This window comes from Pseudomonas silensiensis (genome assembly GCF_050434865.1).
Taxonomy (GTDB): domain Bacteria; phylum Pseudomonadota; class Gammaproteobacteria; order Pseudomonadales; family Pseudomonadaceae; genus Aquipseudomonas; species Aquipseudomonas fluorescens_W.
This window is the reverse complement of record NZ_JBNDJH010000015.1, coordinates 1-57,000: the sequence shown is the minus strand read 5'-3', so window position 1 is coordinate 57,000 and position 57,000 is coordinate 1. Positions and strand designations below refer to the sequence as shown.

Here is a 57,000-nt window from a genome sequence, read left to right as displayed (position 1 = left end):
CTTCTTGTCGCTGCCTTCGGTGGCGAGGCTTTTCACCGCCACGTTGCTGCCGTCCTTGCTGATTGTGACCTTGGAAAAGGTCGCTTCAACGCCTTCGGAAAATACCAGGCGCAGTTCTGACGGCGCGCTCACCGTGCTGTCGGCGGCCGGGGTCTGGCTTTTCAGATGGGCGTGGGCAAACACCGATGAAGCGGCGAACAGCGAGCCGAGCAGGGCGACGGTGGTCAGGGTTTTCTTGAGCAGCATCGTGGAATACCTCTGAGGCGGGTTCGAAAAGGCGGTCAGTTTACCTGCGAGACGCTGGGTGTACGAAGTTTCGTTTTCCCTTGTCGCCGCGAGCTAGAGCGGATGCTAGTCTTGATCAACGCTGTAGTCAGGGAGCCCTCATGGGCAATCACAAGATCGAGATTCGTCGCAGTAACGTCGAGAAAATCCTGTTGGGGGCCGAAAAGGTTTTCGCCGAAAAAGGTTTCGGCGGCACCGCCATGGCCGACATCGCCGCCGAAGTGCAACTGCCGCGCTCCAACCTGCATTACTACTTCAGCACCAAGAGTGAGCTGTACAGCGCCGTACTGCTGGGTTTGCTGGAAGTGTGGAAACAGGACGCCCTGTGCTTCGAGATGTTCGACGACCCGCGCGTGGTGCTCAGCAGCTACATCCGCGCGAAGATGAACCACTCCCGCAGCCGGCCTTACGGCTCCAAAGTCTGGGCCAACGAAATCATCCATGGTGCGCCGACCCTGGGTGAGAAACTGGACGTCAGTCTGTACGACTGGGCCAAGATGAAAGAAGCGAAAATTCGCCAGTGGGTGGACGACAAACGCATCCTGCCGGTGGAACCTTCGAGCCTGCTGTACATGATCTGGGCGTCGACCCAGCACTACGCCGACTTTGATCATCAGGTGAATATTCTGAATGACCATCAGCCGTTGTCGGACATGCAGTTCGAGCGGGCGGTGCAGACGGTGACGAGTGTGATCTTGCGGGGGATTGGGTTGGAGCCTTGAAAACCACCCCTCTCCCCAGAGGGGAGAGGGGGAAAGGGAGCCGATCTTCGTTGTATTCAAACCTGAGTTCGACTCGATCTTTCAGGTCGATGTAGCGCTAAGAACACCTCGGTCAGTCCCCTCGCCCCTTTGGGGAGAGGGTTAGGGTGAGGGGTGGATTTCAGATCAATCAAACATTCAAAGGGTAACGTGGTAAGGATTGCGGGGATCATGATTCCAATCCAGAAACGGCTTCCCGTTCTCCATCGGCACCATCTCAATGCAATCCTGCACCGGGCACGTGATCTGACACAGGTTGCACCCCACGCACTCATCATCAATCACTTCATACTTGTGCGTCCCGTCCGCCTGCTTAAGGCTCGCAATCGCCTGGTGCGAAGTGTCTTCGCAAGCAATGTGGCAACGACCGCAACCAATGCACGCCTCTTGGTCAATCTTGGCAATCACCTGATAGTTGATGTCCAGGTACTTCCAGTCCGTGGTATTGCCCACCGCACGCCCGGAAAACTCTGACACGCTGGCGTAGCCCTGACTGTCCATCCAGCGCGATAAGCCGTCCTTCATCTCCTCGACAATCCGGAAGCCATGCAGCATCGCCGCCGTGCACACCTGCACCGAGCCGCTGCCCAGCGCAATAAATTCCGCCGCGTCGCGCCAGCTGCTGATGCCGCCAATGCCGGAGATCGGCAGGCCTTGCGTCTGTGGGTCACGGGCGATTTCGGCGACCATGTTCAGCGCAATCGGCTTCACCGCCGAACCGCAATAACCACCGTGGGTGCTCTGGTTGCCCACGGCGGGATTGGCGACCATGCGCTCCAGGTTGACGCTGGTGATCGAGTTGATCGTGTTGATCAGCGACACCGCATCCGCGCCGCCACGATGAGCTGCGCGAGCGGCGACGCGAATGTCGGTGATGTTCGGCGTGAGCTTGACGATCACCGGCAGCGAGCAGTACGTCTTGCACCAACGGGTGACCTGTTCGACGTATTCCGGCACCTGGCCGACCGCCGCGCCCATGCCGCGCTCCGGCATCCCGTGCGGGCAACCGAAGTTCAGCTCGATGCCATCGGCGCCGGTGGCTTCCACTAGCGGCAGGATGAATTTCCAGGATTCTTCAACGCAGGGCACCATCAGCGACACAATCAGTGCACGGTCCGGCCAGTCCTTTTTGACCTGAGTGATTTCCCGCAGGTTGATCTCCAGTGAGCGATCAGTGATCAACTCGATGTTGTTGAAACCCACCACTTCACGGTTGGCACCGAAGTGCGCCGAGTAGCGGGACGACACGTTGACCGCCGCCGGGTCTTCACCCAGGGTTTTCCAGACCACGCCACCCCAACCGGCCTCGAAGGCGCGGACCACGTTGTAGGCCTTGTCGGTCGGTGGCGCGGAGGCCAGCCAGAACGGGTTGGGGGCTTTGATGCCGGCGAAGACAATCGAGAGATCGGCCATTTACGCAGCCTCCACGTTGAGCATGAGTTGGGCGTTGATGGCCTCGGCGGCCCGTTTGCCGTGCTGCACGGCCTGCACGGTGAGGTCCTGATCGAGGCTGGTGCAGTCGCCGCCGGCGTACACGCCGGGGATGCTGGTGCGCAGGTTTTCGTCCACTTGAATCCGCTCGCCCTGGCGCTTGAGTTCACGGGCCAGCGGGTCGACGAGGGCGCTGGCGTCAAAGGCCTGGCCGATGGCTTTGAAGATGGCGTCGGCGGCCAGTTCGAAGGTTTCGCCGGTGGTTTGCAGGCGACCTTCGACTAACCAGGTCCGAGCGAAGCGCATGCCGCGTACCTGGCCTTGAGCATCGAGCAGGACTTCTTCGGGTTGTGCCCAGGTCAGCAAGCGCACTTGATTGGCTTTGGCGATGTCCTGTTCGTGGCCGGTGGCGCCCATTTCCTCGACACCGCGGCGGTACACCAGGTTGACGTCGCGTGCCCCGAGGCGAGCCATTTGCACGGCCATGTCGATGGCGGTGTTGCCGGCACCCAAAACGATGCAACGGTCAGCGAGGGGGAGTTGGGTCAGGTCATCGGCCTGACGCAGTTCGCGGATGTAATCGGTGGCGGCCAGCAGACCGGGTGCCTCTTCATGAGCAAGCCCCAGCTGTTTGCTGGCGGCCAGACCGAGGCCGAGGAACACCGCGTCGAACTGCTGATGCAGATCGCTGAGGGTGAGGTTTTCGCCGAGTTTCTGCCCGTGGCGGATTTCGATCCCGCCGATTTCCAATAGGAATTCAAGCTCCTTCTGCGCGTAGTCGTCCACCAGTTTGTACTTGGCGATCCCGTATTCGTTGAGGCCGCCAGCCTTTTCCCGCGCCTCGAAAATCACCACGTCATGACCGTGCATGGCACTGCGGTGAGCGCAGGACAAACCGGCCGGTCCGGCGCCAACCACGGCGATGCGCTTGCCGGTTGATGCAGCACGCGTAAAGGGGTGTTCGCTGAAGTGTGCGTTGTCGACGGCATAACGCTGCAACAGGCCGATCAGCACCGGTGCGCATTCATGGTCGTTGTTGCGCACGCAGGCTTGCTGGCAAAGCACTTCCGTCGGGCACACCCGGGCGCAACTGCCGCCGAGGATGTTCGCCGAGAGGATTTTCTGCGCGGCGCCCTGAACGTTTTCCTGATGGATATTGCGGATGAATGACGGAATGTCGATCTCGCTCGGACAGGCATTCACGCACGGCGCGTCGTAGCAGTACAGGCAACGCGAGGCTTCCAGATGCGCCTGACGATCGTTGAGCGGTGGCGCCAGGTCGGTGAAATGGCCGGCGAGGGCGGCCGCATTCTCGTGCGGATGCGGGAGGTGGTTCAGGGTCTTGATCACGGTGTTGGCCTCACGGTTATTGAGGTACTGCCTCTGATGGGCATTGGTTTTTTCGCATCATCCTGTGGTGAGGGAGCTTGCTCCCGCTGGGTGGCGAAGCCGCCCCATATCCTGCCAACTCGGTTGTCCTGACCCCCAAGTCGACTGGCTTTGGGCCTGCTGCGCAGTCCAGCGGGAGCAAGCTCCCTCGCCACAAAGGGCAGATCAGCGTTTCACGGCAACAGGCCTGTTCAACTCAGCCCGCTTGCTCAGCAAATCAAACACCGCCGGATACGCCGGCCGTTCGACATACCGCCCGGCACCACGCTCGGCGCGCAAATCACCATCGGCCCATACCACCCGGCCTTGGCTGACGGTGTGGCTCGGCACACCGCGCACGGTCTTGCCTTCAAAGATGTTGAAGTCGACCTGTTGGTGATGCGTCTTGGCCGAGATGGTCCGCGTACCCTCTGGATCCCACAGCACCAGGTCCGCATCGGCCCCGACGCGAATCGCGCCTTTACGTGGATAGAGATTGAAGATCTTCGCCGTGTTGGTGGAGGTCAGCGCCACGAAGTGCTGCATCGACAAACGCCCGGTGTTCACCCCTTCATCCCAGAGCACCGCCATGCGGTCTTCGATACCGGCCGTGCCATTGGGGATTTTGCTGAAGTCGTCACGGCCCGCGGCTTTTTGCTCGGCACAGAAGCAGCAATGGTCGGTGGCGGTGGTGTGCAGGTTGCCCGATTGCAGGCCGTGCCAAAGTGCTTCTTGATGGCCGCGTGGACGGAAGGGCGGGCTCATCACGTAACCGGCAGCGGTCTGCCAGTCCGGGTGTTGGTAGACGCTGTCGTCCAGCAGCAGATGCCCGGCCAGGACCTCGCCGTAGACTTGTTGGCCCTTGCTGCGGGCGTAGGTGATTTCGTCGAGGGCTTCCTTGGTCGAGACATGCACCAGGTACAGCGGCGTGCCCAGGGTTTCGGCGATGCGGATCGCCCGACTGGCCGCTTCACCTTCAACCTGCGAAGGGCGCGACAACGGATGCGCTTCCGGACCGGTCATGCCCTGGGCCATCAATTTGCGTTGCAGGTGATAGACCAGCTCACCGTTTTCCGCATGCACGGTCGGCACTGCGCCCAGTTCCAGGCAGCGCTCGAAACTGGCCACCAGCGTATCGTCGGCGGCCATGATCGCGTTCTTGTAGGCCATGAAGTGCTTGAAGCTGTTGACCCCGTGCTGGCTGACCAGCTCGGCCATTTCCTCGCGGACCTGTTCGCCCCACCAGGTAATCGCGACGTGGAAACCGTAATCCGACGCCGACTTCTCGGCCCAGCCGCGCCACTGATGAAAGGCTTCCATCAAGGATTGCTGCGGATTGGGAATCACAAAGTCGATGATCGACGTGGTGCCACCGGCAAGTCCCGCCGCGGTGCCGCTGAAGAAGTCTTCACTGGCCACCGTGCCCATGAAGGGCAGTTGCATGTGCGTGTGCGGATCGATGCCGCCGGGCATCAGGTATTGGCCGCTGCCGTCGAGCACTTCGGCATCGGCGGGAACATCAAGGTTTTCGCCGATGGCTTTGATCACGCCGTCGGCGCAATAGACGTCGGCGCGATAACTTTCATCATGGGTAATAACGGTGGCGCCACGGATCAACAGAGACATTCCGAGTTCCTCGCAGGCAATGACCGACTTGTGCCGGTTCTAAATGTTTTATATGAAGCCGACGCAAACGGGTGTATTCCTGTCAGCGCTGTCAGGAATAAACGCTAGTCTGAGTTTAAGGATTGAGCAAGAATATTTTTTATAAGCTTATATCTATTTTAAGTTATTGATAATTAACGATTAAAACTGAAAATCACCAAAATGGTGAGGCCTCTCACCATTTTGACGCACTTGACAGGTTGTAAAAATAGACGAGATTTCTTATGTGAAATCAGCCGCTTGAGGATGGTCTATGGTTGATGCGCAACGTTGAAAAAAAGTGCTATGCACCAGATTGAGTCCTGACGATTCGGACAACTTGCCTGGCATTTGGCCTGAGTGAACAAGCAAGTAACCGGTGACTCATCGGCTATATAAATAAAATTGATAAACATCAGTTGGTTACAAAGTTTTTATGGAACTGCCCGATGCGCAAACGGGGTGCCCGGCACGTTTTTTGATGCCGCCAGCCCCCTGATGAGCAAAAAATAATTCAAAGAACAGTGGAGCGGCCATGCAACAGATCAGATCGCAAGTGACCGAGCGCGACGGCTTGTTTGAGCTCGAGGCTGGCAGTGATGTCCTCGACAGTCCCCGTTACAACCACGACATGGCACCGACGAAGGTGCGCGAACGAACCTGGAACAAATGGCACATCACCGCGTTGTGGGTCGGCATGGCGATCTGCGTGCCGACCTACACCCTCGGCGGCGTGCTCACCGCGTATTTCGGCCTGAGCGTCGGCGAAGCGCTGCTGGCGATTCTGTTCGCCAACATCATCGTGTTGATCCCCCTGACCCTGAACGCCTTCCCCGGCACCAAGTACGGCATTCCGTTTCCGGTGTTGTTGCGGTCGTCCTTCGGTGTCCTCGGTTCCAACGTTCCGTGCCTGATCCGCGCCTTGGTGGCGTGCGGCTGGTTCGGCATTCAGACGATGTTCGGCGGGCTGGCGATTCACCTGTTTCTGGGCTCGGTATTCGACGGATGGAAAGCCCTTGGCGGGACCGGTGAAGTGATCGGCTTCATGATCTTCTGGGCGCTGAACCTGTGGGTGGTGATTCGCGGTGCGGACTCGATCAAATGGCTGGAAACCCTCTCGGCGCCGTTGTTGGTGCTGGTAGGCGTGGGGCTGCTGGTGTGGGCCATGCCAAACGTATCGATGACGGAATTGATGGCCATCCCGGCCAAGCGTCCGGAAGGCGCGAGCGTGGTCAGTTACTTTGCTGCCGGGCTGACCGCCATGGTGGGGTTCTGGGCCACCTTGTCCCTGAACATTCCGGATTTCAGCCGCTATGCGAAAAGCCAGAAGGATCAGATCGTCGGGCAGATCATCGGCTTGCCCCTGACCATGTTCCTGTTCGCCTCCCTCGGCGTAGTAATGACGGCCGCCTCGGTAAAACTGGTGGGCGTCACCGTCTCCGATCCGGTCACCTTGATCGGTCATATCCAGAGCCCGGTCTGGGTCGCACTGGCCATGGCGCTGATCATCATCGCCACGCTGTCGACCAACACAGCGGCCAACATTGTTTCGCCGACCAACGATTTCCAGAACGTCGCCCCCAAGTTCATCAACCGCACCAAAGCGGTGTTGCTCACCGGTCTTGTAGGCTTGGCGCTGATGGCCCATGAGCTGTTGAAGAAGCTCGGTTTGATCGTCTCGGATCTAAGCCTGGAGACGGTGTATTCCAACTGGCTGCTGGGTTATTCGAGCCTGTTGGGCCCGATCGCCGGGATCATGGTGGTGGACTATTTCCTGATCAAGAAACAGCAACTGGACCTGGCCGGCCTCTATCGCGATGACGTTTACCCGGCGTGGAACTGGTTCGGGTTTATCGCGTTCGGTGTGCCGGTGGCGCTGACGCTGCTGTCGCTCGGCAGCACTGCATTCAGCTGGTTCTACGACTATGGCTGGTTCACCGGCTCGGCGCTGGGTGGGCTGATTTATTACGGGTTGTGCTCGATGCGCCCCAGTCCGTCTGTTGCGAAATCTGCGGTCTAGCGGATGGCCTCTTCGCGGGCAAGCCCGCTCCCACAGGGATTGAGGTCGTACACAAATGCTATGTACACACCATCCACTGTGGGAGCGGGCTTGCCCGCGATGACGGCCTCCAAGACACCAAAAAATGCCTGAAGTAACCTATAACAACTGCCTGAGGAGATCATCATGAACGCTGCCGTAGACGTTCTGCAGTCCACCCATCAGCACATCAACCGCGACCGCTTGTGGCAGTCGCTCATGGACCTGGCCAAGCTCGGCGCCACGGTCAAGGGTGGCGTCTGTCGCCTGGCCCTGACCGACCTCGACCGTCAGGCCCGGGACATTTTCGTCAACTGGTGCGAGGAGGCCGGTTGCACCGTCAGCATCGACGCCGTCGGCAATATCTTCGCCCGCCGCCCCGGTCGCAACCCGAACCTGCCGCCGGTGATGACCGGCAGCCACATCGACACCCAACCCACCGGCGGCAAGTTCGACGGCTGTTTCGGCGTACTGGCCGGCGTCGAAGTGCTGCGTACCCTCAATGACCTGGGCGTGGAAACCGAAGCGCCGCTGGAAGTCGTGGTCTGGACCAACGAGGAAGGTTCACGCTTCGCTCCGTGCATGATGGGCTCCGGCGTATTTGCAGAAAAATTCACCCTCCAAGAAACCCTGGCCAAGGTCGATGCCGAGGGCGTCACCGTCGGCGAAGCGTTGAACGCCATCGGCTACGCCGGCCCACGCGAGGTCAGCGGCCATGCCGTCGGCGCCTATTTCGAGGCCCATATCGAGCAAGGCCCGATCCTTGAAGACGAACACAAAACCATCGGTGTGGTGATGGGCGCACTCGGGCAGAAATGGTTCGACCTGAAACTGCGCGGCGTCGAAGCCCACGCCGGCCCGACGCCGATGCACCTGCGCAAGGATGCTCTGGTCGGTGCTTCGGTGATCGTCGGTGCGGTCAACCGCGCGGCTCTCGGTCATCAACCGCACGCCTGCGGCACCGTTGGCTGCCTGCAAGCCTATCCCGGCTCACGCAACGTCATCCCCGGCGAAGTGCGTATGACCCTGGACTTCCGTCATCTGGAACCGGCGCGCCTGGATTCGATGATCGCCGAAGTCCGCGAAGTCATCGAAACCACCTGCGAGGAACACGGCCTGACCTTCGAACTCACACCCACTGCGGATTTCCCGCCGCTGTACTTCGACAAAGGTTGCGTCGAAGCGGTACGCGGCGCCGCCCAAGGGTTGGGCCTGTCGCACATGGACATCGTCAGCGGAGCAGGGCACGACGCAATCTTCCTCGCCGAACTCGGCCCGGCCGGGATGATCTTCGTACCGTGCGAAGGCGGCATCAGCCACAACGAAATCGAAAACGCCGCGCCAGATGACCTGGCGGCCGGGTGTGCGGTGTTGTTGCGGGCGATGCTGGCGGCTTCGGCGGCGATTGCCAGTGGTCAATTGGCGGCCTGAAGATCAAAAGATCGCAGGCTGCGCCAGCTCCTGCACCCGTATCCCCCGGCATATCTGCACGATCATGATTGCCTGCGGTCGTAATCTTCACAGGGCGGCGCATGAATGCGCCGCCGCAAGCGTGGAGATCCAATGAGCCAGGACGTCCTGATCACCGAAACCAATCGCCGCCAGTTGCAGCAGATCATCGCCGGCCTGTCCGATGGGGTGATTCTGCTGGAACTCGACCAGACCCTCCTATGGGCCAATGACGCCGCGCTGGCCATGCATGGTGTCGGGCAGCTCAGCGAGCTGGGGGCGAATGCCAGGGAGTTCGCCGAGCGCTTCGCCTTGCGTTATCGCAATAATCATCCGGTTCAGGTCGACAATTATCCGATCAGCCGCGTTGCCCGAGGCGAGTCCTTCAGTGATGTGCTGGTTGAGGTGACACCGGTGGACGACGAAGAGCGCACCTGGGTCCACAGCGTGCGCAGCATGGTATTGGCCGACAGCGCTGGCAAGCCGGAGTCGCTGGTGCTGATCATGAACGATGTCTCGGAGTGGGCCAGCGCCGAGCAGCGTTTCGAAAAAACCTTCAATGCCAACCCGGCCCCGGCGGTGATCTGTCGCCTGAGCGATTTGCGTTACATCAAAGTCAACCCGGGCTTCCTGGAGATGACCGGCCATGCCCGTGATCAGGTGATCGGCCGTTCGACCTATGAACTGGACGTGCTGGAGGGCGCCGAAAACAAAGACCTGGCCAAGCAGCGCTTGCTCGAAGGGGCAACCATTCCGCAGATGCAGGCTCAGTTGAAGTTACACGACGGTGGCAGCAAACAGGTGATCGTCGCCGGCCAGCCCCTTGAGCTGCACGACGAAGCCTGCATGCTGTTTTCGTTTGTGGACATCGAGCCTCGGCATAAGGCCGAACTCGCCTTGCGTCAGAGCGAGGAACGCTTCGCCAAGGCTTTTCGACTGACCCCGGTGCCGATCCTGGTGTGCAACGCCAGCGATCAGGTGGTGATGGACGTCAATGAAGCCTTCCTCGATACGCTCGCGTATTCCAGTGAAGAAGTGCTTGGCCAATCGGTAACGCAGATCGATTTTATCGATGACGCAGGCGCCCGCGCGCGGCTGTTTACGGCGCTGGAAAAAACCGGACGCGTGGATCGTGTCGATGTTCAGGTACGCAAGAAAGGCGCCGGATTGATCGATTGCGCGGTCTCGGCCGACACCGTGAACATTCAGGACCGTCCCTGCTACCTGCTGGTGTTCATGGACATCACCGAGCGTAAACGCACGGAGCTGGAGTTGGTGTCGGCGATCGAAGAGGTGATGAAAGACGCCTCCTGGTTCAGCCGCACGCTCATCGAGAAGCTCGCTAACGTCAAAAACGTCAACTCGCCACGGTTGCCTAGTGTGTCTTTCACCGACCTGACCGCTCGCGAGCGCGATGTGCTCGGCCTGATCTGCGAAGGCCTGGCCGACAAGGAAATCGCCGCGCGGCTCAAGCTCGCGCCGAACACGGTGCGCAACCATGTGTCGACGGTGTATTCCAAACTCGACGTTCACAGTCGTAGCGAGGCGATTGTCTGGGCTCGCGAGCGCGGTTTGTTCTCCAGCGAGTGGCGGCCCAAGGCCCAGCGTTAGGTGCAAATGCACTACTTGAGGGGGTGCAAATTCATGTTCTGGCCGGGCGCAGCAGTTCTTAGGCTATCAGGGTGCGATACAGGTCTTCGGGTATCGCCTCCCTTTCGAAACAGCTACAGGAACTGCCGGATGATTTATGTGGCGCAATTGCGTATGCAGCTGGAGCGGAGCTTTTCGCCGCTGGCCTGTGACTGCACTGTTACGGGGGCTCGTTCACTGACGGTGAAGCTCTATCATCCGGTGTCGGGGCAGGTGGATCTGGTGGTCACCGGGTTGAGCGTGGCCAAGCTAAGAACACCGGAGGCGGTGGCAGCGTTGATCGAAGAGCTGCGTTATGAACTCGAGTGCAATACGTTGCATCGTCGCGAGACGTCATAGGAACTGTCGGGTTTTGCCGGCGGTCGTATAAAGAATACGAGAGTATTTTTTCTGTGACCGGTCCGCGGGTTCGCGGTGAGGCAGTTGGGTCGCGGAAATATGTCGATCACTTACCGCGGGTCAACCTATGAAAAGTCTTGGGAAACGCACTTTTGCAACACTGTCGTTCGCACTCTGGATAGCGATTCTGGGTGGTTGTGCGAGTCCTCCGCCGCCACCTCCCGCCGCGCCGCCTCCACCTCCTGTACGCACCTGCCAGACCACTGAAAACACCGATGTGCAAGGTGATATGAGGGCTGAAGGGCAGGTGACCCGGGAAACGACGCTCACTCGTTGCGTCACTCAGTAAGCGTCCATCCGCTCACGTTGAACCGCCAGCGGCGCTGTGCTGCTGGCGGGTATTCGTGCGTTTCGCTCAGACCTCCTCGATCCTGACCCACCGCGATTCTTGCGCTGCCAACCGGATCGCCTTCGCGAGCCGTTCGACTTCCCATGCCTGTTCGAAATCTGTTCCATCCTGAGATAAGCCTGCCAGCGCCATCACCAGATCATGGACTTCCAGCGTCTTGAGTTCGTTGTAACCCAACTGATGCCCTGCCGCCGGGCTGAACGCTGCATAACCCGGCAGATTCGGCCCTGCCAGCAAGCGCTGGAAACCATCCTGACCGGCACGAAACAGTCGCAATTCATTCAGGCGTTCCTGATCGAACACCAAAGTCCCTCGGGTGCCGCTGATTTCGAAACTCAGGTGATTCTTGTAGCCGTGCTTGAGCCAACTGCTGCTGAACGTGCCCCGGGCGCCATTCGCAAACCGCAACAAGGCGTGGACCTGATCGTCGACGGCGATATTGCGTTGCTCGTGACTGCCAGCCTTGGCGGGACGTTGTCGGTGCACGGTCTGGGTGTCGGCGCTCACTGCCTCGACATCGCCCACCAGATAGCGGGCCATGGCCAACAGGTGACTGCCCAGATCGGCCAGTGCGCCACCGGCATGATCGGAATCGCAACGCCAGGACCAGGGTGATGCGGGATCGGCCATGAAGTCTTCGCTGAATTCACCCTGGAAACTGATGATCTGACCCAAATCGCCGTTTTCAATCAGCTGCCGGGCGAGCCCGATCATCGGGTTGTGCTGATAGTTGTAACCCACCCGCGTCACCACGCCTGCCGCTTTGGCCCCCAGGCGCATGGCGTCGGCCTGCTCCAGACTCACCGCCAACGGCTTCTCGCAATAGACCGGTTTGCCGGCGGCGAGGGCGGCCATGGCCATGGGGTAGTGCAGGTGATTGGGTGTGGTGATGGCGATCAGATTGACCTTGGGGTCATCGATCAGTTGTTGCCAGTCGCTATGAGCGGTGTCGAAACCCCAGGCATCGGCGCAGTGGCGGGCACGCTGCGGATCGGCGTCGGCCAGCGCGGCGAGTTTGAGCTTGAGGGGCAGTTCGAAAACCGCACTGACGTTGCGAAACGCCAAGGCATGGGCGCGGCCCATGAAACCTGTGCCGATGAGTCCGATACCGAGTTCGCGCATAGCCGGGGTCCTTTTGGATTTTATTTTCAGGAGGGCTATTTATGGAATAAATATTCATTATTTGCAAATGATGGAATTAAAATTCTTTCGTGTAATCGTTTCCACACTGCGTGGGAACGATAAGGCAGGGCAAAAAAAGGCAGCCCTAAGGCTGCCTTTTGTTCATCCGGTAAATCGGATCAGGACAAGAACCCACCATCCACATTCAACGAAACCCCGGTGGTGTAACTCGACGCATCACTGGCCAGATACAACACCGCACCGGCCATCTCGCTCGGATCCGCCACACGCTTGAGTGGGATCTGCTGCAATGCGGTGTTCAAAATAGCCTCGTTTTTCACCAGTGCCGAAGCAAACTTGGTGTCGGTCAGACCTGGCAGCAGGGCGTTGCAGCGGATGCCGAACTGTGCGCATTCCTTGGCGAACACTTTGGTCATGTTGATGACCGCCGCTTTGGTCACCGAGTAGATGCCCTGGAAGATCCCCGGCGAGATGCCGTTGATCGAGGCGACGTTGATGATGCTGCCGCCACCGTTTTCGCGCATCAGCTTGCCGGCTTCCACCGACATGAAGAAGTAACCGCGGATGTTCACGTCGACGGTTTTCTGGAAAGCGCTGAGGTCGGTGTCCAGTACGTTGCAGAACTGCGGGTTGGTCGCCGCGTTGTTGACCAGGATGTCCAGGCGCCCGAATTGTTCGCGAATGCCAGCGAAGACCTGGCTGATCTGCTCCATTTCACCGATATGGCAAGCCACGGCAGTGGCTTTGCCGCCAGCGGCGATGATCGCATCGGCCACGTGCTGGCAGCCGTCGAGTTTGCGGCTCGAGACGATGACGTGGGCGCCTTGCTGGGCCAGCAGTTTGGCGATGGCTTCACCGATGCCGCGGCTGGCGCCGGATACAAATGCGATTTTGCCGTCGAGGTCGAACAACTGAGTCTTGGACATGGGATTCTCTTATAAAAAGTTTTGTTATTGGGGCCCGTGGCGTGATCAGAGGCTGGATTTCTGGATGACTTGCAGGCTCATTTGCTCCAGCATTTTGTTCATGTGAATGAACTGCGCGAAGCGTTTGTCCTGGGTCTGACCATGGAAGAAGCGGTAGTAGATCTGCTGCACGATGCCGGCCAGGCGGAACAGGCCGTAGGTGTAGTAGAAGTCGAAGTTGTCAATCTGGATGCCTGAACGCTCGGCGTAGTAATCGACGAACTCACGGCGGGTCAGCATGCCCGGGGCGTGGCTCGGTTGGCGGCGCATCATTTGCACCGGAGCCGGGTCGGCGGCTTCGATCCAGTAGGCGAGGGTGTTGCCCAGGTCCATCAGCGGGTCGCCCAGGGTGGTCAGTTCCCAGTCGAGCACGCCGATGATGTCCATCGGGTTGTTCGGGTCGAGGATCACGTTGTCGAAGCGGTAATCGTTGTGGACGATGCTGGAGGTCGGGTGATCGGCCGGCATCTTGTCGTTGAGCCAGGCTTTGACCGCTTCCCACTTCGGCGCGTCCGGCGTCAGTGCTTTCTCGTAGCGATCGCTCCAGCCTTTGATCTGCCGCGCGACATAGCCTTCGGGTTTGCCGAGGTCGCCCAAGCCATAGGCGTTGTAGTCGACCCGGTGCAGTTCAACGAATTTGTCGATGAAGCTCTTGCACAGCGCTTCGGTTTTCGCCGAATCCAGCCCCAGTTCCGGCGGCAGTTCGGAGCGCAGGATGATCCCCTTGACCCGTTCCATCACGTAGAACTCGGCGCCGATCACCGATTCGTCGGTGCAGTGCACGTAGGCTTTCGGGCAGTACGGGAAACCATCACGAAGCTGATTGAGGATGCGAAATTCGCGGCCCATGTCGTGGGCGGACTTGGCCTTGTGGCCAAAGGGCGGGCGACGCAGGACGAACTCCTGTTCGGGGTATTCCAGCAAGTAGGTGAGGTTCGACGCACCGCCTGGAAACTGGCTGATCTGCGGCAAACCACTCAGGCCCGGAATGTGGGCCTTGAGGTACGGATCGATCAGGCTGGCATCGAGTTCTTCGCCGGTGCGGATACGGGTGGACTGGTCAGTAAGCGCCATGCTTATCCCTTCTGCTTATTCTGGAGGCCTGAGACTATTGGCTAATCTAATGCGCACGCCCGACACCCACAACCACGAAACGCCCTTATAGGCGAGCGTGTTGCCGGGCAATCATTGTTTTTGATACACCTGTTTGAATGGTGCTCAGATCATACTCGTCGACGAGGGCAGGGCAATCGGGGTCAATACCGGATTGCCGGTGAAGAACGCCACCAGATTGCGACCTACCAGCTCCACGGTGCCTTGAGTGGCTTCCGGGGACAAACCGGCGACATGCGGGGTGAGGATCACATTGGCCAACGTCTTGAAGGCATTGGGTACTTGGGGTTCTGTGTCGAAGACATCCAGCGCAGCGCCGGCAATCCTGCGCTGCTCAAGCGAGCTGATCAGGTCTGCGGTGACGATCACACTGGCTCGGGCGATGTTGACGATGAACCCGTTTGGGCCCAGGGCGTCGAGTACCTGTCGGTTGATCAGGTGTTTGGTGCCCAGGCCGCCGGGGGTGGCGACGACCAAAAAGTCTGATTCCCGTGCCAACTCGGTGGGCGTCGAGCGGAAGCTGTACGGCACATCGCTGCGATGCTGGCGGTTGTGGTAACTGACCGTCATGTCGAAGCCGTGGGCGGCGCGTTTGGCGATGGCCATTCCGACCGCACCGAGTCCCAGGATGCCCAAGTGCTTGCCCGCCAGGGAAGGGCGCATGATTTTCGGCCACTCACCCCGGCGCACGGCGGCGTCGCAACGGGGAATGTCACGCACCAGCGACAGCAGCATCGCCATGGCATGGTCGGCGACTGAAGAGGCATTGACTCCGGCGCCGTTGGTGACCGTAATGCCCCGGTTGGCGGCGGCTTGCAGGTCGACGTGTTCGTAGCCGGCGCCGATCACGCAGATGATCTTGAGATTGGGCAGGGCGGCTATTTCGTCGGCATACAGGCCCAATGGGCCGCGGGTCAGCACCGCATCGATCTGCGCGCCATGGCGTTTAATGGCATCGGCGCGCTCGGCAGGTGTGGGAGCCAGAATCAGGTGAAAACCCTGATGTTCAAGAATCGGCAGGTAATCATTGATGGTTTCGACCAGTACCAGAACGGTTGCGGGCATGCTGGGCTCCTGAGGGCATCAGTAAATCGGGGCTCGAAAGTTGCTTCAAAACGTTGCTTCAAATAGCTGATTCCGCAACGGTTTGGCATTTACCAAAGATAGCAGGCTTGTGGCTTTCGACCTCAGTGTAGGAGCGCTTACCTATCCACGGTGTGCAACACCTTTTTCTTGGGGGGCGTACGAAAAGTGCCGAATGGACGGCAGAAACGACAAGGCCCCGTCCATTGCTGGCGGGGCCTTGAGTTCACTGCGCTGTGTTTATTTAACGGCCGTTTCCGAGGTGAGAAACGTCCGCGCTGCGTCGAGTATTTCATCGGACAAAGCGTCACCCCGGGTCGCACGGGCCAGGGTCAGGGCGCCGACCATCAGCGAATAGTCCACCAGCGCTTTTTGCCGATTGGTGCCGGGCTGATCCGCGCCCATCAGTGGTGCCAGCATCTGCAACAAAGCCTCCAGCCCTTGGGTGTAGGTCTGGTGCAATCCGCTTTCAGCTGTTTCATGACACATGTCGCCGGCAAACGCGGTCACCGGGCAGCTTTCGCCCGGATTATCGCGATTGGCCGCGGACAGGTAGGGCGCGATGATGCGTTCGCGGGCCGAGAGGCTGTCGTCGTTATCCTCTATTTTCTGCTTCCAGCGCTCCATCGATTGGGTGAACGCCCGGCTGCACGCCTCTTGCGCCAGCGCTTCCTTGGATTCGAAGTGACCGTAGAACCCGCCATGGGTGAGGCCGGCTGCGCCCATCACATCGACGACACTGATCCCGTGCAAGCCGCGTTCGCGAAACAGACGCGTGGCGGCCTCGACGATGATCTCGCGGTTGAGTTCGGCTTGTTTGCGGGAGACTCGGGGCATTGGCGGCTCACAGGAATACAAAAGGTAGAAATCAGAGGGCGTATTGAGCGATGCCGTTGCCAAACGACCAGTTCTCTTTCTTGACCTCCACCAGATTGATGAACACATCTTCCAGGCGCACCGCCAGTTCCGCGTTAAGGCTCTCGGCAATGGTTTTGTAGAGCAGTTTTTTCTGCTCGAGGGTGCGGCCTTCGCTCAGGGTGATCTGAATCACCACCAGATTGTCGGTGCGATTGATGCCCAGATAGCCGGGATCAAAGATGAAATGCTGTTCATCGTGCTCGGCAAGAATCTGGAAGTTATCGTTCTCCGGCACGCCAATGGCGCTGTGCATGGCGGCGTAGATCAATTGCCCGGCACGTTTGGCAAAAGTAGGGTCTTGATGCTTTTTGATGTCGACGCGAACGAGTGGCATGAGAGGGCTCCGAAATTAGGGTTGCCGGTCAAGCTGTCGGGATCGAAATTACATGACGGCAATCCTTTATTGAATAGATTTTTTCAAACATCTATTTAATAAAAGGTGCCAATGGATCTGATCCGCACAACCACTCCTCAGCTAAGTCTTTGCTTCTGCTCATTAATCCCGGACAATCGCGCCCCTGTTTCGGCCAGGGCGCTGCCTGTCGGATTTTTCCGACTCGTCCTGACCGGGTAGCAACTGACCGGAATGCGGAGATCCCACCGGATGAATGATCAGGCCAATAGCGTCGACGAACGCTATGTATCGGCGGCACCAGCGACGCTTGAGAGCTGGAATCGCCATGACACCACCTGGATGCTGGGCCTGTTTGGCACGGCCATCGGGGCTGGCACGCTGTTTTTGCCGATCAACGCGGGCCTGGGCGGCTTCTGGCCGTTGCTGGTCCTGGCGGTGCTGGCGTTCCCTATGACGTTTTACGCACACCGTGGCCTGACACGTTTTGTGTTGTCCGGACGCGAAGGCGCGGACATCACTGAAGTCGTGGAAGAGCACTTCGGGATCAAGGCTGGCGCGCTGATCACCTTGCTGTACTTCTTCGCGATCTTCCCGATCCTGTTGATCTACAGTGTGGCCCTGACCAACACCGTGGGCAGTTTCCTCGAGCATCAACTGCACATCATGCCGCCACCGCGCGCCGTGCTGTCGTTGGTGCTGATCCTTGGCCTGTTGGCGGTGGTACGTTGCGGCGAGCAAGCGATCGTCAAGGCCATGAGCCTGATGGTGTATCCGTTCATTGTTGCGCTGCTGTTCCTCGCGGTGTTCCTGATTCCTCACTGGAACGGCGGCATTCTCGCCACCGCGTCGACGCTGCCAGAACCGTCGGCACTGCTGCACACGCTGTGGCTGGCGATTCCGGTGATGGTGTTCTCGTTCAACCATTCGCCGATCATCTCGGCGTTCGCGGTGGACCAGAAGCGTCGTTATGGCGATCACGCCGAAGAACGCAGCTCGCAGATCCTGTCCCGCGCCCACGCCTTGATGGTGGTGATGGTGCTGTTCTTCGTGTTCAGTTGCGTGCTGACCCTGTCGCCAGCGCAATTGGCTGAAGCCAAGGCGCAGAACCTGTCGATCCTGTCGTACCTGGCCAACCACTTCAGCAACCCGACCATCGCCTTCGCGGCACCGTTGATTGCGTTCGTGGCCATTTCCAAGTCATTCCTGGGCCACTACATCGGCGCCAGCGAAGGTCTTAAAGGTCTGATCGTGAAGAGCGGCAAACGCCCGGCACCGAAGACCCTGGATCGCATGACTGCCGCCTTCATGCTGGTGGTCTGCTGGATCGTTGCCACGTTGAACCCGAGCATTCTCGGGATGATCGAAACCCTCGGTGGCCCGATCATCGCCGCGATCCTGTTCCTGATGCCGATGTACGCGATCCGCAAGGTTCCAGCCATGGCGCGTTATCGCGGGCAGGCTTCCAACGTCTTCGTGACGGCGGTGGGCCTGGTGGCGATCTCGGCGTTGATCTATTCGCTGACTGCCTGATTGGGTGAAAAAACGGCCGCACTGTGCATGCCGCACAGTGCGGCCGTTTTTTTGCCTGGCGTAAAGCTCGGCACCTGACCCAGAACACACATCCCGTGGGGATTAGCGACTAAGCTTGCGACTGCATTAGCGCGTCGTAGAGCGTTTGCCGAGGACTTTCCCCGGCCAGTCTATCTTTCTCTGGAGACGCTTCATGGCTCTTGCCCACGGCGCATCGGCGCAACCCCGTGCCGACAGGCCAAACCGCTGGCTGGACGTAATGGCCGGGTTGTCGATTGCCGGCTTGTTGTTGCCCGAGGCGGTCGCCTATTCAAGCATTGCTGCATTGCCGCCACAGGCGGGCGTGATTGCGCTATTTGCCGGCCTGCTGTGCTACGGGTTGTTCGGCACCAGTCGTTTTGCCATCGTTTCTGCTACGTCGTCTTCGGCGGCGGTACTGGCCGCCGCCACAGCCACGTTGGCCAATGGTGACTCGGGCCTGCGCATGACCCTGGCGATCGGTCTGGTGCTGGTGACGGGTGGATTTTTTCTGCTGGCCGGATTGTTCAAACTCGGCAGCGTGACGTCGTTTATTGCCAAACCGGTGCTGAGAGGCTTTGCCTTCGGCCTCGCCGTGACGATCATCCTCAAGCAAGTAGCGAGCATCGTTGATGTGCACTTGAGCAGCGGCAACCTGATCCGTTTCGTGCCGCAACTGCTTGAGCAGTTACCACAGTGGAACCGGGTTGGCGCCCTTGTGGCGGCCGTGTCCTTGCTGGTGTTGTGGCTGTGCGCGCGGGTCAGGCGTTTGCCGGGAGGTTTGCTGGTGGTGGCGCTCGGCATCGCGGCCGGCCAATGGCTGAACTTGCCCGCTTATGGGGTGAAACTGATCGGCGTGATTGATCTGAGCCTGGAAGTGCCGCGCCTTCCCGTGTTGCCGTTTAGCGACTGGTTGCGCCTGGGCGAACTGGCGTTTGCCATGGTGATGATTCTGTATGCCGAGTCTTATGGGTCGATCACCTCGTTTGCGCTCAAGCACGGCGACCGTGTGTCCTCGAACCGCGATCTGCTGGCTCTCGGTGCGGCCAATCTGCTGTCGGGCCTGTTCCATGGCATGCCGGCAGGCGCTGGTTACTCTGCGACGTCGGCCAATGAGGCGGCGGGTGCCGGCTCGCGTCTGGCGGGCGCGGTAGCGGCGGGGGTGGTGTTGCTCATCGTCTTGACGGTGTTGCCTTGGGTTGCCCTGACCCCTGAGCCAGTGCTGGCGGCCATTGTCATTCACGCATTGGCGCGAGGCTTGAGCCTGCAGCCCTTGGGCCGGTATTTCGTCTGGCGTCGCGATCGTCTGCTGGTGATTTGCGCGGTGGCTGCGGTGCTGGTACTAGGGGTACTGGACGGTCTGTTGGTGGCGGTGGTGATCAGTGTGGTCCTGATGTTGAAACAGATGTCATCGGCGGATATTCAGGTGCTGGGGCAGATAGGTAGCGGTCATGATTTTGTCGATCTGCAACGCCATCCCCAGGCCAGCGAGATACCTGGTGTACTGATCGTCAGGCCGAGCGAGGCGCTGTTTTTCGCGAACGTGGAGCGCATTCTCGGCGGTGCATTGCATCTGGCCCGCCACGCGTTAACGCCGGTTCATACGATTATTCTCAGTCTGGAAGAGTCTCCCAACCTGGATGGCACCAGCATTGAAGCGCTGGAAACCTTCTTTTTGCAGGTGCGTGCCGAAGGCAAATTGCTGATTCTGGCGCGGCTCAAGCACGAGGCTCAGGCCGTTCTGTCGAAGTTGCCGGCGCAGGAGCGCGAACAGGTTATTTTCAGTGATTTGAGTGTCGACGGCGCAGTGCAACAAGCACTCAAGTCATCCGCATAACCTGTGGGAGCGAGCAGGCTCGCTCCCACAGGGGTTTGTGCAAACCTTGCAGGCATAAAAAAACGCCGCTCATCTCACGATGGGCGGCGTTTTTTATTGCGTTGCAGCGTTAGGCTTGAACGACCGGGATGTTGGCGTTCGCAGCAGCTTCACGGAACTCGGCGATCTGGTCGAAGGACAGGTAGCGGTAAACATCGGCCGCCATGCTGTCGATCTTGCCAGCGTATTCCATGTACTCCTCGACGGTCGGCAGGCGACCCAGGATGGAAGCAACAGACGCCAGCTCGGCCGAAGCCAGGTAGACGTTAGCGCCGTCACCCAGACGGTTCGGGAAGTTACGGGTCGACGTCGACACAACAGTCGAGTTCGGCTCTACACGTGCCTGGTTACCCATGCACAGCGAGCAACCCGGCATTTCCATGCGAGCGCCGGCCTTGCCGTAGATGCCGTAGTAGCCTTCTTCGGTCAGCTGGTGAGCGTCCATTTTGGTCGGCGGCGACAGCCACAGACGGGTTGGAAGCTGACCTTTGACCTGTTCCAGCAACTTGCCGGCAGCGCGGAAGTGACCGATGTTGGTCATGCACGAACCGATGAACACTTCGTCGATCTTCTCGCCAGCAACGCTGGACAGCAGACGGGCGTCGTCCGGATCGTTTGGCGCGCAGAGCACAGGCTCTTTGATGTCGGCCAGGTCGATTTCGATGATTTCAGCGTATTCGGCGTCAGCATCGGCAACCATCAACTCAGGGTTGGCGATCCAGGCTTCCATCGCTTGAGCACGACGTTCCAGAGTACGTGCATCGCCGTAGCCTTCGCCGATCATCCAGCGCAGCAGGGTGACGTTGGAGCTCAGGTACTCGGTGATCGACTCTTTCGACAGCTTGATGGTGCAACCGGCAGCCGAACGTTCGGCCGAGGCGTCGGACAGCTCGAAAGCTTGCTCGATGCTCAGGTTGTCCAGGCCTTCGATTTCCAGGATGCGGCCGGAGAAGGCGTTTTTCTTGCCTTTCTTCTCGACGGTCAGCAGGCCAGCCTGAATCGCGAAGTAAGGAATGGCGTGAACCAGGTCACGCAGGGTGACGCCCGGTTGCATTTTGCCTTTGAAGCGCACCAGGATCGATTCCGGCATGTCCAGCGGCATAACGCCAGTGGCTGCGGCAAACGCTACCAGACCGGAACCGGCCGGGAACGAAATACCCATCGGGAAACGGGTGTGCGAGTCACCACCGGTACCGACGGTGTCCGGCAGCAGCATACGGTTCAGCCAGCTGTGGATGATGCCGTCGCCCGGACGCAGGGAAACGCCGCCGCGGGTCATGATGAAGTCTGGCAGGGTGTGGTGGGTGGTCACGTCGATCGGCTTAGGGTAAGCCGCGGTGTGGCAGAAGGACTGCATCACCAGATCGGTCGAGAAGCCCAGGCACGCCAGGTCTTTCAGTTCGTCACGGGTCATAGGACCGGTGGTGTCCTGAGAGCCGACGGTGGTCATTTTCGGTTCGCAGTAAGTACCTGGACGAACGCCTTTGCCTTCTGGCAGGCCGCAAGCCTTGCCGACCATTTTCTGTGCCAGGGTGAAGCCCTTGCCGGTGTCGACAGGTGCTTCAGGCAGTTTGAACAGGTCGGTAGGGCCCAGGCCCAATTCGGCACGAGCCTTGTCGGTCAGGCCGCGGCCGATGATCAGCGGGATACGGCCGCCAGCACGAACTTCGTCCAACAGCACCGGGGTCTTCATTTCGAAGGTGGTCAGGACTTCGTCAGTGCCGTGTTTGCAGACTTTGCCAGCATGCGGGTACAGGTCGATCACGTCGCCCATGTGCATGTTGGTCACGTCGAATTCGATTGGCAGTGCGCCAGCATCTTCCATGGTGTTGTAGAAGATCGGAGCGATTTTGCTGCCGAAGCAGAAACCGCCGGCACGCTTGTTCGGCACGTAAGGAACGTCGTCGCCGAAGAACCACAGCACCGAGTTGGTGGCGGATTTACGCGAGGAACCGGTACCCACCACGTCGCCGACGTAGGCGATCGGGAAGCCGGCGTTGCGCATTTCTTCGATCTGCTTCATCGGACCGGTGACGCCCTGGGCGTCAGGCACGATGCCTTCACGGGCCATTTTCAGCATGGCGAGGGCGTGCAGCGGGATGTCCGGGCGGGACCAGGCATCAGGAGCAGGGGACAGGTCGTCGGTGTTGGTTTCGCCAGTGACCTTGAACACGCGCAGGCTGATCTTGTCGGCCAGGACAGGGCGGTTCTTGAACCACTCGCCGTCAGCCCAGGATTGCAGCACGCCTTTAGCGTGAACGTTGCCGTTCTTGGCTTTTTCAGCGACGTCGTGGAAAGCGTCGAACATCAGCAGGGTGTGCTTGAGTTCTTTGGCAGCGACTGGCGCCAGTTCGGCGTCGTCCAGCAGATTGACCAGCGTCACGATGTTGTAGCCGCCCTGCATGGTGCCGAGCAGTTCAACAGCGCGTTTCTTGTCGATCAGAGGGGATTTTGCTTCGCCTTTGGCGAGGGCAGACAGGAAGCCGGCCTTTACATAGGCTGCTTCGTCCACACCTGGTGGAATGCGATTGGTGATCAGGTCAACGAGGAAAGCTTCTTCGCCAGCCGGGGGATTCTTCAGCAGCTCGACCAGGCCTGCAGTTTGTTCGGCGTTTAACGGCTGGGGAACGATACCCAGTGCTGCACGCTCTTCGATATGTTTGCGGTAGGCTTCAAGCACAGTTATTACCCTCATCAGTGGTCCCATCTGGGTGTCCGGGACGCTCATCCCGAAATTGCCGTACTCATGCGCTGCGTGGCGTTGTGGGCCACTTAGCCAGAATTACCGACAATTCCTTACAGAAGCTGCTTTCAAAGTTTTACGCCTGCAGAACGGGGAGCTGATGAGGGTTGGCGTTGGGCTTTTCCCCGCTGGAAAAACCCTTCGCCAACACCGCTCTGAAGGAACGACTGTGCTCGTGACGCTTTGAAAACAGCTTCTAACGGACATTGGCGCCTTAAAAGGCTGGCTGATTCTACGGCAAAAAAAATGGAAAGGTAAGTTAGGCTCTGAACTTTGAGGGGTGATGAATGTTAGACAAAGGGCTAACATGCCGACCTGTTCTGCTTTCCCGTGCTTTCCCAACCTATGCCCAATCAGACCATCAAGACCCCCTGCGTCGGCCTCTGCTCCACTGTTTACGGTGATTTGGTGTGCCGTGGCTGCAAGCGTTTTCACCATGAAGTGATCAACTGGAATGGTTACAACGAGGAGGAAAAACGCGCGGTGTGGCTGCGTCTTGAGCTGCTGCTGTCCCAAGTGATGGCCAGCAAGCTGGAGGTTTTCGATCCCCAGCGCCTGCGTCTGCAACTGGAACAGCGCAAAATCCGCTTTGTGCCGCATCAGTCGGAGTATTGCTGGGCGTATCAGTTGATTGCGCGGGGCGCGCGGGTCATCAACAACCTGGAAGCCTACGGGATGGTGCTGATGCCGGAGTTTCGCGACTGGAACCTGCCGGAACTGCGGGATGCCATTGATCGGGAGTTCTTTTTGCTCTCCGAGGCGCATTACCAGCGCTACATTGCCCCGGGCTTTCTCCGGGATGCCTTCGGCGGCTAAACCTGACCTGTGGCGAGGGAGCTTGCTCCCGCTCGACTGCGCAGCAGTCGCAAATCGGCCAACGAATGTTGTCTGAAACGCCGTGCCGGCAGATTTGGGGTCGCTTCGCAATCCAACGGGAGCAAGCTCCCTCGCCACAAGTGCTTGGTAAGCCTCAATGCTGAGTCACGATCTCCTCCAGATGATCCATGATCGCATCCGGCTTCAGCACCAGCACATCGCTCTCCACCGCATCCAGCACCACCTCCGCCGTATTCCCGATCAACGCCCCTGACAACCCGGACCGCGCCACGGTACCGATGACCGTCACCGCCGCTTGCAGCTTGTGGACCATGAACGGAATCAACACATCCGCCGGACCTTCCTCGATATGCAGGTGCTCGTCATCAATGTCGAACTCGGCCTGAAACGCCTTGCACTGTTCGCGATAGCGCGCCTCGATGGTTTCGCTGAGCTGCAACGTCGGGTCGGCCGCCGACAGCATCGGCGACGGATGGGCACTGACCACGTGCAAATGGGCCTTGGCCAGGCTGGCGATGTCGTAACCGTGATCGACAATACAAGCGTGCAAGGTGCGGTGTTCACCATCGGTACTGCCGACATCGATCGCCGCCAGAATGACCCCGCCAGTCCAGGGTTTCGACGTTTTGACCAGCAGCACCGGCGTCGGGCAGTAACGCAGCAGTTTCCAGTCCGCCGGGGTCAGCAGGGCTTTTTTCAGCGGACTGTCGGGGTAATGCTGCTTGATCACCAGTCCGCAGCCTTCAGCCTGCTGCACATCGACGATGGTTTCGTGCAGGCTTTCGTTCCACGCCTGCTCGGTGGTGACGCTGTAGCCGTCCTCGATCAGCGCGGCCTTGAGCACGCCCAACATGCCGCTGTGGTCATGCTTGCGGTCGCAGACCAGCAGATGCAGATGAGCCTGGGTCACGCCAGCAATCAGCTTGGCCCGTTTGAGCGCCAGGCTTTCCGAGTGTTCAGGTTCGAGGACCACCAGAATGCTGCGAATGGCTTGCATGATCGGGATCTCCATGAAGTAAAAAATACTGCGTTGGACAACTATAGTTGCTGGTTGGCCTTTCGGGACTTGATGTATATCAACGGTCGCGACTGGTGGTCTGCCGGCAGGCCGGTATAATCGGCGCCCTTCGATTTTGAACCTCTTATCCGTGAGCCCCATGATCCTTCCCGAAATTCACGAGTTCCTCGGCTGCCGCACCCCCGATGGCTGGGTTCAAGCCGCGCTGGCCGATCAGGAAACCCTGCTGATCGATCACAAAAACTGTGAATTCAAGGCCGCCAGTACCGCGTTGAGCCTGATCGCCAAGTATCACTCCCACGTCGATCTGATCAACCTGATGTCGCGTCTGGCCCGGGAAGAGCTGGTGCACCACGAACAGGTCATGCGCCTGATGAAAAAGCGCAAGATCGGGCTGCGTCAGCTGTCCGCCGGGCGCTACGCCTCGGGCCTGCGCAAAGTGGTGCGCAGCCACGAGCCGGTCAAACTGGTGGACACCCTGGTGGTCGGCGCCTTTATCGAAGCCCGTAGCTGCGAGCGTTTCGAAGCGCTGGTGCCGCATCTGGACGAAGAGCTGGGCAAGTTCTACTTCGGCCTGCTGAAGAGCGAGGCCCGGCATTTCCAGGGTTACTTGAAACTGGCCTACCAGTACGGTGACGCCAAGGATATCGCCCAGGTGATCGACAAGGTCCGCGCTGCCGAGCAGGAGCTGATCGAATCACCGGACGTGGAGTTTCGTTTCCACAGCGGTGTGCCAGCAGCGGCCTGACGCTTTCGACCGAAAGTGTAAAAAACTCTTAAAAGAATGAAACATCTCCGAAAACCGGCCCCCGAGGCCGGTTTTTGCTGCCTGCGATAACCGTCCGGTCACCGATTGGCGCCATAATGCCGGCCACTTCACGCAAGGGCTGGCAGACGGTCGTTATGGATAACCTGGGTTTTGGCAAAGTACTGCTGGTGGAAGACGACGAAAAGCTCGCCGGGCTGATCGCGCATTTCCTGTCGCAACATGGCTTCGAGGTCCGGCAGGTGCACCGCGGCGACCTGGCATTGGCCGCGTTCCTCGAATTCAAACCGAAAGTCGTCGTGCTCGACCTGATGCTGCCGGGCCAGAGCGGCCTGCACGTGTGCCGCGAGATCCGCAGCGTGTCCGACACACCGATCGTCATTCTTACCGCCAAGGAAGACGACCTTGATCACATCCTCGGGCTGGAGTCCGGCGCCGATGACTACGTGATCAAACCGATCAAACCGCCGGTTCTGCTGGCCCGGTTGCGTGCCTTGCAACGTCGCCAAACGCCGGACAGCGGCGTGTGCAGCGCTCTGGAATTCGGCCATCTGAGCATCGACCGCAGCTGCCGGGAAGTACGGCTGGCGGGTGAGGGCATCGAACTCACCACCATGGAGTTCGAACTGCTGTGGTTGCTGGCGAGCGCCGCCGGCAAGACTCTGTCCCGCGACGACATCCTCAACCGCATGCGCGGTATCGCGTTCGACGGTCTTAACCGCAGCGTTGACGTCTACATCAGCAAACTGCGGGGCAAGCTCAAGGACAACCCTCGAGAACCGATGTGCATCAAGACCGTCTGGGGCAAGGGTTACCTGTTCAATCCGTTTGCGTGGGAGTTGTAAATGCTGCGGTTATTCCTGGGGTTGTTTCTGGTGATGACGATTGGCCTGGTACTGGGGCTGCAAACGGTCGAGCGCACGTTCGATGCGCTGCTCGACGGTCAAATGCAGAGTTACAACCGCGAGGCGGTGCGTGGCCAGGCCTGGTCGCTGGCCGAGCAGTTGCGCGAGCTTGACGCTTCGGATAGGGAGCAACAACTGGCGGCGGTGCGCCCCCACTATGGCTTGGGTCTGACCTTGGTCCAGAGCGGTCAACTGTCTCTGACCGATCTGGAGAAAGCCGAGCTGGCCCGGGGGCTGCTGGTGATTCGCGACAAGTACACGCAATTTATCTCGCGCATTGACGACGGTTCGCAGTTGCTCAGCATCAAGCTACCGGCTGAGCCCAGTTTGATGCCGTTCTACATTGCCGCGGCCTATCTGATGATCGCCGTGATGATCGGGTTCGTGTTGTTGTTCTGGGTCCGCCCGCATTGGCGCGATCTGGAGAAACTGCGCCTGGCGGCAGAGCGTTTTGGTGATAACGACCTGTCTTCACGGATCCAGCTGTCCAAGCGCTCGAACATTCGCGACCTGTCCGAACACTTCAACCTGATGGCGGCGCGCATCGAAGGCCTGATCGCCAATCAGCGCGAGCTGACCAACGCTGTGTCCCATGAATTGCGCACGCCGATTGCCCGGCTGTCGTTCGAGCTCGATCAGCTCAAGCAGCAACCCGATCCGACCCAGAACCGTGAACTGATTGCCGACATGTACGCCGACCTCGGCGAGCTGGAAGAGATGGTGTCCGAACTGCTCACCTATGCCAGCCTCGAGCGCGGCGCCACAGTGATCACTCGGGAAAACATTCAGGCCAGCAGTTGGCTCGACAGCGTGGTCGGCAGCGTCGCGCTGGAAGCTGAAGCCGCCGGCGTGCAATTGCTGATTGTCGAGTGTCAGGTCGATGAGGTCCGCATCGAGCCACGTTTCATGGCCCGTGCGGTGATCAACCTGCTGCGCAATGCCATCCGTTATGCCGATGAGCGGGTGGAAGTGTCGTTGGTGCGCACCGGTGATCACTACGAAGTGCGGGTCAACGACGACGGGCCCGGTGTGCCGATGGACGGGCGGAAGAAAATCTTCGAACCGTTCTCGCGCCTGGACGCCAGCCGCGACCGCCGCACTGGCGGCTTCGGCCTCGGTCTGGCATTGGTCAGGCGAGTCTCACAATCCCATGGCGGGCAAGTGGAAGTGGCGGACTCGCCGTGGGGCGGGGCGTCGTTTCGCATGACCTGGGCGCACCTCGACTGACCGCACATGATCGTTCTCGCGCTCTGCGTGGGAACGATCCTAAAACGAGTACACCTCGTCCTCGTCAAACTCCCAGTCCAGACCCTTTTCAGTGTCGGAAACTGTCAAAGACTGTGAACCGGCTTAGCGGCTCAAACCCAGGCGCTCATGCCACTCGGCGATGGATTCTTCGGGATAGACGTCGAACTGCTGATCCCCAGGATGCGCCTCGACTTCCACCCACGGCGCCTTGGAACCGAGCATCAAGTGCGTGTGCTCCGGTGGCACCGGCAGCGGGGTGTCGATGGCAGAGGCAAACGGGTGAATCAGCTCCGGCCATTCCGGGCTGAACAGCCACAAGCCTGAACCACACAGAGAACAGAAATGCCGCTCGGCGGTGCTGCTGTGGGCGCGTTTATCGCCTTCGCCCTTGAGTCGTGCGTGATAAATCGCGATGTGCTTGCGACCGCGCACCTTCAGGCTGCCGGCATCGCCGCCCAGATTGATCGCATAACCGCCACCGCCCTGGGTCTTGCGGCAGATTGAGCAATAGCAGCGCTGATAGGGGTAGGGGTGGGCGCTGTCCAAATTGAACGACACTGCGCCGCAATGGCAGGAGCCTTCGAGCTGCATGGGAACCTCCGACAGGTCTGGAACTTACCCAAGACAGCCTAGACCTTCAGCGACCCTCGACCGGTACGAGAATCGCATCGCCGGTCGCCACCAGTTTCAGTTGATCGCCGGTTTGCGCGAACAACTCGGCGCGTGCGAAAACCTGCTTCTTGCCAGCCTTCACCACCTGACCCCGAGCGATGAACACTTCGCCGATGGCAGGTGCCAGGCAGTTCACTGAAAAATGTGAAGCCAATACGTTGCCGGCGACCGTTCCGGCTGCGAATCCGCAGGCTGTGTCGAGCAGTGCGCCGATCAGTCCGGCGTGCAGAAAACCTGCGTACTGCGCCATATCGCTCTCGCGAAAAGCCATCGTGAGCTCGGCTTCGCCGCTCTCGGCGCGAGTGACTTCAAAACCGGCCCAGCGGTTAAAGGCTGAGGTTGAGTTGATCTGTTTGAGTGCGTTGAGCATGGCGAATCCCTCCGATTGAGGCACCAACATGCGCCGGGTTTGGGGGGAAGTCATGGTGGATAAGGGAAGGTGATGGGCCGTTGGATTTGTGGTGAATGTGCCGCCGCCATCGCGAGCAAGCTCGCTCCCACAGGGTTCTTCTGTGAATACAGGTTTTGTATACGACAACAATCCCTGTGGGAGCCGAGCTTGCTCGCGATGAACGATAACGCGGTCCCACTGGACGCCCACTGTCCGCCGGGTCAGCATGGCGCCTCGAAATCGGGACCTTGATCATGCGACGACTGCCTTCTTTAGCAGCACTCAGAACCTTCGAATGCGCCGCCCGTCACGCCCATTTCGGCCGGGCGGCGTCGGAGTTGTGCGTCACCGACAGCGCGGTCAGCCATCAGATTCGCCAGCTCGAGGAGCAATTGGGCGTGACGCTGTTCATCCGTGAAGGCCGGCAGATTCGCCCGACGATGGCTGCCGGGCGCCTGATGCAAAGCTTGCAGCAGGCTTTCGAACTGATCGGCGATGCCTGCGATGAGTTGCGTGACCCGTCATCGCTGGCGGTGTTGCGCCTGGCGGTGACTGCCGAGCTGGCGCAAAAATGGTTGATGAGTCGCCTGACGGATTTTTACGCGCGCTATCCGCACATCACCTTGCACCTCTACGAACAACCGATCGACGCCACGGCGCCGGGCGAAGACATCGACCTGGCAATCACGTACGGCACCGGCCCAGTGGACAGCAGCGCCTACTTCGTCCGGCCCTTGCCGGCGTTGCAGTTCTTCCCGGTGTGCAGCCCCGGACTGTTCAACCAGGGCACCTTGAAAACCCCGAAGGATCTGGCGCGCCACTGTCTGCTGCACGACGATCAGGACGGCAAGACCTGGACCGCCTGGCTCACCAGCCATGCCGGCGATCAGCGCCCCGAACGGCAGCTGTATTTCGCTCACGCCGGTTTGGCGCTGGAAGCGGCGGCTCAAGGCCAGGGTGTGGCCATGGGCGATAACTTGACCGCGCAGGAGGATTTGCTCAGCGGTCGTCTGGTCCGGCCGTTCACTTCAAGCATGACGGCACTCGGCCAATATGCGCTGGTGTGTGAGCGAGTGCGGCTGGAGCGCCCGGCCGTGGCGCAGATGCTGGAATGGTTCAACGATCAGCTGATCGATTGATGAGTTGAATTCAAGTATTCCGAAATATTCATCGTTGGTGGGGAGGGCGCCAGCGACCGTAGCCTGTGGTCATTCCAATCCCCGCTGATGAGGTTTGACCATGGCACGTTTGCTCGACTCCACCCCCAAACTTGATGGTTTCCGTTTGCCCGGCGAGTTCGAAACCAAGTCCGGTTGCTGGCTCGGCTGGCCGGAGCGCACCGATGTCTGGCGCAACGGCGCCAAGCCTGCGCAGAAAGTCTGGGTGCAGATCGTCACCGCCATCTCCCGGAGCGAACCGGTCACCGTGTGCGCCTCCGCCGCGCAGTTCGCCACCGCTCGCCGCCAATTGCCGCCTCAAGTGCGGGTCGTGGAAATGACCTGCAACGACACCTGGTTCCGCGACAGTGGCCCCTGCTTTGTGGTCAATGACGACAGCGGTGAGGTGCGTGGCGTGGACTTCGAGTTCAACGCTTACGGCGGCCTCGACGGCGGCCTCTATTACCCGTGGGACAAGGACGACCAGATCGCCAGCAAAATCCTCGAAATCGAACGGTTCGACCGCTACCGCGCGCCGCTGATTGCTGAACTGGGTGGCATCCAGAGCGACGGCCAGGGCAGCATTCTCACCACCGAACAATGCCTGCTCAACCGCAATCGCAACCAGCATTTGGGCAAGGAAGAAGTCACCCGCCGACTGACCGATTACCTCGGCGCCGAGCAAATCATCTGGTTGCCACGTGGCTGCAAATTCGACGAAACCGACGGCCATGTCGACGATCTCGCCTGCTTCGTGCGCCCCGGTGAAGTGGTGCTGCAATGGACCGACAATCGTGATGACCCGCAATGGGAAATCTACCAGGAGGCCTACGACATCCTGCGCAGCACCCGCGACAGCCGTGGCCGCGAGCTGAAAGTGCACAAACTGCCGCAACCGGATGCGCTGGAATGGACCGCCGAGGAAGCCGAAGGCCTGGATCAGCAAGACAGCACGCACACCCGTCAGGCCGGGACGAAAATCTGTGCGTCGTACATCAACTATTACGCCGGTAACACCTCAATCGTGGTGCCGCTGTTTGGCGATCGCAACGATCAGGCCGCACAGGCGACCCTCGCCGAACTGTTCCCGCAACACACAATCGTCGGTATCGAAAACTCTCGGGAAATCCTCCTTGGCGGCGGCAATGTCGCCTGCATCACCATGCCGCAGTACGCAGGCAATGCCTGCAACAAAAAGGGAGTTTGAAAATGGGCCTGCACAAACTGACTCAAGCATTACTGCTGGTGCTCGCACCCCTGTGTGTGCAGGCCGCCGACACCGCTAAACCGGTGGTCAATCTGTACATCTGGGGCGAGTACCTGGCCCCGGACACCCTGACCAATTTCGAGAAGAAAACCGGCATCCACGTGGTGGCCGACCACTTCGACTCCCTGGAAACCGTAGAGACCAAACTGCTCACCGGCCGCAGCGGCTATGACCTGGTGCTGACCGCTGGCCAGCATTTGTCCCGGGCGATCCAGAGCGGTGCGATTCAAACCCTGAACCCGCAACAGCTGCCGCATTTTGCCGGCGTGGGTGACGAGTTCCGCCAGCACATGGCGGTGTTCGATCCGGGCAATCGGTACGCCGGGATCTACGCCTGGGGCACCACTGGCGTCGGCTATCAGGAACAGGCGATCAAGCAGCGTCTGCCCGACGCACCACGTGACAGTTGGGCCATGCTGTTCGACCCGGCCGTAGTGTCGAAATTTGCCGATTGCGGGGTGAGTTTGCTCAACGATCCCAACGAGGTTTTCGCCGCGGTCATGAAGTACATGGGCCTGGACATCAACCGTCAGGACCTCGATGACCTGAAGCGGGCCGAGCAGCAACTGGCGAAGATCCGGCCCTACATCCGCTACTTCGACAATGACCTGAACATCAGCGACCTGGCCAATGGCAACACCTGCGTCGCCATGTCGTGGAACGGCAACGTGGCCATCGCCGCCGGACAGGCCGAGGCGGCGAACAAGCCGTTCAAGCTGAGTTATCGGATACCGAAGGAGGGCACGTTGATCTGGTTCGACGCGATGGTCATTCCCAAGGATGCGCCTCATCCTCAGGCGGGACTGGCGTTGATGGATTATCTGATGACGCCGGAGGTGATTGCGCCGATCACGGATACCATCCACTACGCCAATGCGATTACGGCGGCGGACGGCTTGATTGATCCGGCGATTCGCAATGATCCAGGGACGTACCCGTCGGCTGAGGTGAGGGCTTCGTTGTATAGCAAGAATGACAATGGCAAGGCGTTTAACCGGGCTTTGATTCGGGCGTTCAGTCGGTTGAAGTCGGGGCTTTGAAATCGCCCCCTCACCCCAACCCTCTCCCCAGGGGGTAGAGGGGGCTGACCGTAAAGACCTGACGAATTACTGCGACCTGAAAGTATTGTATTGAATCCATAATCGACTCGATTTCACAGGTCGACGGATCACGTAGAACACCTCGGTCAGCCCCCTCTACCCTCTGGGGCGGTCCGACGTTTCGGGAGGGTTGGGGTGAGGGGTGGTTTCGGCACCCGCCACAAATACCACGCCGCCACCGTCCGATACGGACTCCACCCCAGCCCGATCTCAATCATTTGCTTGCGATTGGGCTGCACCTCCAACCCCTTCATCCGCCGATACCCCTCACGCACGCCAAAGTCATCGGCCGGCAAGATATCCGGCCGTTCCAGGCTGTAGATCAGCAACATCTCAACCGTCCAGCGCCCAACCCCACGCAGGGTGATCAGGCGTTCGATCAACGCTTCATCATCCATCGCCACTGCCTCAGCGTAATCAGGCACCACACCGTCCAGCGCCGCTTGGGCAATGCCCTGAATGGTCGCGATCTTGCTGGCGGAAAACCCGCAACTGCGCAGTTGGTCGAACTCGGTCGCGACAATCTGTTCAGGCCTCGGGAACGCGCCCGTCCCAAACAACGCCAGCAACCGACCGACAATCGCATCCCCGGCTTTTGCATGCAGTTGCTGGTAGGCAATTGCCCGCACCAGCGACTCATAAGGATCGCGAGCCGCATGGGGCTGATGCAGGCAAGGGCCGATGGCGGCGATGTGGCGGCGCCAGTCCTCATCGATGGACGATAGAAACTCGGTGGCGGGCAGATAGGCGTCGGGCATGGGGTCAAGCTTTACCGGACGGCGCCAACAGAGCGTTCACTTCGCCATAGGTGAAGGCTTTCAGCTCACGGCTGTCGAGTGTCCCTGTTTCCAGAAAGCTCTTGGCCAGTGCGCTCATGGCGCCATAAAGAAACTCGGCGATGCGTGAACCCGCGCTCAAACGGCGTACGCCGAGCGCTTTCAGCTCTTCAGGCGATGGCAAGCCTGGGAGCCCGAGCACGTTCAACGGCAGAGGGGTGCCCTGGCAGAGCGCAGCGATCTCGTATTCGGCGGTGACCCCGGCGGCAAACAAACCATCGGCACCAGCCGCCTGATACAGCGCGGCGCGCTTGAGCGTTTCGGCCACGCGGTCTTCGGCGGGCACCAGGCTCTTGAGGTACACATCGGTGCGGGCGTTGATGAACAGCTTCACATTTCGCCGACTGGCAACCTGCCGAGCGATTTCGATCTTGCGCACCAGCAGCTCGGGCGGGGAGGCACCGTCCTCGATATTGATCCCGACGGCCCCGGCGGCAATCACCGCATCGATGAGGTCGGCCACCCGCGTCAGGTCATCGGAGTAGCCGGCCTCAATGTCCACGGTCAACGGCACCGAGATCACTCGGGCGATGGACTCGACCGTTGAAATCAGGCGCTCAAGGGGCAGGGCATTGCCATCCGGATAACCGTGAGCCCAGGCCACCGCGGCGCTGCTGGTGGCCACGGCTTTGCTGCCCAGTTGCTCCACGATTCGCGCCCCGGCGGCATCGCCGACGTTGGTGAGAATCAGCAGGCCATCCTGGTGCAACTGGTGAAATTGATTGCCGAGCGTGTCCATCGAATGCCCTTCCTTATGACTTTTTGGGAAACCTGCAAATGATCAGAATGCGAGTTGTTGCGTGATCTGCACCGCCGCTTTTTCCAGCCTGAGCAAGAACGCCTTGCGCGGTTGTCCTCCACCATAGCCGGTCAGCGAACCGTCGGCGCCGATCACCCGGTGACAGGGCACGACAATCGAGAGACGGTTATGCCCGTTGGCCAGGCCCACGGCGCGACTGGCGCCGGGCTTGCCCAATAGCGCGGCGATGGCGCCGTAGGTGCTGGTCTGGCCGTACGGGATTTTTGCCAGTTCAGCCCAGACCTGTCGGGCGAAATCGCTGCCAGGCAAGTGTAGTGGAACGTTGAAGTCAGTGAGTTTGCCGGCGAAATACTGCGTCAGCTCGGCCTCAATCTGCTGCAAATGCGCGTTATGCCCTGGCGCGACCGCATAGCCGTATCGATTCTGCAATTCTTCGACTTCCTTGGTCAGCGCTGGCCGATCAAGAAACTCCAGCAGCACCAGGCCACGGCGTTCAGCCATGGCGATCATCGGCCCCAGCGGTGTGGTCAGGCGAGTGAACAGCAGCGGCTCGCTATTGGCGGCGCGGCCCGGCGTGATGTTGAAAGACTTTTGAAACGCATCGCGAAACCCGCTCAGGGACTCGTAGCCCGAATCGAATGCGGCGTTGTCGATGGAATCGCCCTGTTTGATCCCGCCCAACGCCATGCCCAGGCGTCGGGTGCGCAGCCAGGCGTGAAAGGTCATGCCGAAATGCTGCTTGAACCAGCGGCGCAGTTTCAGCGGCTCGATGCCCTCGGCCAGCAGCTGCGCATCGGTCCAGCGCTGGTCGGGGCCGGCGTCTACGGATTTGAGCAGCCGCTGCACCCAGTCCGGGGCAATGGCCGCCGCGTCCAGCGGTTTGCAGCGCAGACAGGCGCGATAGCCCGCGGACATGCACTCATCGGCATGGGCGAAGAACTCGACGTTCTCCGGTTTAGGCTTGCGCGCCGTGCAACTGGGGCGACAGAAGATGCCGGTGGTTTTGACCGCGGTAAAGAACACCCCCTCGTAGGCGGTGTCTCGTTCGAGCATGGCGCGAACCATCTCGGCGTGGGGCGGAAGCAAAGCGTTTTGTAGGTTCATGAGGTGAGCATAAGACGCGTTGCCCAGCGCCTCCACCGGAAAATCGACAGAGAATTCCAGCGATCCCGCCGATCAGGCCCGCCGCGCCATCAGCAACACCGAAGCCGCCGCCGACAACAATCCCGCGCAGCAACGATTGAATAGCCGCTTGCCCCGGGGTTCGGCGAACCAGCGGCGCATGTGCAGGCCCATGTAGGCGTAGGCGCCGATGGCGATCCATTCCAGGACAAGGAACAACGCGCCCAACACGGCGAATTGCGGCGATACGGCTTGGGTCGAGTCGACGAACTGGGGCAGGAACGCGGTGAAGATCAGGATCGCCTTCGGATTGCCGGCCGCCACCAGGAACTCCTGCCGCGCCAACGCCAACATTCCCACCGGCGCGCCCGCCACCACGTTTTCCGCCCCGGGATCGGCGCGCCACAATTGCCAGGCGAGGTAGAGCAGATACGCCGCCCCCAGAATCTTGATCCCGTAGAACAACAATTCCGACGTTTGCAGCACCACCGCCAGCCCCGCCGACGCAAGAGCGATCATGCCGGCGAACGCGAGCAGCCGGCCGATGCCGGCGACACAGGCGATGCGATAGCCATAGCGGGTCGAGTTGCTGACCGACAACAAGTTGTTCGGCCCGGGCGCCATGTTCAGGGCGAAGCAGGCCGGCAGAAACAGGGTGAGGGTGGCGAGGTCCATGACGGGGCTCCAAACGCAGGAACGGTATTTTTATCACAGGCGTGGGGTGGCTTGACCCATACAGTGGTGGACGTCGGGCGCGGTACAGCTGAGGGGTGTTTTGTTCAATACAGCCATCCGGTCGCTCTTTACCTTGAGGCCTCGTTCAACTGAATTGAAGAAGGTCTGTGATGAGTCTGATTATCTCGATGGCGGCGTTTGCCTTGGTGGCCTCGATAACCCCAGGGCCGGTGAACATCGTGGCGTTGAGTTCCGGCGCGCAGTTTGGTTTTCGCGCCAGTCAACGGCATGTCGCCGGGGCAACGTTGGGTTTCGTCCTGTTGTTGGTGTTGATGGGATTAGGGCTGCATGAGGTGTTGCAGCGATGGCCAGCGCTGACGCAGGTGGTGCAATGGGCAGGTGTGGCGTTCCTGTTGTACATGGCCTTCAAGTTGGCCGCCGACAATGGGCATCTGGATGCGAAGGAGTCAGGCCGGGCGCCGTCGATGTTGTACGGCGCGGTCATGCAGTGGCTCAACCCGAAAGCCTGGCTGGCCTGTGTGGCGGGCATGGGCGCGTTTGTGGCGGATGGCGAGGCGCGGCTGGTCTGGCAGTTTGCGGCGGTGTATCTGGTGATTTGCTACCTGTCCGTCGGTTGCTGGGCTTATGCCGGGACGTTTCTACGTGGCTATCTGAGCAACCCGGCGGGCATGCGCCTGTTCAACCGGAGCATGGCGTTGCTGCTGGCGGCGAGCGCAATGTACCTGTTGATACCTTAAGCACAATCAAAGCGGATCCCTGTGGCGTTGGAGTCAGCCGCGGTACTGCCCCGGTGTCGCCGCCAGATGTTGTTTGAACGCTCGCTGAAAATGCGCCTGATCAGCAAACCCGGCTTCGAGCGCCACATCGGCGATCAGCTTGCCGCTGCGCAGCTGATCGCGGGCGAACTGGATGCGCCGGTTGACCAGAAAGGCGTGGGGCGTCATGCCGTAATGCTGCTTGAACGCACGGATCAAGTAGGACGGCGATAGCTGGGCCGCCTCGCAAATGTCTTCGAGCTTGAGCAGGTGCGTGCAGTTGTCGCGGATGTAATCGGCCGCCCGTTCCAGTTTGAAATTGGGCTCGCGCAGCGGTTGATCGATCGGATTGAGCCGCTGCTGCACGTCGGTGAAAAACTCCACGGCCGCACTTTGCTTGCGCAACACGTCTTGTTGCGCATCGACCAGCACGTCGTACAAACCCTTCAGACCGGCAAACAGCTCGCTGTCGTGAGTGTGGGTGATGGAAAACCGGCGAAACGCCAGGTCCTGGCTGAAACCGAGCTGGTGCTGCAAATCGGTCAGCCAGGGTGTCTCGACGTACAGCATCAGGTACGACCACGGTTGGTCATCGATGGGATTGCAGGCGTGGACATCACCGGGATTCATCAGCACCACGGTGCCGGCACTGACCTGGAATTCCGATTGCTCGTGGAGGTAGGTACTGCGCCCGGCCGTGATCGCACCGATGGAGAAGTGCTCGTGGGAATGCCGGGTGTAGCAGACCTCGCGGCCGTCGGCGATGGAACGGGCTTCGATGGAGGGCAGGGCGTCGTCGCGCCAGAAGCGCGGGGCTTTGTCAGCGTCTTTGGCAACGGCGGGCTTCATGGTCAGCGTCCTCGGCAGGTCAGCGTCGAAGTGTATTAGCTCTCACCGTCAAAGGCTCGTTGCAGTGCAGCGATATCGAGTTTTTTCATCTGCAACATTGCCGTCATGGCGCGTTGTGATTTCGCCGTGTCAGGGTCTTTCATCATGTCCATCAGGGCCACCGGTACGATCTGCCAGGACACGCCGAATTTGTCCTTGAGCCAGCCGCATTGCTGGGCCTCGGCGGGTCCGCCCGCGGACAGGCGCCCCCAGAAGTGGTCGACTTCTTCCTGAGTATCGCAGTTGACCTGAAATGAAACCGCTTCATTGAACGTAAAAACGGGGCCACCGTTGAGGCCGGTAAAACTCTGCCCGTCCAGCTCGAAACTGACCGTCATCACCGAACCTTCGGGCCTACCGTGGATCTCCTGACCGGCCTTGCCGTAGTAGGTAGTGGCGGTGATTTTCGAATGATCGAAGATTGCACAGTAGAACTTCGCGGCCTCCTCGGCGTGATCGTCGAACCACAGGCAGGGCGTGAGTTTTTGAACACGGTGCATGGCGTCGCTCCTCTACGGATTACTCAGGCTGGACTTTCAGCGTAGTCAGCCTCGGGTCGTCTGGCCGTACCGTAGATCGACAAGTTGAAAGAGTTTCCTTTGGCGACGGAATCAACAATGTCGGCATGACCCGATAACCGCTAGACTGCGGACCTGGTTTGCCGCAAGGACGCACTGCATTATGGTTATTCCTCGTTTGTTGGCTGTCTCCTGTCTGCTGGCCGCCGCTGCGGTGAGCGCCGAACCGCACACGTATCACCTCACGGACCCCGCGAAGAAATACGTGATTGACGTGCTGTTTGCCCAGCCGCCCAGCCAGACTTTCGACGGCGCTCCCGCGCTGATTACGTTGCGCAAAAGGGCCGGCGGGCAGGTGCTGCAGCGCATCCAGTCAGCCGAAGCGTTCGCCCTGTTCAAGCCTGGCCACAAAGCTTCGGAATTCGACCGCAACCTGGCGTATGCCGATCAGAGTCTGCTGTTGTTCCGCGATTTCAATTTCGACGGGCAACAAGATCTTGCCGTACGCAATGGCAATGACGCGGGCTATGGCGGTCCTTCCTACGACATCTACCTGTTCGATCCCGAGCGCCCGACGCTCGTGTTGAGCAAGCCTTTTTCCGCGCTGACCCGTGACGCAAATCTGGGCATGTTCGAGATCGACCCGGTCACCAAAAGCCTGCACACCCAGTCCAAAAGCGGTTGCTGTTGGCGCCAGAGCGCAACCTGGAAAATCCAGGACAACCTTCCTGTGAAGGTGGCCGAGAAAATAGAGGTGGTGCAAAAGCCGTCGCAAGCCAACCCGTTCATGCCTTCTGGCTATGTGGACGTTACCGATCGTGAATTGAGGTCTGGCCAGTGGACGGAGCATCGTCGCCTCGAGGGGCCCTTCGGTGAAGCGCCCGTCATGTTGCGCGGCACCCTGGATAACAAGATCCCCGTTGAGCTGTGGTGGCAACTTCAGGGTGGTGTCTATGTTGGCGAAGTTCGCTACAGCAAGACCGGCAGCGGTAAACCGATCCGGCTGGTGGGCAATACCTACGAGGATGGCGGTATTGTTCTGCGTGAACTGGACGACGATGGTCAGATGATCGGCAACTGGTTTGTCGAAGGCACGCCGAACGAGCAGGGCCGCCAGACCGGCACGTGGATCAACGGCTCTCGTCAATTAAGCATCGATGTGCGGCCGACCGCGTTCAAGGTCGCCGCGCAAAAGCTTGAGCGGGTAGCAGACAGTCAGCGAGAAGGGCGCTACCTCGTGAACAATGTCCAGGATCGGCGTGTCGGCGAGTTGACCCTCAAAGTATTGCCGGGGATCGACAACGGCCCCGAGATGGCGGACATCAACCTGAGCATTTTTCAGCTCAAGGATCCACCCGTTGAGGTCCATCATCAGTACCCATTGCTCGCCGGCAACCTCGTCATCGCAAAGGACCCGAAGGGCGATCCGCTGTTTCGCCTGCAGTTGCTCAATGGCGCCGCTGAAGTGACCGGTTTTGGTGAGTATCAGAAGTACAGCGCGGCTTACGTGAAACAACCCTGATGTAGGGTGATGCGTCTTCTGGCGCAGCATCGGCTGGGTAAAAATCTGGTCGGCGTTGTGGCCTGAAGACGCCGGTTCAGCGACGGCCCAGGCCTCCTTTTTCAGCGATCCACCGGGTGGCCAAATCAATAAAGGCCCGCAATTTCGGCTGCGTCTGGGTGCGGCTGGGAAAGTACAGGTACAACGCAGAGCTGAGTGGCACAAAGGGTTGCAGCACCCGTTCCAGTCGTCCATCCGCCAACTCGTCGGCAATCTCCAGATCACAGGCATAGGCCAGGCCTGAACCGCTGAGTGCCGCCGCCACCAACAACCGGCGGTCATTGACGATCACGCCGCCCTCGACGCCCACGGTGAAGTCCCGATCCTCGCGGCGAAACTCCCAGCGATGCGCGCTGCCGGAGGTCGAGAAGCGAAAGCCGATGCATTGATGCCGGGTCAGGTCTTCCGGGACGACCGGTTTGCCAGCCTTGGCAAAGTACGCCGGGGAGCCCACCACCGACCATTGCAGGTCAGGTGTCAGGCGTACCGCGATCATGTCTTTTTCAATCGACTCTCCCAGACGAATCCCGGCATCGAAGCCGCCGGCCATCAGGTCGACCGTGGCGTCGTCCAGGGAAATATCGAGAGTGACTTGCGGGTAGGCCTCGAGGAACAGCGGAATCAGCGGCTCCATTAATAATGCCCCGGACAATCGTGGTGCCGTGAGTCGCAGCGTGCCCATGGGCTGATCACGAAAACCGCTGAGCACCGCCAGGGCTTCATCGATTTCACTGGCCGCCGGACGCAAGCGGGCAAACAGACTGGCGCCGGCTTCGGTCAGCGCCACTCGGCGTGTGGTGCGCTGAAACAGCAGCACGCCGGTGCGCCGTTCCAAGAGCTTGATCGCATGGCTGACGGCGGTGGGCGTCACGGCTAGCCGAGTCGCGGCAAGGGTGAAGCTTTTGTGCTCGGCGACCGCGAGAAACTCGGTCAAACCATCAAACGGGTCGTGATTCATATCGGCGCCATTATGAAAGAGCGTTTCATAGTGCTTGTAACACGAGGGCATTTTTCCGACCAATGTTCCTGCGTACCTTGTGCTTACCCCAACTGCCTACAAGGATTCGCGATCATGACCACCTCCCAAAACTTCAAACGTGTCTGGCTCATCACCGGTGCTTCTCGCGGTATCGGCGCCAAGATCGCTGCCGCCGCGCTGGCCAATGGCGACGCTGTGGTTGCCACCGCTCGTGACGCCAGCAGCATCACCCAGCGTTTTGGCGAGCAGCCAGGCTTGCTGGCCGCCACCCTTGATGTGACCAACGAAGCCCAGGGCGTCGTGGTCGCCAACGCCGCCATTGAACACTTCGGGCGCATCGACGTGCTGGTCAACAACGCCGGTTTCGGCGTGCTTGGCGCGGTGGAAGAAGCCAGCGCCGATGAAGTGCGACGCGTGTACGAAACCAACGTCTTCGGCTTGCTGAATGTCACGCGCGCTGTCCTGCCGCACATGCGCGCGGCTCGCCGTGGACATGTGATCAATCTCTCATCGGTGGGCGGCTACAGGTCGGGGCCGGGCTTCGGCGTCTACTGCTCCACCAAATTTGCCGTCGAAGGTTTGAGCGAGGCGTTGCACGCCGAGCTGGCACCGCTGGGCATCAACGTGACCATTGTCGAGCCGGGCTATTTCCGTACCGAGTTCCTCGAAGGCAATTCACTGGTCGAATCCCCGGCTTCGATTGCCGACTACGACAGCACGGCGGGTGAGGTGCGCAAAATTGCCAAGGCCGTGACCCTGAATCAGCCTGGCGATCCGGACAAGCTCGCCCAGGCCATGATCACCCTGGTGCAAGCGGAAAAAGCCCCGCTGCGCTTACCGCTGGGCAGCGACTGTGTCGCAGCGATCGAAGCCAAGAACGCCTTCGTCGCCGATGAGTTGCAGACGTGGCGTGAGCTGTCGGTGTCCACCGACTTCTAAGCCCCCAACCGCTCTATGTAGCAGCTGCCGAGCCTGCGAGGCTGCGTTCGGCGACGAAGTCGTCGTGAAGTCAGGCTCTGCGGTGTGCCAGGAAAACTGCGTTCGCAGGGTTTACGACGACTTCGTCGCCGAACGCAGCCTCGCGGGCTCGGCAGCTGCTACAACGCGATCCTGTTCGCCTTCATTGTGTGACCGGTGGTCGATGAACCTGTCTCGCCCGGCAATTTGCGCTTAGCTGTAGGGATAACCCGAGGTTCCCGAGAACCCCTTCAGAACACCGTGAGTCTGAGGACATTCGCAATGCTGACCCTCAACATCAATGGCAAGGACCAGGCGCTGGATGTCCCCGCAGACATGCCGCTGCTGTGGGTCCTGCGCGATGTCGCGCACCTGACCGGCACCAAATTCGGTTGCGGCATCGCCCAGTGCGGGGCCTGCACCGTGCACGTCGACGGCGCGCCGCTGCGTTCCTGTATCACGCCCGCCACAGCGGTGGCCAATGGGCAAAAAATCCTCACCATCGAAGGCCTGTCCACCGACGGTTCGCACCCGGTGCAGCAAGCCTGGGCGGAACTCGATGTGGTGCAGTGCGGTTACTGCCAGTCCGGGCAGATCATGTCGGCCGCCGCGTTGCTGGCGAAAATCCCCAAGCCCACCGACAGCGACATCGATCAGGCGCTCTCCGGCAACATCTGCCGCTGCGGCACCTACCCAAGGATCCGTGCAGCGGTCAAACGCGCCGCCGAGATCGGTTGATGCCACGTTGAAGGGAGTCCGCACAATGAACAGCCTCAATCCTCTGTCACGCCGCGGTTTCCTCAAGGGCAGCGCGGTGCTGGGCGGTGGTCTGGTGGTGGCGTTTGTCATCCCCGGTGGCCATCGCTTTGCGATCGGCGCCGAGAATCAAGGCAATGTGTTCGCGCCCAATGCGTTTTTGCGGATCGGCAATGACAACAGCGTCACCATACTGCTCGGCCATTCGGAAATGGGCCAGGGTATCTGGACCGGCCTGACCATGTTGATCGCTGAAGAACTGGACGCCGACTGGTCGAAGATCCGCGTCGAACATGCACCTGCCTCGGCCGCCGAATATGGCCTGGCCGGGTTTGGCGGGATGCAAATCACTGGCGGGTCCACCTCGACCTGGATGGAGTTCGACCGCTACCGGCAGGCCGGTGCAGCGGCGCGTTTGATGTTGATCGACGCGGCGGCCAAACGCTTCAACGTCGCGCCCTCCGAAATTCGCACCGAATCGGGTGTAGTGATTGCCGGCGACCAACGCGCCACCTACGGCGAACTGGCCGATGACGCCGGCAAGCTGCCGGTGCCGGATCCAGCGTCGATCAAGCTCAAGGAGTCCAAGGACTGGAAAATCATTGGCAAACCGACCAAGCGCCTGGACACCCCGGAAAAAATCACCGGCCGCGCCAAGTTCGGCATGGACGTGCAGTTCGACGGCCTGATGACCGCCATGGTCGCGCGCTCGCCGGTGTTCGGTGGCAGCGTCAAATCCTTCGAAGGCGCCGAAGCGCTGGCGATTCCGGGCGTGCACAAAGTGGTGCAGGTGCCCACCGGGGTGGCGGTGATTGCCGACCATTACTGGGCGGCGAAGCTGGGGCGAGATGCGTTGAAGGTCGATTGGGACCTGGGGCCAAACACCGGGCTCGACAGTCAGAAACTGCTGGAAAGCTTCCGCAAACTCGCCGCCACCCCTGGGGCGTCTGCCAGTCAGGCCGGTGATGTCGCGGCGGGTCTGGGGAAAGCGGCGAAGACCATTGATGTCGAATACAGCGTGCCGTACCTGGCCCATGCGCCGATGGAGCCGCTCAACTGCACCGTGAAAATCACCCAGGACAAATGCGAAATCTGGACCGGCACCCAGTTCCAGACGCTGGATCAAATGGTCGCCGGCAAAATCACCGGGCTCAAACCCGAGCAGGTGGAGATTCATACCGAGTTTCTGGGTGGCGGTTTCGGTCGCCGGGCCAATCCGACCTCGGACTTTGTTGCAGAAGCCGTGGAAGTCGCCAAGGCAGCGGGCGCACCGGTAAAAACCGTCTGGTCCCGGGAGGACGACATTCGCGGTGGCTACTACCGCTCCGCGTTCCTCCATCAGGCCCGCATCGGCCTCGATGCGGGCGGGCTGCCGATCGCCTGGAAGCATGTGATGGTCGGGCAGTCGATCATGGCTGGCACGTCATTCGAAGCGACCATGGTCAAGAATGGCATCGACAAGACGTCTGTCGAAGGGGTTGCCGACAGTCCTTACCTTGAGGGGTTGGCAAATCACCAGGTTGATCTGCATTCCCCGCAAACCGGCATCCGCGTGCTCTGGCTGCGTTCGGTAGGGCACACCCACACCGCGTTCGTGATGGAGTCGCTGATCGACGAACTGGCAGAGGCGGCCGGCAAGGACCCGGTGGAGTACCGGCGAACCTTGCTCAAGGACCATCCACGGCATCTTGGCGTGCTGAACCTGGCCGTTGAAAAAGCCAACTGGAAGGCGCCACTGGCGGACGGCCATGCGTTGGGTGTAGCGGTGCATGAGTCTTTCGGCAGTTATGTTGCGCAGGTGGCCGAGGTGTCCCAGGACAACCTGGCGATCCGTGTACACCGGGTGGTGTGTGCGGTGGATTGCGGCATTGCGGTCAACCCGATGAGCATCGCGGCGCAAATGGAATCGGCCATCACGTTCGGCCTCGGATTTACCTTGCACAGCAAACTGACCTTCAAGAATGGGCAGGTGGTGCAATCCAATTACCACGACTATCAAGTGCTGCGGCTCAACGAAATGCCGGTGGTGGAAGTACATATCGTGCCCAGCAGCGACAAACCCGGTGGCATCGGCGAGGCCGGTGTGCCGCCCACGGCGCCGGCAGTGGCCAACGCGGTGTTCGCCCTGACCGGCCAGCGCTTGCGGGAACTGCCGCTGCAACTGTCGGGGGTGTGAGATGAGACGACATCTGATTCTTGGCGCGGTGGTGTTGATCGGCCTGGTCGCCTACGCCGAGCACGTGCTCGCTGACGATAAGGAGGCCATCAAGGCGTTCGATACCGTGCAAAAGGTCTTTCAGAGCCCACGGTGCCAGAACTGCCATATCCCCGGCGATTCGCCGTTGCAATTCGACGCCGGCATTCCCCACGCAATGAACGTCGTGCGGGGCATGGACGGCAAGGGTGCGGCGGGTTTGCCCTGCGCTACCTGTCACGCCGAGAATAATCCGCCGGCCAGTTACGGCGCTCACGCACCGCCGGGGGCGCCGCACTGGAGCCTGCCGCCAGCCGCGCACAAAATGGCCTGGATCGGTCTGCCGGCCGATAAATTGTGCGCAATGATCAAGGACCGTTCCAGCAACGGTGACCGCGATTTCGCCGCGCTGATCAAGCATGTCAGCGACGACAAATTGGTGCTTTGGGGCTGGAATCCAGGTCAGGGAAGGGCGCCGGTCCCGGTGCCGCACGACATTTTCGTCACCCAGTTCAAGCTTTGGGCTGACGCCGGAGGGCCATGTCCGGTCGTGGGTAGTTGACCGGCGGTCTGTTAACAGGGAGTCAAAGCGGGTATGGGCCACTCTAAGAAATATACCCGCCCATGGAGTGAGTAATGCTGATCCCAGGCAAACCGGTAAAACCAGGCGCGTGCGCCGACCCGTTGCGCACGCCACTGCAGGAGCGCGAGCTGCTGCGTGACTTGGCCCGCAAGGCCGAGGAGGAGTTAATGGGCGTCCAGATGGCGAGCATGGACGAGTTGACGCTGCTCTCCAACCGACACGGTTTTATAGCGCTGGCCCAACAAGGGCTGGATGTCTGCCTACAGCTGAAAAAGCCAGCGACGCTGCTGCTCTTCAACATTGATGACTTCAAGCACATCAACTATCTCTATGGTCGTTCCGAGGGCGACAATGCCCTGAAAACCTTCGCTGATGTGCTGCGAATAGCCTTTCGCGAGAGCGATGTGATCGGCCGGTTGGGCAGCGACAAATTCGTTGCGTTGCTGACCGGCTCAAGCGTTGTGGAAATACCCGCGATCAGGGCGCGACTCGAAGAAATTCTCGAAGAGCGCAATGCCACGGTGCATCGCGGTTATGACATCCACTTCAGTATCGATCAGATCGAGTTTCATCCTGCGCTCCACGAGACGGCCGAGGGCTTATTGACTGCGACCAGTGAGCAAATCGCAAGCGACCCGTTCGGCCACCCGTAGTAACGAACCGTCATTTCTGAACCGGCCGATCATCTGTAAACCGATAGGCATCGATCCTTCAGCGCGAAGCAGCGGGATATTCACCTGCGGCCAGCCGAACGCGCCCCAGAACTTGATGAAATCCGATGGCCCGGTGCTTTCCAGGCCCACGGGTGCGACCATCCCGCAGCAGGGGCCGAGCATGGCGTCGTAGGGCTGGCAGCGTTCATTCAGGCGCGGTGCAAGCGCCGCCAACCGGGCCTTGGCAGCGGACTCCTGTTCCCAGGTTGTCGTCGCCGCCCGGTCGAACATTGCCAGTGTCGAAGGGCTTAACAGTGCGCGGTGTTGCTGAAACTCCTTCGCCAGAGAACGGGCGCCTTCGCAATCGTTGATTAACAGGTGATCGTCGAATACCCCGGCAAATTCCTCCGGCAGTTGCACGTCGTTGACCTGATGGCCGGCGCTGCGCAAGTGGTCCACGGCCTGTTCCAGCGCGTTGGCCACCTCGGGGTCGACCTGATCCCAGCGCGCTGTGCGACAGAAGCCCAATTGCAGAGGCCGTGGTTCAACCTCAGGCACTGCAAAACCTGGAATCAACACCCGCGCCACCAAGTGCAGATCGCGCACCGAGCGACCGTACCAGCCTACGGTGTCGAAGCTCGGCGCCAGCGGCTTTACGCCTTCCAGCGATACCAGTCCAAACGAAGGTTTGAACGCGAACAGACCGCAATAGGACGCCGGTTTCAGCAGTGAACCGGCAGTCTGGGTGCCCAGCGCCACAGCAAAGAAATCCGCTGCCATCCCGGCCGCTGAACCGGCGCTGGAGCTGCCCGGCGTGCGGTCCAGGTCATGCGGGTTGCGGGTCGGGCCGGTGTGCATGTACGCAAATTCAGTGGTGTGGGTCTTGCCCATGATCAGCGCGCCGGCCTGACGGAGCAGGGTCACCACATGGGCATCCCGGGCAGGTTGATGACCGGCATAGATGGGCGAGTTGAATTGCGTCGGATGGTCGGCACTGTCGAAGACATCCTTCACCCCCACCGGGACGCCGGCCAGCAAGCCACGACTGTTGTGCAACGCAGCGTCGGTGCGTACTTTTCGGGCATCGAACGAGACGAAAGCCCGGATGTCCGGCTCCAGCGCCTGAATGCGTTCCAGGACTGTTTCGGCGATGACGGCGGCGGTCGCCTCACCCTTGATCACGGACTGACTGAGGGCCGTGGCATCCGGGACGGGGCGGATCATTTGGCGAACAACTGAGTGATGTCCTTGAACGCCTTGAACTCCAGTGCATTGCCGCAAGGGTCGAACAGAAACATTGTCGCTTGCTCGCCCACCAATCCCTGAAAGCGAATGCCCGGTTCGATGACGAATCGGGTATCGAGGGCTTTCAACCGCTCGGCCAGCGCCTCCCATTCGTTCATCCCCAACACCACACCAAAATGCGGCACCGGCACGTCATGACCGTCGACAGCATTGGTGTGCGCGGCTTCTTGAGAGGCGTTTTTCGGCGCCAGGTGAATGACCAGCTGATGGCCGAAAAAATTGAAATCGACCCAATGATCGCTTGAGCGACCTTCTTCCAGGCCGAATACCTGGCCATAAAAATTGCGCGCGGCAGTCAGGTCGTAGACCGGGATGGCCAAGTGAAAAGGGGAGAGTTGCATCGGATGTGCCTCGGCTGTCTGGATTCAGATTGAGTTTAGTCCTGTGCTTTTTGATTGAAAGACGATAATTTTTGCGTCGAGCTCAAATTATTTCGATCAGTCGAGAACGCCATGCTGCGAGAACTGAAAACCTTCATTGCGGTGACGCGCTACGGCACTTTTGCCGCGGCCGGTATGCACATTGGCCTGACCCAGTCAGCCGTCAGCGCGCAGATTCGCAATCTGGAACAGGCCCTGGGTATTCGTTTGTTCGACCGCACTGGACGTCAGGCGCTGCTCAACGCGGCGGGTCAGCGGGCTCTACCAATGGCCAGGGATATGCTCGAGACCTTCAGTCGCATGGCGGTCAGCGATGATGTCAGTGAGTATCGCGGCGAGTTGAAAATAGGCGCGGTGGCCACGGCCCAGACCGGACTGCTGCCTCAGGCATTGCTGCGTTTGAGGCAACAGGCGCCATTGCTGGAGCCGAAACTGGTGCCCGGTGTGTCGCTGAACCTGTTGAGTCAGGTGGACACCGGTGAGGTGGATCTGGCGATCCTGATCAAGCCGCCGTTCGAGTTACCCAAAGAACTGTCAGCGCAGGTCATCCGCAAGGAACCGTTTGTATTGATCGTGCCGGCAGAACTTGAAGGCGATGAGCCGTTGCAGATCCTCGCGAGCCATCCGCACGTGCGTTACGACCGCAATTCGTTCGGTGGACGATTGGTGACGCGGTTTTTGCGTGAGCAGCAGATTGATGTGCAGGTGGCTTTGGAGCTGGATGAGCTGGAAGCCATCGTGAAGATGGTTGAATGCGGGTTGGGGGTGTCGCTGCTGCCTGAGGCAGGGCTCTGGCTTGAGCATGGGGCGAAGGTTCGGATCATTCCGTTGGGGGAGTTGACGTTCTACCGCGAGATCGTCCTGTTGCAGCGCTATAGCCAGCGCACACAGCCGATCCAGCAGCTGTTTGCCCGATGCCTGACCCAGAACGATGGCTAAACACAAAACCCTGTGGGAGTGAGCCTGCTCGCGAAAGCGTCGTGTCAGTCGACATCGATGCTGACTGATACACCGCTTTCGCGAGCAGGCTCACTCCTACAGGGATTGCTTTCTCCGTGAAATCTCAGCCAATAAAACCCGCCAAAACTGGCGGGTCTTTTAGTTGGCTGACCGAAGATTACTCTTCGAGGCTGCCCATGGCCGTGGTGTTGAAGCCACCGTCCACGTACATGATTTCGCCGCTGATGCCGGACGCCAGGTCCGAGCACAGGAAGGCGCCGGCGTTGCCGACTTCGTCGATGGTGACGTTACGACGCAGCGGGGTTTGCGCTTCGTTGGCGGCCAGCATCTTGCGGAAGTTCTTGATGCCGGAGGCGGCGAGGGTGCGGATCGGGCCAGCCGATACACAGTTGACGCGGGTGCCGTCCGGGCCCAGGGAGCCGGCCAGGTAACGAACGCCAGCTTCCAGGGAAGCCTTGGCCATGCCCATTACGTTGTAGTTCGGCATGGTGCGCTCGGCACCCAGGTACGACAGGGTCAGCAGGCTACCGTTGCGGCCTTTCATCATTTCGCGGCCGGCTTTGGCCAGGGCCACGAAGCTGTAGGCGCTGATGTCGTGAGCGATGCGGAAACCTTCACGGGTGGTGGCTTCGGTGAAGTCGCCATCCAGTTGGTCGCCCGGGGCGAAGCCGACGGAGTGCACGATGCAGTCCAAGCCGTCCCACTTCTTGCCCAGCTCAACGAAGACCTTGGCGATTTCTTCATCGCTGGCTACGTCGCACGGGAAGCACAGGTCAGGGTTGGAACCCCAGCTTTGTGCGAACTCTTCGACACGACCCTTGAGTTTGTCGTTCTGATAAGTGAAGGCAAGCTCAGCGCCCTCGCGATGCATGGCGGCAGCGATGCCGGATGCGATGGACAGCTTGCTGGCGACACCGACGATCAGTACGCGCTTACCGGCGAGAAAACCCATGTGTTGCTCCTCTCTTTCAGGTTATTGCGCAGTGGCTGGAGCCAGGAAAGCGGCTTCCAGCAACTGCTGTGTATACGGATGTTTGGGGGCCGCAAAAATACTTTGCGCGTCTCCCTGTTCGACCACTTGGCCTTGCTTGACCACCATCAGCTGGTGGCTCAGCGCTTTGACGACAGCCAGGTCATGGCTGATAAACAGATACGTCAGGTTGTACTTGGTTTGCAGTGAACGCAAAAGTTCCACCACTTGGCGTTGCACTGTCCGGTCGAGGGCCGATGTCGGCTCGTCCAGCAGAATCAACGCCGGTTTTAGCACTAATGCCCGGGCAATGGCGATTCTCTGCCGTTGCCCGCCGGAAAATTCGTGGGGGTAGCGGTGCCGGGTTTCCGGGTCCAGACCTACCTCCTTGAGTGCCGCAATAATCGCTTGTTCCTGTTCCGCCTCGGTGCCCATCTTGTGGATCCGCAGGCCTTCGCCAACGATCTGGCTCACGCACATCCGTGGGCTCAGGCTGCCGAACGGGTCCTGAAACACCACCTGCATCTCCCGCCGTAGCGGTCGAACCTGTTGCTGCGTCAGGCAGTCTAGCTGCTTGCCTTCAAAACGGATGGCACCTTTGCTGCCGATCAGCCGCAAAATCGCCAAACCCAGTGTCGACTTGCCCGAACCGCTTTCTCCCACAATCCCCAGGGTCTGGCCCTGAGGCAGGCTGAAATTGATTCCGTCCACCGCTTTGATGTGGTCGACGGTCTTTTTCAGAAAGCCTTTCTTGATCGGGAACCAGACTTTCAGGTCCTCGACTTGCAGCAGCGGCGGGCCAATTACATTGGTTGCCGGCTTGCCGCTGGGCTCCGCTGCCAGCAGTTCCCGAGTGTACGGATGCTGCGGCGCGCGGAACAGCTCTTCGCACGATGCCTGTTCGACGATGCAACCGCGCTGCATGACACATACGCGATGCGCAATTCTTCGCACAAGGTTCAAATCGTGACTGATCAGTAGCAGCGCCATGCCCAATCGGGCCTGTAATTCTTTGAGCAATTCGAGGATTTTCAGCTGAACGGTGACGTCCAGCGCGGTGGTCGGTTCGTCAGCGATCAGCAGTTCCGGCTCGTTGGCCAGGGCCATGGCAATCATCACCCGCTGCCGTTGGCCACCGGACAATTCATGGGGCAGCGCCTTGAGGCGTTTCTCGGGCTCCGGGATGCCGACCATTTCCAGCAGCTCCAGCGTGCGCTTGGTCGCGACTTTGCCGATCAGGCCCTTGTGGGTGCTCAACACCTCGTTTATCTGCTTCTCGATCGAGTGCAGCGGATTGAGCGAGGTCATCGGCTCCTGGAAGATCATCGCGATCCGGTTGCCGCGGATGTGGCGGATGGTTTTCTCTTTCAGGCTCAGCAGGTTTTGCCCGGAATACTCGATGGTGCCGGACGGATGCCGGGCGAGCGGGTAGGGCAGCAGCCGCAGGATCGAGTGCGCCGTCACCGATTTGCCGGAGCCGCTTTCGCCCACCAGCGCCAGGGTTTCCCCGCGCTTGATATCGAAGCTGACACCTTCGACCACCCGTTGGACGCGCTCGCCGACGACAAATTCGACGGCCAGGTCGCGTACTTCGATCAGATTGTCCTGATTCATTTCACTTCCTCGGGTCGAAGGCATCGCGAGCGGACTCGCCGATGAATACCAGCAAACTCAACATCAACGCCAGCACGGCAAACGCGCTCATGCCGAGCCACGGCGCTTGCAGGTTGGACTTGCCCTGGGCCACCAGCTCACCGAGGGACGGCGCACCAGGCGGCAAACCGAAACCAAGGAAATCCAGGGCGGTCAGGGTGCCGATGGCGCCGGTCAGGATGAACGGCATGAAGGTCATGGTCGAGACCATGGCGTTGGGCAGGATGTGACGGAACATGATCGCCCCGTTTTGCATCCCCAGCGCCCGTGCGGCACGCACGTATTCCAGATTACGCCCACGCAGGAACTCGGCGCGGACCACGTCCACCAGGCTCATCCACGAGAACAGCAGCATGATCCCCAGCAGCCACCAGAAATTTGGCTGGACGAAGCTGGCGAGAATGATCAGCAGGTACAGCACCGGCAGCCCGGACCAGATCTCCAGAAAGCGCTGCCCGGCCAAATCCACCCAACCGCCGTAGAAACCCTGCAAGGCCCCGGCAATAACGCCGATGATCGAGCTGAGAATGGTCAGCGTCAGGGCGAACAGCACCGAAATCCGGAAGCCGTAGATCACCCGCGCCAACACGTCGCGGCCCTGATCGTCAGTGCCCAGCAGGTTGTCGACGGAGGGTGGCGCCGGGGCCGGGACTTTCAGGTCGTAGTTGATGCTTTGATAGCTGTAGGGAATCGGCGCCCACAACACCCAGGCGTCTTTTTCCTTGAGCAATTCGCGGATGTACGGGCTCTTGTAGTTGGCTTCCAGCGGGAATTCGCCGCCGAACGCGGTTTCCGGGTAGCGCTTGAGCGCCGGGAAGTACCAGCCGTTGTCGTAGTGCACCACCAGCGGTTTGTCGTTGGCGATCAGCTCGGCGCCGAGGCTCAGCCCAAACAGCAGCAGAAACAGCCACAGCGACCACCAGCCACGCTTGTTGGCCTTGAACAGTTCAAAGCGTCGGCGATTGAGAGGGGACAGATTCATCTCAATGCTCCCGGCTTTCGAAGTCGATACGCGGATCGACAAAGGTGTAGGTGAGGTCGCCGATGAGTTTCACCACTAATCCCAGCAGGGTGAAGATGAACAGCGTGCCAAAAACCACCGGGTAATCGCGGTTGATCGCCGCCTCAAAACTCATCAGCCCGAGGCCGTCGAGGGAGAAGATCACTTCCACCAGCAACGAGCCGGTGAAGAAGATGCCGATAAACGCCGACGGGAACCCGGCGATCACCAGCAGCATGGCGTTGCGGAACACATGGCCGTAGAGCACGCGGTGATTGGTCAGGCCCTTGGCCTTGGCGGTGACCACGTACTGCTTGTTGATTTCGTCGAGGAAGCTGTTTTTGGTCAGCAGCGTCATGGTCGCGAAGTTGCCGATCACCAGCGCCGTCACCGGCAATGCCAGGTGCCAGAAGTAATCGAGAACCTTGCCGCCCATGCTCAACTCGTCGAAGTTGTTGGAGGTCAGCCCTCTGAGCGGGAACCAGTCGAAATAGCTGCCGCCGGCAAACACCACGATCAGCAGGATGGCGAACAGGAACGCCGGTATCGCATAGCCGACGATGATCGCCGAACTGGTCCAGACGTCGAAGTGGCTGCCGTGTCGCGTCGCCTTGGCGATCCCCAGCGGGATCGACACCAGGTACATGATCAGCGTGCTCCACAGCCCGAGGGAGATCGACACCGGCATCTTTTCCTTGATCAGGTCGATGACCTTGGCGTCGCGGAAGAAGCTGTCGCCGAAATCCAGGGTGGCGTAGTTCTTGATCATGATCCACAAGCGTTCCGGCGCCGATTTGTCGAAGCCGTACATGTGCTCGATTTCCTTGACCAGCATCGGGTCCAGGCCCTGGGCACCGCGATAGGCGGAGCCCGCCACCGAGACTTCGGCACCGCCGCCAGCGATGCGGCTGGTGGCGCCTTCGAAGCCTTCGAGCTTGGCGATCATCTGCTCCACCGGCCCGCCGGGGGCGGCCTGGATGATCACGAAGTTGATCAGCAAAATGCCGAGCAAGGTCGGGATGATCAGCAGCAGTCGCCGAAAAATATACGCCAGCATTGATTACTCCGTGCCCGCAGGGTCGGCTTGCAGTTTGGTTTCGACTTCTACCGCCGGTTTGGCGTCGGGCTTGACCCACCAGGTGTTGATGCCGATGTCGTACTTGGGTGAGATTTTCGGGTGGCCGATGTGGTTCCAGTACGCCACGCGCCAGGTCTTGATGTGCCAGTTGGGGATCACGTAATAGCCCCATTGCAGCACGCGGTCCAGCGCGCGTGCATGGGCCACCAGGCTTTTGCGCGAATCGGCGTTGATCAGTTGCTCGACCAACTGGTCCACCACCGGGTCTTTCAGGCCCATGGAGTTGCGGCTGCCGGGTTTGTCGGCGGCGTCGGACATCCAGAACTCGCGTTGCTCGTTACCCGGCGAGTTGGACTGCGGGAAGCTGCCGACAATCATGTCGAAGTCCCGTGAACGCACGCGGTTGATGTACTGCGAGACGTCGACCCGACGGATCACGAGGTCGATGCCCAGGTCACTCATGTTGCGCTTGAACGGCAGCAGCACCCGTTCGAATTCGGTCTGCGCCAACAGGAACTCGATGGTCACCGGTTTGCCAGTGGCGTCGACCATCTTGTCATCGACGATCCGCCAGCCCGCCTCTTGCAGCAATTGATAGGCTTTGCGTTGTTGGGCGCGGATCATGCCGCTGGCGTCGGTCACCGGGTTCTGGAACGCCTCGCTGAACACCTGCTCGGGAATTTTGCCGCGGAACGGGTCGAGGATCGCCAGTTGATCGGCGTCCGGCAGGCCGCTGGCAGCCATTTCCGAATTCTCGAAGTAACTACGGGTGCGTGCGTAGGCGCCGTTGAACAGTTGCTTGTTGGTCCATTCGAAGTCCAGCAACAGGGTCAGGGCCTGGCGCACGCGCACGTCCTGGAATACCGGGCGGCGCAGGTTGAAGACAAAGCCCTGCATGCCGGTGGGGTTGCCGTTGGGGATCTGTTCCTTGACCAACCGGCCCTCGGTGACGGCCGGAATGTTGTAGGCGTTGGCCCAGTTCTTTGCTGCCATTTCGAGCCAGTAATCGAACTGCCCGGCCTTGAGTGCTTCCAGGGCCACGGTGTTGTCGCGGTAGTAGTCGGTGGTCATCACGTCGAAGTTGTAGAACCCGCGGTTCGCCGGCAGGTCCTTGGCCCAGTAATCCTTGACCCGCTCATAGCGCACCGAACGCCCGGCCTTCACTTCACTGACCTTGTACGGGCCGCTGCCCAATGGTATTTCCAGGTTGCCCTTGGTGAAATCGCGCGTCGCCCACCAATGCTTGGGCAGCACCGGCAACTGGCCGAGGATCAGCGGCAGCTCACGGTTGTTGTTGTGTTTGAACTTGAACAGCACCGTCAGCGGATCTTCAGCGACCACTTCCTCGACATCGCTGTAGTAACCGCGGTACAGCGGCGCGCCGTCCTTGATCAGGGTCTGGAAGCTGAACACCACGTCCTCGGCGCGCATCGGATGCCCGTCGTGGAAGCGCGCTTCGGGGCGCAGGTAGAAACGTACCCAGCTGTTGTCCGGGGCTTTTTCGATCTTGCCGGCGACCAGGCCGTACTCGGTGAACGGTTCATCCAGGCCCTGTTTGGCCAGGGTGTCGTAGATCATGCTGATGTCGTCGGCCGCGACACCCTTGTTGATGAAGGGGTTGAGGCTGTCAAAGCCACCGAAACCGGCCTGACGGAAGATCCCGCCCTTGGGCGCGTCGGGGTTCACGTAATCGAAATGTTTGAAATCGGCCGGGTATTTCGGCGGCTCGTTGTACAGGGTCAGGGCATGTTGCGGGGCGGCACAGGCCAGCCCGGCGAACAACAGACCGCTGGCCTGCAAGAGCAGGTTGCGTAAGGGGTTCATCGATCCTTCTCCGAAGATTTCAGCCACCACGCGCTCAGGCCCAATGTGTAGGGCGGCGTGGTAACGAAGGCGAACCGGTTGCGGTAGGCCAGGCGGTGATAATTGAGGTACCAGTTGGGAATGCTGTAGTGCTGCCACAGCAACACCCGGTCCAGGGCCTTGCCGGCGGCGACCTGTTCATCGCGGGTCTGGGCGGCGAGCAATTGTTCGAGTAAATGGTCGACCACCGGATTGGCAATACCGGCGTAGTTTTTGCTGCCCTTGACCCCGACCTGGCTGGAATGGAAGTACTGCCATTGTTCCAGGCCCGGACTGAGCGTCTGGTTGAGGGTCATCAGGATCATGTCGAAATCGAACTGATCGAGGCGTTGCTTGTACTGGGCGCGATCGACCGTGCGCAGCCGGGCGTCGATGCCGATGCTGGCGAGGTTCTCGACGTAAGGCTGAAGAATGCGTTCCAGGTTCGGGTTGACCAGCAGGATCTCCAAACGCAACGGTTGGCCAGCGGCGTTCTGAACATGCTGGCCACTGAGCTTCCAGCCAGCCTCGGCAAGCAGGCCCAGGGCCTTGCGCATGGTTTCCCGGGGGATGCCGCGCCCTTGGGTCTGCGGCAGGCTGAACGGCTCGGTGAAGAGCTTGGCGGGCAACTGCTCGCGATACGGCGTGAGCATCAGCCATTCATGGCCGACCGGAAGGCCCGTCGCGGAGAACTCGCTGTTGGGGTAGTAACTCATGGCGCGTTTGTAGGCGCCGCTGAACAGCGTGCGGTTGGTCCACTCGAAGTCGAACATCAGGCCCAGCGCTTCACGGACTTTGGTCTCGGAGAAGGCGGGGCGCCGGGAGTTCATGAACAGACCCTGGCTCTGGGTCGGGATCTGATGCGGGATCTGCGCCTTGATGACGTCGCCGCGTCGTACCGCCGGAAAGCTGTAGCCGTTTTCCCAGTTCTTCGCCTGGTGCTCGATATAGATGTCGAATTCGCCGGCCTTGAAGGCTTCGAACGCGACGTCGCTGTCGCGGTAGAACTCGACTTCCATGCGGTCGAAGTTGTATTTGCCGCGATTGACCGGCAAGTCCTTGCCCCAGTAATCCTTGACCCGTTCGAAAACGATCCGCCGTCCTGGCTCTACCGAGGTGATGCGATACGGTCCGCTGCCCAGTGGCGGTTCGAAGGTGGTGGCCTTGAAGTCGCGACCTTTCCAGTAATGCTGGGGCAGCACCGGCAATTCGCCCAGGCGCAGGATCAGCAACGGATTGCCGGCGCGCTTGAAGACGAAACGAATGCGCTGCGGATTGAGGATGTCGACCCGCGACACTTCCTGAAGGTTGGTGCGGTATTGCGGATGGCCTTCCTTGAGCAGCAAGCGGTAAGAGAACGCCACGTCATAGGCGGTAATCGGCGTGCCATCGTGGAAACGCGCTTCGGGGCGCAGATTGAACACCACCCAGCTGCGGTCTTCGCTGTATTCCACCGATTGGGCAATCAGGCCATAGCTGGAGGTCGGCTCATCGCCGGACGGCGCGTACTGGCCGGTGCCGACCATCAACGGTTCATTGAGCTCGTTGATGCCGTATTGCAGGAAATTCGGCGTGGAAACCGGGCTTGAACCCTTGAAGGTGTAGGGATTGAGCGTATCGAAGGTGCCAAACGCCATCACCCGCAACGTACCGCCCTTGGGCGCTTGCGGGTTAACCCAGTCGAAGTGGGTAAATCTGGCCGGGTACTTGAGCGTGCCGAACTGCGCATAACCATGGCTTTCGCTGATCGTCGCGCTTGCGGGGGAGCTCAAGGCCAGGCTGATCAGGAGCAGGAGGAGGGGACGCTTCAAGTCAGGGATCCGATCCAGGCGGCTTGGGCTTTGTGGCCCGTACAGTAACAGCTTGTATCGACAGGAAAAAGACGGGGCCTTAACGCGCCGTTAATTGCTGGCACGATAGCTCGGCAAGCCACAGATACGCTTGCAGCCACACGAGACCTCAAATGGCAGGCAAAAAAAAGGTTCTTCACGGATTACCGGGAAAGACGCTCTTGATCTTCATGAAAAAGAATTCGCTATCCCTGTAGCCGTACGCCATCCGTTTGATGACTTTGA

Annotated in this window: 51 protein-coding genes (1 of these 51 only partly in view); 22 read left to right on the top strand and 29 right to left on the bottom strand. The window is 60.1% G+C overall.

The annotated features are described in order from the left end of the window. A protein-coding gene (copC, locus tag QF010_RS21050) for a copper homeostasis periplasmic binding protein CopC (protein WP_429533861.1) crosses the window boundary here: on the bottom strand, positions 1 to 246 show its 5' portion. 120 nt of this gene lie to the left of the window's left edge; 246 of the gene's 366 nt are visible here — the first part of the coding sequence; the start codon lies at positions 244 to 246; the stop codon falls past the left edge of the window. 140 nt (positions 247 to 386) lie between these two features. Between copC and QF010_RS21045 the strand changes: the two genes are divergently transcribed. Continuing rightward, the gene (locus QF010_RS21045) at positions 387 to 1,007 is read left to right on the top strand and encodes a TetR/AcrR family transcriptional regulator (RefSeq protein WP_008149783.1); all 621 of its coding nucleotides are present in this window, start codon (positions 387 to 389) and stop codon (positions 1,005 to 1,007) included. 177 nt (positions 1,008 to 1,184) lie between these two features. Here QF010_RS21045 and preA read toward each other — a convergent pair whose 3' ends face one another. From preA to hydA, 3 genes are all read right to left on the bottom strand, one after another. Beyond that, the gene (gene preA, locus QF010_RS21040) at positions 1,185 to 2,459 is read right to left on the bottom strand and encodes an NAD-dependent dihydropyrimidine dehydrogenase subunit PreA (RefSeq protein WP_429533860.1); all 1,275 of its coding nucleotides are present in this window, start codon (positions 2,457 to 2,459) and stop codon (positions 1,185 to 1,187) included. After that, the gene (locus QF010_RS21035) at positions 2,460 to 3,827 is read right to left on the bottom strand and encodes an NAD(P)-dependent oxidoreductase (RefSeq protein ID WP_033054552.1); all 1,368 of its coding nucleotides are present in this window, start codon (positions 3,825 to 3,827) and stop codon (positions 2,460 to 2,462) included. It lies immediately after the preceding gene. A gap of 204 nt (positions 3,828 to 4,031) precedes the next feature. Beyond that, on the bottom strand, positions 4,032 to 5,471 hold the full coding sequence (hydA, locus tag QF010_RS21030; RefSeq protein ID WP_429533859.1) for a dihydropyrimidinase: 1,440 nt from the start codon (positions 5,469 to 5,471) through the stop codon (positions 4,032 to 4,034). 553 nt (positions 5,472 to 6,024) lie between these two features. Between hydA and QF010_RS21025 the strand changes: the two genes are divergently transcribed. The 4 genes from QF010_RS21025 to QF010_RS21010 all read left to right on the top strand — a co-directional run bounded on the left by QF010_RS21025 (position 6,025) and on the right by QF010_RS21010 (position 10,965). Then, the gene (locus tag QF010_RS21025; protein ID WP_429510167.1) at positions 6,025 to 7,509 is read left to right on the top strand and encodes an NCS1 family nucleobase:cation symporter-1; all 1,485 of its coding nucleotides are present in this window, start codon (positions 6,025 to 6,027) and stop codon (positions 7,507 to 7,509) included. Positions 7,510 to 7,674: 165 nt separating this feature from the next. Beyond that, on the top strand, positions 7,675 to 8,958 hold the full coding sequence (locus QF010_RS21020) for a Zn-dependent hydrolase (RefSeq protein ID WP_429533858.1): 1,284 nt from the start codon (positions 7,675 to 7,677) through the stop codon (positions 8,956 to 8,958). Positions 8,959 to 9,090: 132 nt separating this feature from the next. Then, entirely contained in the window at positions 9,091 to 10,587 is a 1,497-nt protein-coding gene (locus QF010_RS21015; protein WP_429533857.1) for a helix-turn-helix transcriptional regulator, read from the top strand. 129 nt (positions 10,588 to 10,716) lie between these two features. After that, positions 10,717 to 10,965 (top strand): DUF1652 domain-containing protein, encoded by a 249-nt coding sequence (locus tag QF010_RS21010; RefSeq protein WP_033054560.1) that lies wholly within the window; start codon positions 10,717 to 10,719, stop codon positions 10,963 to 10,965. Between the two features lie 415 nt (positions 10,966 to 11,380). On the opposite strand, the gene QF010_RS21005 is transcribed toward QF010_RS21010, so the two are convergent. The 6 genes from QF010_RS21005 to QF010_RS20980 form a co-directional block, all read right to left on the bottom strand. After that, positions 11,381 to 12,496: a Gfo/Idh/MocA family protein gene (locus QF010_RS21005; RefSeq protein ID WP_429533856.1), complete on the bottom strand. Its 1,116-nt coding sequence runs from the start codon at positions 12,494 to 12,496 to the stop codon at positions 11,381 to 11,383. A 179-nt stretch (positions 12,497 to 12,675) separates the two neighbouring features. Then, positions 12,676 to 13,443: an SDR family oxidoreductase gene (locus tag QF010_RS21000; protein ID WP_008149805.1), complete on the bottom strand. Its 768-nt coding sequence runs from the start codon at positions 13,441 to 13,443 to the stop codon at positions 12,676 to 12,678. Positions 13,444 to 13,488: 45 nt separating this feature from the next. After that, complete coding sequence (locus QF010_RS20995; RefSeq protein WP_429533855.1) at positions 13,489 to 14,556, bottom strand: phosphotransferase family protein; 1,068 nt, start codon at positions 14,554 to 14,556, stop codon at positions 13,489 to 13,491. 144 nt (positions 14,557 to 14,700) lie between these two features. Continuing rightward, positions 14,701 to 15,660, bottom strand: a complete 960-nt coding sequence (locus QF010_RS20990) for a 2-hydroxyacid dehydrogenase (protein WP_033054564.1) — start codon at positions 15,658 to 15,660, stop codon at positions 14,701 to 14,703. A gap of 258 nt (positions 15,661 to 15,918) precedes the next feature. Beyond that, entirely contained in the window at positions 15,919 to 16,515 is a 597-nt protein-coding gene (locus QF010_RS20985; RefSeq protein WP_429510162.1) for a TetR/AcrR family transcriptional regulator, read from the bottom strand. Between the two features lie 31 nt (positions 16,516 to 16,546). After that, entirely contained in the window at positions 16,547 to 16,930 is a 384-nt protein-coding gene (locus tag QF010_RS20980) for a tautomerase family protein (RefSeq protein WP_033054567.1), read from the bottom strand. Positions 16,931 to 17,200: 270 nt separating this feature from the next. Here QF010_RS20980 and QF010_RS20975 point away from each other — a divergent pair, with 270 nt between their 5' ends. Both QF010_RS20975 and QF010_RS20970 read left to right on the top strand, forming a co-directional pair. Further along, positions 17,201 to 18,481 (top strand): serine/threonine transporter, encoded by a 1,281-nt coding sequence (locus QF010_RS20975; RefSeq protein WP_033054568.1) that lies wholly within the window; start codon positions 17,201 to 17,203, stop codon positions 18,479 to 18,481. 193 nt (positions 18,482 to 18,674) lie between these two features. Next, a complete protein-coding gene (locus tag QF010_RS20970) occupies positions 18,675 to 20,336 on the top strand; it encodes a SulP family inorganic anion transporter (RefSeq protein ID WP_429533854.1) in 1,662 nt (553 codons plus the stop codon). Between the two features lie 109 nt (positions 20,337 to 20,445). Here the strand turns inward: QF010_RS20970 and acnB are convergent, their stop codons facing one another. Next, entirely contained in the window at positions 20,446 to 23,055 is a 2,610-nt protein-coding gene (gene acnB, locus QF010_RS20965) for a bifunctional aconitate hydratase 2/2-methylisocitrate dehydratase (protein WP_429513063.1), read from the bottom strand. Between the two features lie 408 nt (positions 23,056 to 23,463). Here acnB and QF010_RS20960 point away from each other — a divergent pair, with 408 nt between their 5' ends. Then, positions 23,464 to 23,934: a DUF1289 domain-containing protein gene (locus tag QF010_RS20960; RefSeq protein WP_033054572.1), complete on the top strand. Its 471-nt coding sequence runs from the start codon at positions 23,464 to 23,466 to the stop codon at positions 23,932 to 23,934. Positions 23,935 to 24,088: 154 nt separating this feature from the next. Here QF010_RS20960 and QF010_RS20955 read toward each other — a convergent pair whose 3' ends face one another. Beyond that, positions 24,089 to 24,952: a universal stress protein gene (locus QF010_RS20955; protein ID WP_429533853.1), complete on the bottom strand. Its 864-nt coding sequence runs from the start codon at positions 24,950 to 24,952 to the stop codon at positions 24,089 to 24,091. A gap of 160 nt (positions 24,953 to 25,112) precedes the next feature. Here QF010_RS20955 and QF010_RS20950 point away from each other — a divergent pair, with 160 nt between their 5' ends. The 3 genes from QF010_RS20950 (at position 25,113) to QF010_RS20940 (ending at position 27,871) form a co-directional block, all read left to right on the top strand. Beyond that, a complete protein-coding gene (locus QF010_RS20950) occupies positions 25,113 to 25,721 on the top strand; it encodes a MiaE family protein (RefSeq protein ID WP_123364372.1) in 609 nt (202 codons plus the stop codon). 155 nt (positions 25,722 to 25,876) lie between these two features. Continuing rightward, positions 25,877 to 26,584 (top strand): response regulator, encoded by a 708-nt coding sequence (locus tag QF010_RS20945; RefSeq protein WP_429533919.1) that lies wholly within the window; start codon positions 25,877 to 25,879, stop codon positions 26,582 to 26,584. Then, positions 26,585 to 27,871, top strand: a complete 1,287-nt coding sequence (locus QF010_RS20940) for an ATP-binding protein (RefSeq protein ID WP_429533852.1) — start codon at positions 26,585 to 26,587, stop codon at positions 27,869 to 27,871. A 123-nt stretch (positions 27,872 to 27,994) separates the two neighbouring features. Here QF010_RS20940 and QF010_RS20935 read toward each other — a convergent pair whose 3' ends face one another. Beyond that, a complete protein-coding gene (locus QF010_RS20935) occupies positions 27,995 to 28,483 on the bottom strand; it encodes a GFA family protein (RefSeq protein ID WP_429510155.1) in 489 nt (162 codons plus the stop codon). A 46-nt stretch (positions 28,484 to 28,529) separates the two neighbouring features. Continuing rightward, positions 28,530 to 28,934, bottom strand: coding sequence for a PaaI family thioesterase (locus tag QF010_RS20930; protein WP_033054578.1), 405 nt, complete (start codon positions 28,932 to 28,934; stop codon positions 28,530 to 28,532). 275 nt (positions 28,935 to 29,209) lie between these two features. On the opposite strand from QF010_RS20930, the gene QF010_RS20925 reads away from it, so the two are divergent. The 3 genes from QF010_RS20925 (at position 29,210) to QF010_RS20915 (ending at position 32,419) form a co-directional block, all read left to right on the top strand. After that, entirely contained in the window at positions 29,210 to 30,094 is an 885-nt protein-coding gene (locus tag QF010_RS20925) for a LysR substrate-binding domain-containing protein (RefSeq protein WP_429510154.1), read from the top strand. A 100-nt stretch (positions 30,095 to 30,194) separates the two neighbouring features. Beyond that, entirely contained in the window at positions 30,195 to 31,319 is a 1,125-nt protein-coding gene (aguA, locus tag QF010_RS20920; protein ID WP_429533851.1) for an agmatine deiminase, read from the top strand. Between the two features lie 2 nt (positions 31,320 to 31,321). Beyond that, the gene (locus QF010_RS20915; protein ID WP_429533850.1) at positions 31,322 to 32,419 is read left to right on the top strand and encodes an extracellular solute-binding protein; all 1,098 of its coding nucleotides are present in this window, start codon (positions 31,322 to 31,324) and stop codon (positions 32,417 to 32,419) included. 146 nt (positions 32,420 to 32,565) lie between these two features. On the opposite strand, the gene QF010_RS20910 is transcribed toward QF010_RS20915, so the two are convergent. The 4 genes from QF010_RS20910 to QF010_RS20895 all read right to left on the bottom strand — a co-directional run bounded on the left by QF010_RS20910 (position 32,566) and on the right by QF010_RS20895 (position 35,872). Then, positions 32,566 to 33,237 (bottom strand): DNA-3-methyladenine glycosylase family protein, encoded by a 672-nt coding sequence (locus QF010_RS20910; protein ID WP_033054583.1) that lies wholly within the window; start codon positions 33,235 to 33,237, stop codon positions 32,566 to 32,568. Positions 33,238 to 33,241: 4 nt separating this feature from the next. Further along, positions 33,242 to 34,054: an isocitrate lyase/PEP mutase family protein gene (locus QF010_RS20905; RefSeq protein ID WP_429533849.1), complete on the bottom strand. Its 813-nt coding sequence runs from the start codon at positions 34,052 to 34,054 to the stop codon at positions 33,242 to 33,244. A 42-nt stretch (positions 34,055 to 34,096) separates the two neighbouring features. Beyond that, positions 34,097 to 35,179 carry a bifunctional transcriptional activator/DNA repair enzyme AdaA gene (locus tag QF010_RS20900; RefSeq protein ID WP_429533848.1) on the bottom strand — a complete coding sequence of 361 codons (1,083 nt, stop codon included), beginning with the start codon at positions 35,177 to 35,179 and terminating at the stop codon, positions 34,097 to 34,099. Between the two features lie 72 nt (positions 35,180 to 35,251). Beyond that, positions 35,252 to 35,872 carry a LysE family translocator gene (locus QF010_RS20895; protein ID WP_033054585.1) on the bottom strand — a complete coding sequence of 207 codons (621 nt, stop codon included), beginning with the start codon at positions 35,870 to 35,872 and terminating at the stop codon, positions 35,252 to 35,254. Positions 35,873 to 36,042: 170 nt separating this feature from the next. Here QF010_RS20895 and QF010_RS20890 point away from each other — a divergent pair, with 170 nt between their 5' ends. After that, positions 36,043 to 36,630: a LysE family translocator gene (locus QF010_RS20890; RefSeq protein WP_429533847.1), complete on the top strand. Its 588-nt coding sequence runs from the start codon at positions 36,043 to 36,045 to the stop codon at positions 36,628 to 36,630. Between the two features lie 33 nt (positions 36,631 to 36,663). Here the strand turns inward: QF010_RS20890 and QF010_RS20885 are convergent, their stop codons facing one another. After that, positions 36,664 to 37,497, bottom strand: coding sequence for an AraC family ligand binding domain-containing protein (locus QF010_RS20885; RefSeq protein ID WP_429533846.1), 834 nt, complete (start codon positions 37,495 to 37,497; stop codon positions 36,664 to 36,666). Between the two features lie 35 nt (positions 37,498 to 37,532). Further along, a complete protein-coding gene (locus QF010_RS20880) occupies positions 37,533 to 38,036 on the bottom strand; it encodes a VOC family protein (RefSeq protein WP_033054588.1) in 504 nt (167 codons plus the stop codon). A 181-nt stretch (positions 38,037 to 38,217) separates the two neighbouring features. On the opposite strand from QF010_RS20880, the gene QF010_RS20875 reads away from it, so the two are divergent. Beyond that, positions 38,218 to 39,576 carry an XAC2610-related protein gene (locus QF010_RS20875; RefSeq protein WP_429533845.1) on the top strand — a complete coding sequence of 453 codons (1,359 nt, stop codon included), beginning with the start codon at positions 38,218 to 38,220 and terminating at the stop codon, positions 39,574 to 39,576. A 76-nt stretch (positions 39,577 to 39,652) separates the two neighbouring features. On the opposite strand, the gene QF010_RS20870 is transcribed toward QF010_RS20875, so the two are convergent. Next, positions 39,653 to 40,573, bottom strand: a complete 921-nt coding sequence (locus tag QF010_RS20870) for a LysR family transcriptional regulator (protein WP_429533844.1) — start codon at positions 40,571 to 40,573, stop codon at positions 39,653 to 39,655. Between the two features lie 114 nt (positions 40,574 to 40,687). Between QF010_RS20870 and QF010_RS20865 the strand changes: the two genes are divergently transcribed. The 5 genes from QF010_RS20865 (at position 40,688) to QF010_RS20845 (ending at position 45,737) form a co-directional block, all read left to right on the top strand. Next, positions 40,688 to 41,533 (top strand): oxidoreductase, encoded by an 846-nt coding sequence (locus QF010_RS20865; RefSeq protein ID WP_429510143.1) that lies wholly within the window; start codon positions 40,688 to 40,690, stop codon positions 41,531 to 41,533. 300 nt (positions 41,534 to 41,833) lie between these two features. Further along, positions 41,834 to 42,289, top strand: coding sequence for a (2Fe-2S)-binding protein (locus QF010_RS20860; RefSeq protein WP_046052829.1), 456 nt, complete (start codon positions 41,834 to 41,836; stop codon positions 42,287 to 42,289). Positions 42,290 to 42,314: 25 nt separating this feature from the next. Then, positions 42,315 to 44,483, top strand: a complete 2,169-nt coding sequence (locus tag QF010_RS20855) for a xanthine dehydrogenase family protein molybdopterin-binding subunit (RefSeq protein ID WP_429533843.1) — start codon at positions 42,315 to 42,317, stop codon at positions 44,481 to 44,483. A 1-nt stretch (position 44,484) separates the two neighbouring features. Continuing rightward, on the top strand, positions 44,485 to 45,063 hold the full coding sequence (locus QF010_RS20850; protein WP_429533842.1) for a hypothetical protein: 579 nt from the start codon (positions 44,485 to 44,487) through the stop codon (positions 45,061 to 45,063). A gap of 74 nt (positions 45,064 to 45,137) precedes the next feature. Continuing rightward, positions 45,138 to 45,737, top strand: a complete 600-nt coding sequence (locus QF010_RS20845) for a GGDEF domain-containing protein (protein ID WP_033054595.1) — start codon at positions 45,138 to 45,140, stop codon at positions 45,735 to 45,737. Here the strand turns inward: QF010_RS20845 and QF010_RS20840 are convergent. After that, a complete protein-coding gene (locus tag QF010_RS20840) occupies positions 45,684 to 46,961 on the bottom strand; it encodes an amidase (protein WP_429533841.1) in 1,278 nt (425 codons plus the stop codon). The two genes, QF010_RS20845 and QF010_RS20840, sit on opposite strands and share 54 nt — an antisense overlap. After that, complete coding sequence (locus QF010_RS20835) at positions 46,958 to 47,383, bottom strand: VOC family protein (RefSeq protein ID WP_429510140.1); 426 nt, start codon at positions 47,381 to 47,383, stop codon at positions 46,958 to 46,960. The genes QF010_RS20840 and QF010_RS20835 overlap by 4 nt, the downstream gene beginning before the upstream one ends. 111 nt (positions 47,384 to 47,494) lie before the next feature. On the opposite strand from QF010_RS20835, the gene QF010_RS20830 reads away from it, so the two are divergent. Then, the gene (locus tag QF010_RS20830; RefSeq protein ID WP_429510139.1) at positions 47,495 to 48,361 is read left to right on the top strand and encodes a LysR family transcriptional regulator; all 867 of its coding nucleotides are present in this window, start codon (positions 47,495 to 47,497) and stop codon (positions 48,359 to 48,361) included. A gap of 178 nt (positions 48,362 to 48,539) precedes the next feature. Here the strand turns inward: QF010_RS20830 and fabI are convergent, their stop codons facing one another. The 6 genes from fabI to QF010_RS20800 are packed head-to-tail and all read right to left on the bottom strand — an operon-like array spanning position 48,540 to position 56,736. Further along, a complete protein-coding gene (gene fabI / locus QF010_RS20825; protein WP_008152082.1) occupies positions 48,540 to 49,334 on the bottom strand; it encodes an enoyl-ACP reductase FabI in 795 nt (264 codons plus the stop codon). Positions 49,335 to 49,355: 21 nt separating this feature from the next. Continuing rightward, complete coding sequence (locus QF010_RS20820) at positions 49,356 to 50,966, bottom strand: ABC transporter ATP-binding protein (RefSeq protein ID WP_046054814.1); 1,611 nt, start codon at positions 50,964 to 50,966, stop codon at positions 49,356 to 49,358. A gap of 1 nt (position 50,967) precedes the next feature. Continuing rightward, positions 50,968 to 51,987 (bottom strand): ABC transporter permease, encoded by a 1,020-nt coding sequence (locus tag QF010_RS20815; RefSeq protein WP_033054605.1) that lies wholly within the window; start codon positions 51,985 to 51,987, stop codon positions 50,968 to 50,970. A 1-nt stretch (position 51,988) separates the two neighbouring features. Continuing rightward, the gene (locus tag QF010_RS20810) at positions 51,989 to 53,062 is read right to left on the bottom strand and encodes a microcin C ABC transporter permease YejB (protein WP_033054607.1); all 1,074 of its coding nucleotides are present in this window, start codon (positions 53,060 to 53,062) and stop codon (positions 51,989 to 51,991) included. 3 nt (positions 53,063 to 53,065) lie between these two features. After that, positions 53,066 to 54,907 (bottom strand): extracellular solute-binding protein, encoded by a 1,842-nt coding sequence (locus tag QF010_RS20805; protein ID WP_033054609.1) that lies wholly within the window; start codon positions 54,905 to 54,907, stop codon positions 53,066 to 53,068. Further along, positions 54,904 to 56,736 carry an extracellular solute-binding protein gene (locus tag QF010_RS20800; RefSeq protein ID WP_429510137.1) on the bottom strand — a complete coding sequence of 611 codons (1,833 nt, stop codon included), beginning with the start codon at positions 56,734 to 56,736 and terminating at the stop codon, positions 54,904 to 54,906. The genes QF010_RS20805 and QF010_RS20800 overlap by 4 nt, the downstream gene beginning before the upstream one ends. Positions 56,737 to 57,000 lie beyond the last annotated feature (264 nt).

Coding starts and splice junctions, on each gene's coding strand:
- QF010_RS21020 (WP_429533858.1), top strand. CDS start 7,675: ATGAACGCTGCCGTAGACGTTCTGCAGTCCACCCATCAGCACATCAAC.
- QF010_RS20985 (WP_429510162.1), bottom strand. CDS start 16,515: ATGCCCCGAGTCTCCCGCAAACAAGCCGAACTCAACCGCGAGATCATC.
- QF010_RS20905 (WP_429533849.1), bottom strand. CDS start 34,054: ATGGACACGCTCGGCAATCAATTTCACCAGTTGCACCAGGATGGCCTG.
- QF010_RS20805 (WP_033054609.1), bottom strand. CDS start 54,907: ATGAACCCCTTACGCAACCTGCTCTTGCAGGCCAGCGGTCTGTTGTTC.
- QF010_RS21045 (WP_008149783.1), top strand. CDS start 387: ATGGGCAATCACAAGATCGAGATTCGTCGCAGTAACGTCGAGAAAATC.
- QF010_RS21005 (WP_429533856.1), bottom strand. CDS start 12,496: ATGCGCGAACTCGGTATCGGACTCATCGGCACAGGTTTCATGGGCCGC.
- QF010_RS20935 (WP_429510155.1), bottom strand. CDS start 28,483: ATGCAGCTCGAAGGCTCCTGCCATTGCGGCGCAGTGTCGTTCAATTTG.
- hydA (WP_429533859.1), bottom strand. CDS start 5,471: ATGTCTCTGTTGATCCGTGGCGCCACCGTTATTACCCATGATGAAAGT.
- QF010_RS20840 (WP_429533841.1), bottom strand. CDS start 46,961: ATGATCCGCCCCGTCCCGGATGCCACGGCCCTCAGTCAGTCCGTGATC.
- QF010_RS20875 (WP_429533845.1), top strand. CDS start 38,218: ATGGTTATTCCTCGTTTGTTGGCTGTCTCCTGTCTGCTGGCCGCCGCT.
- QF010_RS20960 (WP_033054572.1), top strand. CDS start 23,464: ATGCCCAATCAGACCATCAAGACCCCCTGCGTCGGCCTCTGCTCCACT.
- QF010_RS20945 (WP_429533919.1), top strand. CDS start 25,877: ATGGATAACCTGGGTTTTGGCAAAGTACTGCTGGTGGAAGACGACGAA.
- QF010_RS20830 (WP_429510139.1), top strand. CDS start 47,495: ATGCTGCGAGAACTGAAAACCTTCATTGCGGTGACGCGCTACGGCACT.
- QF010_RS20885 (WP_429533846.1), bottom strand. CDS start 37,497: ATGAAGCCCGCCGTTGCCAAAGACGCTGACAAAGCCCCGCGCTTCTGG.
- QF010_RS20810 (WP_033054607.1), bottom strand. CDS start 53,062: ATGCTGGCGTATATTTTTCGGCGACTGCTGCTGATCATCCCGACCTTG.
- QF010_RS21000 (WP_008149805.1), bottom strand. CDS start 13,443: ATGTCCAAGACTCAGTTGTTCGACCTCGACGGCAAAATCGCATTTGTA.
- aguA (WP_429533851.1), top strand. CDS start 30,195: ATGGCACGTTTGCTCGACTCCACCCCCAAACTTGATGGTTTCCGTTTG.
- QF010_RS20950 (WP_123364372.1), top strand. CDS start 25,113: ATGATCCTTCCCGAAATTCACGAGTTCCTCGGCTGCCGCACCCCCGAT.
- QF010_RS20915 (WP_429533850.1), top strand. CDS start 31,322: ATGGGCCTGCACAAACTGACTCAAGCATTACTGCTGGTGCTCGCACCC.
- QF010_RS20860 (WP_046052829.1), top strand. CDS start 41,834: ATGCTGACCCTCAACATCAATGGCAAGGACCAGGCGCTGGATGTCCCC.
- QF010_RS20815 (WP_033054605.1), bottom strand. CDS start 51,987: ATGAATCTGTCCCCTCTCAATCGCCGACGCTTTGAACTGTTCAAGGCC.
- QF010_RS20880 (WP_033054588.1), bottom strand. CDS start 38,036: ATGCACCGTGTTCAAAAACTCACGCCCTGCCTGTGGTTCGACGATCAC.
- preA (WP_429533860.1), bottom strand. CDS start 2,459: ATGGCCGATCTCTCGATTGTCTTCGCCGGCATCAAAGCCCCCAACCCG.
- QF010_RS20970 (WP_429533854.1), top strand. CDS start 18,675: ATGGCTCTTGCCCACGGCGCATCGGCGCAACCCCGTGCCGACAGGCCA.
- QF010_RS20925 (WP_429510154.1), top strand. CDS start 29,210: ATGCGACGACTGCCTTCTTTAGCAGCACTCAGAACCTTCGAATGCGCC.
- QF010_RS20980 (WP_033054567.1), bottom strand. CDS start 16,930: ATGCCACTCGTTCGCGTCGACATCAAAAAGCATCAAGACCCTACTTTT.
- QF010_RS20910 (WP_033054583.1), bottom strand. CDS start 33,237: ATGCCCGACGCCTATCTGCCCGCCACCGAGTTTCTATCGTCCATCGAT.
- QF010_RS21010 (WP_033054560.1), top strand. CDS start 10,717: ATGATTTATGTGGCGCAATTGCGTATGCAGCTGGAGCGGAGCTTTTCG.
- QF010_RS21025 (WP_429510167.1), top strand. CDS start 6,025: ATGCAACAGATCAGATCGCAAGTGACCGAGCGCGACGGCTTGTTTGAG.
- QF010_RS20895 (WP_033054585.1), bottom strand. CDS start 35,872: ATGGACCTCGCCACCCTCACCCTGTTTCTGCCGGCCTGCTTCGCCCTG.
- QF010_RS20900 (WP_429533848.1), bottom strand. CDS start 35,179: ATGAACCTACAAAACGCTTTGCTTCCGCCCCACGCCGAGATGGTTCGC.
- QF010_RS20865 (WP_429510143.1), top strand. CDS start 40,688: ATGACCACCTCCCAAAACTTCAAACGTGTCTGGCTCATCACCGGTGCT.
- QF010_RS20975 (WP_033054568.1), top strand. CDS start 17,201: ATGAATGATCAGGCCAATAGCGTCGACGAACGCTATGTATCGGCGGCA.
- QF010_RS20995 (WP_429533855.1), bottom strand. CDS start 14,556: ATGGCGCTTACTGACCAGTCCACCCGTATCCGCACCGGCGAAGAACTC.
- QF010_RS20930 (WP_033054578.1), bottom strand. CDS start 28,934: ATGCTCAACGCACTCAAACAGATCAACTCAACCTCAGCCTTTAACCGC.
- QF010_RS20990 (WP_033054564.1), bottom strand. CDS start 15,660: ATGCCCGCAACCGTTCTGGTACTGGTCGAAACCATCAATGATTACCTG.
- QF010_RS20820 (WP_046054814.1), bottom strand. CDS start 50,966: ATGAATCAGGACAATCTGATCGAAGTACGCGACCTGGCCGTCGAATTT.
- QF010_RS20890 (WP_429533847.1), top strand. CDS start 36,043: ATGAGTCTGATTATCTCGATGGCGGCGTTTGCCTTGGTGGCCTCGATA.
- QF010_RS20855 (WP_429533843.1), top strand. CDS start 42,315: ATGAACAGCCTCAATCCTCTGTCACGCCGCGGTTTCCTCAAGGGCAGC.
- QF010_RS20870 (WP_429533844.1), bottom strand. CDS start 40,573: ATGAATCACGACCCGTTTGATGGTTTGACCGAGTTTCTCGCGGTCGCC.
- QF010_RS20845 (WP_033054595.1), top strand. CDS start 45,138: ATGCTGATCCCAGGCAAACCGGTAAAACCAGGCGCGTGCGCCGACCCG.
- QF010_RS20955 (WP_429533853.1), bottom strand. CDS start 24,952: ATGCAAGCCATTCGCAGCATTCTGGTGGTCCTCGAACCTGAACACTCG.
- QF010_RS20940 (WP_429533852.1), top strand. CDS start 26,585: ATGCTGCGGTTATTCCTGGGGTTGTTTCTGGTGATGACGATTGGCCTG.
- QF010_RS20835 (WP_429510140.1), bottom strand. CDS start 47,383: ATGCAACTCTCCCCTTTTCACTTGGCCATCCCGGTCTACGACCTGACT.
- QF010_RS21015 (WP_429533857.1), top strand. CDS start 9,091: ATGAGCCAGGACGTCCTGATCACCGAAACCAATCGCCGCCAGTTGCAG.
- fabI (WP_008152082.1), bottom strand. CDS start 49,334: ATGGGTTTTCTCGCCGGTAAGCGCGTACTGATCGTCGGTGTCGCCAGC.
- QF010_RS20850 (WP_429533842.1), top strand. CDS start 44,485: ATGAGACGACATCTGATTCTTGGCGCGGTGGTGTTGATCGGCCTGGTC.